The sequence below is a fragment of the Pseudovibrio denitrificans JCM 12308 genome, from assembly GCF_001310815.1.
Classification (GTDB): Bacteria; Pseudomonadota; Alphaproteobacteria; order Rhizobiales; family Stappiaceae; genus Pseudovibrio; species Pseudovibrio denitrificans.
This window is the reverse complement of the sequence record NZ_BAZK01000004.1, coordinates 57488-114800: the sequence shown is the minus strand read 5'-3', so window position 1 is coordinate 114800 and position 57313 is coordinate 57488. Positions and strand designations below refer to the sequence as shown.

Here is a 57313-nt window from a genome sequence, read left to right as displayed (position 1 = left end):
TGCAATTGTTACGATGAACGCAAGGTAGAACCAGTTTGCCACATAGATGTGGGACTCTTTACGACGCCAGATGGAGCCGAGGAAGGTGAGCAGATAGCCAACCCAAACGATGGTCAGCAGCCAGTCCGCATACCACTCTGGCTCAGCGTATTCTTTACCCTGAGTTACGCCGAGGAGGTAACCGGTACCCGCAACAACGATAAAGAGGTTGTAACCGAGGACTACAAACCATGGGGCGATTGTACCAGGCAAACGGGCCTGACAGGTGCGCTGCACAACGTAGAATGAAGACGCGATAAGAACGTTACCGCCGAATGCAAAAATAACAGCTGAAGTATGCAGCGGACGAAGACGCCCGAAATTGATCCATGGCAGGTCAAAGTTCAAAGCTGGGAATGCCAGCTGAGATGCAATGATCACACCTACCAGGAAGCCCGCGATACCCCAGAAAACAGATGCCCACGTTGCAAATTTAACAGGAGCCATATTGTAGTTTGGCTTACCGTTAATTTCCAGCGGTGCAGGCGTGTTGTTTCCGTCGAAGTATCGGCGAAAAATGAAGAAAATACCGGCCAATGATGCTAGTGCAATCAATGCGGTATGAAATGCCAAGACCTGATCCCAGGTTTTCCCTGCAATGACCAGACAGAAAATCGCTACCGCGAGAAGAAGGAGGGAAAATCCGCCTTCCTCGAGCGACAGATATCTGACTTTCCGCTCACCCATGATGTTCGCCCCATATAAAGTAAACAAGTTCGTCCAGATAGGACTACCTGACCGTAGTTCTATGGGTGGCAAATTGCCCCGCCCTTGATACATGTCAAAAAGAACTCGAACAAAAAAAATAAAATTACTCTAATTCGCAAGTACACCCCTTATTTTGGGGTTTTCGTCATATATTACATATAATTAGCCCGAGATGCGTTGTTTTGGCGCAGCTTGAAGCGTGTTTTGGCGGGCTCGGTATAAATTAGCGTATTTTGATAGGTAAATCAGCGTAGGCACGCATACATAGAATCATGGTGAGCTGGATAAGTTCCTCGCGATATTCTGCAGCGCACAAAAGCACCGCTGCGATATGCGTCTTAGGTCGCACTCTGCGCCCTCGCCTCATCTGCCGGATCAGCGGAAACAGGCCCCAGCACATATCTTATGACGATCGGCATGAAGGCCAGAAGCCCCATGAAGCGAGCCAATTGATGGGTGGCCACAAACACCGGATCGATATCCAGCAAGATCGAGATGAGAAGCATGGCCTCCATGCCACCGGGCGCAAATGACAGAAAGACCTTATCGAAGGAGATCTCGAGAGCCCATGAGGTGACCACAGCTCCACCTAAAGCGACCGAAAGGCTGATAGCAAACACGATAAGCGAGGTGCCCAGCATTGGCTTTAAGGCGTTGCGATCCATCTTACCGATGTAGAGACCAACATTGGTGCCCATTAGTATATAGCAGGGCGTCGCTAGCCATACCGGAAGCGCGAACTCCAGCATGCCCGTTGAGTTGAGCGCAGCACTGGCGAAGAAGGCACCGGTCAGCATTCCCGCAGGTGCTTTTAGCTTGAGAGCAGCATACCCGCAGACAGCGCAGATCAGCAATGCGAGGACAAGTTGAAGCCCATCCCCCAGGCTCATTGCATGATTTGCCTCCGTGAAGATGACCTCTTTGCCCTCAACAACACTGGAGATGATCAGAGGCAGGACTGCGATCAGGAGAAAGAGGCGCACGAGCTGGACGATCATAATGCGATCCATTGGCGCTCCCCTCTCCTGCGCGAGAGCAGCAGTCATTCCCAATGCACCCGGCAGGCCTGCAAAGAAGGCTTCATCCCGCCCCCACCTGCATTTCTTATGGGTGTAGAGGTAAACGCAGGACGTAATGCCACTCACGACAGCAACTAGCGCCAACATAGAGAGCGGCCATAAGGCAGCACCTGCCCAGAAGTCAGGTGAGACAGCGGATCCCATCGCTGCGCCAATGAAGATGAAGTTGGCAGAGATCAGGCCTTTGGGGAAGGTGAAGCTGTTATCTTTGAGCAAGGGAAGAGAAATAGATTTGGCGAGAACAACAGCTACCATCGGTCCGGCAAGAAAACCGGCAGGAAGTGACAGTGCTTCAAACGCAGCAGCTCCCGCTCCGCCGAGCGCCAAAACACCTAGTAATGTCAGAATGTCGTTTTTACTCACTAGCTTACCTCTCAGCGTGGGTCATTACAGAAGAGGTACAAAGCAAAATTCATATGATCAATCTTGATTCAATCAATCAATATATCATTTCAATCATAGAGTTTAGAACTGTTCGCAAACAGCTGCGAATTGCTTGAAGGGACTTGAGTTTTTTAAAAACTCAGTGATGTTGACAGGGATCAAAGTTCAATTAGTCCATTTGCGTATGGTAGCGTCATGACCGATCTAGAGCAAAAATATGCGTCTTTGAACGTACCTCGTTATACCTCCTACCCAACTGCCCCTCACTTCAGTGAAGCAGTGACGCCATCTCTTTATGGAGAATGGCTGGAGAGTATTCCTCGTGACACCCCACTGTCGCTGTATCTGCACGTGCCGTTTTGTCAGGAAATGTGCCATTACTGCGGATGTAACACCAAGGCGACGCGCAAGATGGCGCCGGTGCTTGCGTATGTGGAGTTGATGCTCAAAGAGATTGACCTTGTGCTGAAGCGTTTGGGCACAGGTCGTGAGGTTCACCATATCCATTGGGGTGGCGGCACACCAAGCCTTGTCCCTCGTGAAGCTTTTCTGAAGATCGTCGACAAGCTGAAAGCCAACTTTGTCTTCTCAGAGGATATTGAGCACGCAATCGAGCTCGACCCAAGAACAGTTGGCGACTATCTGGCTGAAACCCTCAAGATGGCTGGCATCACACGCACCAGTCTGGGTGTTCAGGACTTCGATGAAGACGTTCAGAAGCAGATCGGCCGTATCCAGCCTTACAACACAGTGAAGAAAGCAGTGACTGCCCTTCGCAATGTTGGGCTGCACGATATCAACTTCGACCTGATGTATGGTCTGCCGGGGCAGTCTGAAAAGACGATCCGCGAGACTGTTGAATACACCAAGGAACTTGCACCTGGCCGTGTTGCTCTGTTCGGTTATGCGCACGTTCCGTGGTTTAAGAAGCATCAGCAGCTGATTAAAGAAGAGAACCTGCCGGGTGCGAATGAACGTATCCGTCTTTCTGACGTTTCCCGCGATGCGCTCGTTGAAGCTGGCTATGAAGTGATCGGTCTGGACCACTTTGCTCTGCCAACTGACGAAATGGCGATTGCTCTAAAGGAAGGCCGTTTGCGCCGCAACTTCCAGGGCTACACAACAGATACTGCTGACACTCTGATCGGTTTTGGCTGCAGCTCCATCGGCTTCCTGCCACAGGGCTACATTCAGACAACTCCATCTGCTCGCGAATGGGAGCGTATGGTGGTTGATGATGTTCTGCCGATCAAGAAAGGCATTGCTGTCGACAAGGTAGATCTGTGCCGCGCAGAGATCATAATGCAGCTGATGACCTACTATGAGGTCGATTACGCAGCTACCGCTGAAAAGCACGGCCTGCCGGTTAGCGAGTTCGCCAGCATCCCAGCGGATATGCAGGAAATGATTGCAGACGGCGTAGCAACACTAGAAGGTACTGTTGTGACCGTGACAGATGCGGGCCGGCGGTATGTGCGCGTGGTTGCTGCTGCGTTTGACACTTACCTTGCCACTCAGCAGGCACGGCACTCCGTCGCGGTTTAAGAGCGACGACATACCAGAACGAAAGAAGCGGCCTTTGCGGGCCGCTTTTCTTTTTGCAGACATGCTGACAACAAAAAAGGCGCTGAGCGTGCAGCGCCTGTTTCCTTTTCTAATTACGAATGCTCTGCGGTGAGCACCCTGCCTAAGCTCAGCTTAGTGCATACCGGTCAGCTGACAGATGCCACAGATGTTGGTGATGTGGATGCTGTCCTGCTTTTCGACTTTGATCAGACCGCGACGCTTCAGCTGAGAAATCACGCGACTGACGGTTTCGATGGTCAGACCAAGGTAATCTGCAATTTCCTGACGTGTCATGGACAGAGCAACGGTTTTGGTATCTGGCTTACCTTCTTCATTTGGGCCTGTGCAGCCGTGTCCACCACGGTTTGGTACCAGGCTCATCAGGAAGGTAGAAACACGCTCCAGAGCAGACTTACGGCCCAGCAGAACGGTATGCTCGTGGAGGATTTCCATCTGGGAGAGCAGACAACGGTTTACGTAGTGCTGCATCATCGGAGAAGTAGAGATCTCACGGCTTTCAAAGACCTGAAGCTCAACTTCGGTCAGAGCTTCCGCGGTGCAGTCAAAGAAGTCGCGATTGGAGAAACCGAGCATATCCCCTTCGCGCAGAATGTAGACCACCTGGCGGCGACCATCTGGAAGCAGTTTGTAGAGCATCATCACTCCACGAACGACTTCATAGAGGCGCTCTGCCTTGTCACCTTCATAGAAAAGTACATCGTGCGCGGACAAGCGCTGCTTACGACCCAAGTGCTTTTCCATTACTTCTGGCTGCCTGAAGTTTTCCTGACAACCGTTGAATGGTGCCTGGCCATCAAGGTCGCTAAGCTTTGTCAATGTGGCCGATACCATAATCCCTCCTCGCGGAAACCTCCGCAAACATCGTGCCTGGGCAAGTAGCGAGAACTATTCGTTTATTCTCTAAATGCCTCTTGGCCATGACAAGCATCCGTCATTGCTTGCCTGACCTGTTGATGCAGATTTACTGATTAGAATGCAACGTCTAAATACGCATTAAAACTTATGGAGCAGGTTCATATTTCAGTAATTTGATCTGAAACAAATGAAATTTTGCGTTAGATCAAGTTTACACGTAATCCAATAAATCCTGTTCTTTCAATGGCTTACGAACAACTGGTGTTGAGCTAATTTTTGGCAGTTCCCGCGTGATCTTCCAAAGAGGCTGACCGCTGATTGCGACAATTTGTGGCGCCTCATCCAAAGCGGCAACCTTCTCAATCAAGTCAGATCCCGCGAGTCCAGGCAGGTGCAGGTCAACGAAAACGGTGTCATCTACACGCGGTGATGCATCTGAGAGAAACGATTCTCCGTCTGCAAACGCGGTGCATGTGAGATCAAGGCTCTCAAACATTTCCGCAATTGCATCGCGTACAGATACATCATCTTCAACGATATAGATCACAACAAACCCCAGCGTTGTTCTCGTAGCTCGAGAGACAAAGCACAATAGGTGCAGCACTTTGTCTCACCAGCCACCATAAACAAGCGCCGGGGTCTTGTAATGCGTAGTAACACGCGGGAATAACAAGATTGGCCGAAAGTATAGCCGGTCATTCCCTATTAGTTTGCGCTACATCAAGCAGCTGGAGGCTCACCTGTGAGGACGATGCGAACGAGGTCCGCAGCATTACGTGCACCAAGTTTTTCCATGATGCGCGCACGGTGAACTTCTACAGTACGTGGAGAAATCTTGAGGTTTCTGCCAGCTTCCTTGTTGGAAGATCCTGCTGTGATTTCGGTCAGAACCTGACGCTCACGAGGTGTCAGAGTTTCTGCACCCGGGAAGGTCATTGTGTTCGCACCACTCGCCTGTGCAGTTCTGGAAACTGCTTCACGAACGCGAGAGATGATGGATTCTACGTCGAATGGCTTTTCAATAAAGTCGTAGGCGCCAGACTTGATCGCCTCAACAGCCATTGGAATATCGCCCTGACCGGAAATAATAAAGATTGGTGCTGGGAAGTTCTCGCCGTTCAGGCTTTTCAGAATATCAATACCTGACCGTCCTGGCATATGAACATCAAGAAGTACGCAATTTGGCGTCTCTTCTTCTACCCCACCAAGAAACTCTTCAGCGTTCGCAAAGGATTTTACGCGAAACCCTTCTGTTTCAAACAGTAGAGAAAGCGCGTCGCGAACCGCTGGGTCATCGTCAACAATATGGATCACAGACGGCATTGTCATGATTGCTCAGGTCCTTATTCTTGTTGTTCTAAACAACAGCTTCAGCTCAGCTCGTTGCTTTTGAGTTTACCGGGAGCCGCAAAGTGAAGGTTGCACCTTTACCTTCCTCATATGGTTCTACAAGTAAATCGCCACCATGGTTTTGGGCTATACTACGAGAAATCGCAAGTCCAATACCCAAACCGCGCCGCTTTGTCCCAGTAAAGGCCTTGAAAAGGTGCGACACTGCTTCCTCATCCAGGCCTGGTCCAGTATCCGTAACCTTAACAAACACATTGTCCTCGTCGCGTTCGACAGAGACAACTACTTGCTTAACAGGTTGATCCTTTACGGCTTCCCCTGCATTTCGGATCAAGTTTACAAGAATCTGTTGTATTTGTACGGAGTCCAACTCAAGCTGGTAATCGTAGTCCACGAAAGTAGAGATGAACTCGACATCATCAGCTTCGTGGCCCACGCGAACCAACTCAAGACAATCATCAATCAGTGTTGCCAGCCCGGTTCCGATGCATTGCGGAGCCTGCCGTTCAACAAAGTTGCGCATGCGCTGGATGATCTGCCCTGCCCGCTCTGCTTCAACGACTGCCTTGTCCATCAAGCTGATCATGGCATCATCTGGTTGCTCTGCTGCGCGCGCTCTGCGAGCGGCGGTTTGCAGATAGAGCATCAGAGCGGTGAGAGGCTGGTTGACTTCGTGCGCAATTGCGGCGCCCATTTCGTCGAGGGCATTCACACGGGTCATCGTCACCAGGTTGGACTGAAGCACGCGAAGGCGTTCTTCATATTCCTTCGTGGCGCGAAGATCCTTCAGAACACCAATGAACTGGTGCCCGCTTTCCGTCTGCGCTTCGCCAACAGAGAGCTCTATTGGAATTTCGGTGCCGTCCTTATGGCGACCGACAACTTCACGACCAATACCAACAACCTTGGCATCACCGGATTTCAGGTAATTCTGGATGTACTGGTCATGCTGTTCAGCAACGGCGCTCGGCATCAGTGTGTTGACGTTCTTGCCAACCACTTCGGCGCTCTTGTAGCCAAACATGTTCTCGCAAGCACGGTTATAGATCAGGATCGTTCCGTTATCATCAATGACAATGATGCCATTAACGGCTGTATCCAGAACACTATGCAAGCATGAAGAGGAGACCATAGTAGTTTCCTAGTTGTTGTAAGCGTACCCGCACGCTTATCTAAACGGGTATCTAGATGGGTATTTTGACTAATCAGCTATCCCATGGCCTAAGCTAGGTCAATCACCTAGCCTGCGACTGATTTAACGATTAATTCCCTTAAATTTGTTGATATATTAAGTAGGAGACATGCGTTCTCTAAACCTAGGCGTGCAAACTTAGAGCTGTAAGAGGTCTCAAACACAGCATGCATGCCTACCGATTGGCCTTACAAGCGCTACAAAACCCTGAGAACCCTTAGGTTAGTTTACGGAAAATATTATTTTACAATTCTCAGGTGCTCGCGCAAAATCATTGCCAAATTTGGAATAAGACTAAATAGAGTAAACCAAAAGTAGTAAGCGTGTTCACCTATACGGCGCGTATATGTCGCAGGATATATCTTCCCCAAAGCCTAGGTTTTCCACCGATGCAGGCGGTTTTCATTCCAAAACACACGGTATCGAAGGCAGTTGTTTGAGTCGCCGGTGCTGTTTGAAATAATATTTCGCTGATCATAAATCAGGATCTGGAGAGCGCATCTGATGGTTTTTCGCCAGTTCTGAAAGCGCCTTGCAATTTGCGCGGATAGAGAACTCATGTTGCAGCTGCAGCAGGTTCAAACGCAGACCATTCAGCAGCAACAGCTCGTCGTGACCATGCAGCCGTTTATGGATTGGAAGACTGCAGAAAATCTTCGAGACATGCATTGCTGCAATGTCCGCAACGTTTCTGGAAGGCACTAGGGCGTCTGTTCGCATTTTGGTTTGCATGTTGAGTGCTGCCGCATTCCACTCCTGCGAAGAGCAAACTGAGGCTTCCTGATGCTCAACGATGATCTCTTTGAGCAACTGGCCGATCATTCCCGCCAGATCCTGTGGATCTATTCTGGTTTTCTGGCGCAGCACGATGAGTGCCATCTCACCAACCAGCTCGACAGTGATTGAAAACGAGTTCCAGCGGGAACTTTCCAACGCTTGTTGGAACTCTTCCTCGTCCAACAAAGCTTTCCAATGAACACCGGCGCGAGAACGTGAATATTCCTGAACATTCTTGTGTGTGAGATAGGCCGCACTACGCCCTAAATACCCCTTTAATTTATCGAGGGTATCAAGGTCGGATCTATAAAAGAAGAACGCATAAAGGCGCTTCAGCCAGCTTGGACTATCGAGAGAAACTTTCTCAATATTTTCAAAGGCCCCTTGCCTGTTCTCTTTTGTAGAATTGCGTTGTTGTCCCAACTCATAGCCTTTCGTCGAGGTCAGAAAATTCTACAGTTACAAAGACGCAATAACTCATATTGAACTCTTGCCTTTCGCAAAAGATCGGTCAACTGTGCAATATTGAGAGACAAAAAACATTTAATGGAAGTAACGGACGCACCAGTCCGGCGGGGGAAGCATGCTTCAAGGTTGGATCGTAGTCCTTGTCGCTTTGGCATACATACTGCTCTTATTTGTTATCGCGAGCTACGGTGACAAAGTCGCAAAAACCCGCGTTAAGAAGACCAGAGGGCGGCCACTGATCTATGCCCTCTCGCTGTCGGTCTACTGTACATCATGGACATTTTTTGGATCCGTCGGATCTGCTTCCCGAAATGGTTTCGAGTTTATTGCTATCTACCTCGGCCCCATTTTGATGTTTGCTTTTGGGTACCCGTTGATCCTGCGGGTCATCCAGCTGGCAAAGGCAGAAAAGATCACTTCCGTTGCTGACTTTATCGCCGCCCGTTATGGCAAGAACCCGATGGTTGGTGCGATCGTTACGCTTATCGCCTTCATCGGCATGATCCCTTACATCGCATTGCAACTGAAAGCGCTGGACCTTTCTGTGGGCACTATTGTGCTGCACCCGTTGCTGTCGCTGGATGATGCTGAGATCTCAATCTTTGGTGATGAAACACTGATGATCGCCATCTTCATGGCGGTATTCACCTGGTTGTTTGGTACACGCCATATTGATGCAACGGAGCACCAGGAAGGCCTGATGCTTTCCATTGCGACGGAAGCGGTCGTCAAGCTTGTGGCCTTCCTTGCAATCGGCATCTGGGTCACCTTCATGCTCTTTGATGGCCCGTGGGATCTGCTGCACGCCTCCTTTGCCAATACCAACAGCTCGCAGGATCTGTTCACAAACATCAATGCCAGCAAGTGGGCAGTGATCACGCTGCTCTCTCTATTCTCTATAGTTCTGCTGCCGCGCCAGTTCCATGTGACAGTCACTGAGTACAACAGCGAAGCGGAACTGAAGCGAGCAACGTGGCTGTTCCCAAGCTACCTGATCGCCATCAACCTGTTTGTTGTTCCTATCGCTCTTGCTGGCCTGACCATTCTGGGCAACACAGTTGATCCTGACATGTTCGTGCTGGCTCTGCCTCGTGCATATGATGCGGACTGGCTGACTTTGCTTGTGTTCATCGGTGGTCTATCAGCCGCAACCGCTATGGTGATCGTGACCACAGTTGCACTGTCGATTATGGTCTCTAACGATCTGGTGATGCCGATCATACTGCGCCGGCGCAGTGAAGATGAGATCATCTCCACCTCTGGTGAGGATATGAGCCAGTTGGTGCTGGGCATTCGGCGTATGTCCATCTTCCTCGTCATTCTTGGAAGCTATGTCTACTACCGCGTTGCCGGTGACAGTGCTGCTCTTTCCAGCATTGGCTTACTTTCGTTCGCAGCTATTGCGCAGTTTGCTCCTTCTTTCATTGGTGGTCTGATCTGGCGCAGAGCAAATGCACGTGGGGCAATTGCAAGCATGCTCGCTGGCTTCACAGTTTGGTTTTACACCTTGCTACTGCCGGTATTTGCGCGGGAGAACATCTTTGGCGCCACCATTTTGAACAACGGACCATTCGGTATTGAGATCCTCAAGCCAGAAGCGTTGCTTTATCTGGATGTAGATCCATTCGTTCACGGTGTGCTGTGGAGCCTTGTCGCCGGTCTTGTATTTTATGTGGCTTTCTCTCTGACCCGTCAGCCAACCGCCATTGAGCGCATTCAGGCGAACACTTTTGTGCCAACCGGTATTACGCAGGCGCCTGCCCTACGGAAGCTGCGGACTACTATTACTGTTGGTGACCTTCAGGCGACCATCTCCCGCTATGTGGGCGAAGAACGGACGCAGCGCTCTTTTGATACGTATGCTGCTGAACACCGCATCACGATCGACAGTAAAGAAGAAGCCGATGCTGTCATTCTAAGGTTCTCCGAGCAGCTGCTTGCCAGTGCGATCGGTTCAGCCTCTGCCCGCCTTGTCTTGTCCTTGCTGCTGAAGCGCCGTGACCCGGGTACACAGGAAGCGATCAAGCTGCTCGATGATGCGACTGAGGCCATTCAATACAACCGTGACCTTCTGCAAATTGCGTTGGACCAGGTTCGTCAGGGTATCTCCGTTTACGACAAGGATCTCCGCCTGATCTGCTGGAACCGGCAGTATCGTGAGATGCTGATGTTGCCAGCTAAGTTTGGTCAGGTGGGCACCTCGCTTGAAGAGATGATCCGACACATTGCCGAGGCGGGTGAGTTTGGAGATGGGGCGTCGATGAAATCGTCGGCCTTCGCATGCACAACTTCATCAATCGGCAGGAGACTTATCAGGAGCATCTGGTGAGTGCTGGTACGGTTCTGGAAGTTCGGACTAGTCCAATGCCTTACGGCGGCTTGGTGACCAGCTACACGGACATCACAGAGCGCGTGTTGGCAGAAGAAGCATTAGCACGGGCGAATGAGAATCTGGAGCAGCGCGTTCGGGACCGTACCGAAGAGCTGACCAAGGTGAATGAGCAGTTGGAAGCAGCCAAGAAGACGGCAGAGCTGGCCTATCAGGATAAAACCCGCTTCCTTGCTTCTGCCAGCCACGATATTCTTCAACCGCTCAATGCTGCACGGCTCTATTCTTCTACCCTCACTGACCGTTTCACAGATGGTGACCCAGAAGACCGGAAGCTGGTAAGCAATATTGAGGCCTCTCTTGAGTCCGTGGAAGAGATCATCGGTGCAGTGCTGGATATCTCGCGGCTTGATACGCGGGCCTTCAAACCTGAGATTTCGACTTTCCGTCTTGATGACATACTCAATCCGCTGCGGGTTGAGTTTACGCCGATTGCTAAAGAGAAAGGCCTGAAGCTCAAAATCCGGAGTACAGATGTTTGCGTCCGCTCTGATCGCCGCCTGTTGCGCCGGTTGCTGCAGAACCTGATCTCCAACGGCCTGAAGTACTCCACGAAAGGTGGCGTTGTTGTTGGTGTTCGTAAGACGAAGAACAACATGGCCAACATCGAGGTCTATGACAGCGGTATAGGCATTCCGGAAAAACAGCAGGAGCTGATCTTCAAGGAATTCCGCCGTCTTGATGATGGTGCTCGCATTGCATCCGGCCTCGGCCTTGGCCTCTCCATTGTTGAGCGGATCAGCAAGGTGCTGGGTTTGAACGTTGCGCTCAAGTCACAGGATGGCAAAGGCTCCCGCTTCTCTGTCGCGATTAAAGAAGCCATGAGTGTGCCAGTGGCTGAGAAGCAGGCACAGCCGCGGGCTATCGTAAGCCAGCTGGCAGGCCTCAATGTTCTGGCTATCGACAATGAACCGCAAATTCTGGAGGGCATGGAATCCCTCCTGCGCACATGGAAGTGTAATGTGGTCACGGCTCCAAATGCGCAGGAAGCGGCTAAGGTGATCTACTCCAGCAAAACGCAGCCAGATATTATTCTGGCGGATTATCATCTGGATCAGGGCACCGGCATTGAAGCAGTGGTGCATTTGCGCTGGAAGTTTGGTGTTCACTTCCCTGCTATGCTAATTACAGCTGACAGAACAGCTGAGGTCCGCGCGGAAGCAACTGACAAGGATATGGAGATGATCCACAAGCCACTCAAGCCTGCTGTTCTTCGAGCCCATCTGATGCGATGCAAAGCAGCGCTTGGGGAGAGCTGATCAGCAATCGTTTCCTTCATTGGCTCAACAAAAAAGGCGCTCCGGAGAGCGCCTTTTTTCGTAATTCATATCAAAGCCTGATCAGCCAGCAATACTTTGCCACTGACCCGCTTCAATCTTCGCCGCTGCGATCACTGCCTGTGTACGGCTTTCAACGCCCAGCTTCTGCAAGATCGCAGAAACGTGTGCTTTGACAGTCGCTTCAGATACGGACAGTTCGTAGGCGATCTGCTTGTTCAGCAAACCTTGCGAAAGCATCATCAACACCCGCACCTGCTGCGGTGTCAGCGATGCAAGACGCTGAGCCATTTTGGTTGCTTCATCAACGGTGTTCAGATCGATGTCCGGTGGAATCCAAACGCCTCCCTCCAGAACAACAGAAACACCATCCTGAATAACATCAATACCAAGTGACTTTGGAATATACCCGGACGCGCCAAACTCAATGGCACTGCGAATTGTGGTCGGATCTTCTGTTCCTGAAACGACGACAATTGGCACACCCACATATTGAGCACGCAAGTACATTAAACCAGAGAACCTCGCATGCCCGGCATGGACAGATCCAGAAGGATCATGTCTACGTCTTCCTCCCGATCGAGAGCTGCGGTAACTTCATCAAGCTCCCAGCCTCAATAATCTTTACCGACGCGAATTGCTTCTCGATTGTTTGACGCATTGCACCACGGAACAGCGGGTGGTCATCAGCGATAATAAAGCGGTGGACCGCGTTGTGCACGCTGTGCTCCTCCATTTCTTGTCGTGGACTGTTTCCAATGGTCTTCGATCCGTCTCATCGAAATACGATCATCAGACATACAGTTTTCGACGCCTCAGGAGCATGAGCGAGAATTTCGCAGCTCTCCCAAAACGCCACGATAGATTTTTCACAACCAGTGAACTCCGCAGAGTCTCATTGATCGCAACCCCCTATACAAAAGCATTATGCGAAACAAGGAGGTGCTGGCAAGCATGAAGTTGATTGTTTTCACCCATCTCATGCACTTTTACGACAAAACAACCAGTAATCATTAAGATATTGCAAGAAGGCATGCACAGATCTCAATAGTTGCGCCCAAAGTATGGGTCGCAAATTGTCGATGTTTTTCTGCTTTCAGTGCTTCGAGGATTGGGGATTAGTATTAGGTAGTAGAATTTTAGTCTAGCGGTTCGCTTTGGGCACTGTAGAGTATGTATACGTTGAGTAAGCATTACTGGAGGTGGGAGTGCGTACACCAAATAGAGTCGCCTATTGGACCAAAACCCGTGCGCTCATGGCCGCAACCCTCACACTCTGGCTCATCTTCTTCTGTCTGGCGATTTACTACGGCGCTCCGTCCAAGGGGCAAGGCGCATCCCAAGAGACGTTGAATGGACTTTTTGGTTCTCTTTCAAACAGCTATGTGTGGGGATGCATCCTGTTTTTTGCCGCCAGCATTTTAATCTCATGGTTCTGCGGTGCACAAGATCGGCTTGATGAAGGCAGTACTGGCGCTTCCAAACGTCAGGGAGGCAAGCCATGAGTCTTTCAAGCCTTGATCCCCATCCGTCGCAATACAAAGGCATTCCGCTTGCACTTTCCCTTTTTGCTCTGGCCCTGTTCCTACTGACGGGTCTATTGGCTGTTATGGAGAAAGCTGGTGTTGTGGTGGTGCTGATCGAAGCGCTGATGGCCCTGCTGCCTTTGCTGGTGTTTGCCATGGTTGGTATCCTTGCCAGAACCATGAAGCTCACCGAGTTTCACTGGGGTGGTAAAAATGTACCCGCAGGGCTAACCGGCATTACTTTGGCAGCTTGTTTTGTTGGTGGAAGTTTCTTTCCGCTCTTTCTCTCCCTAATCTTTCTACCAGAGTATGTGAGCTTTCCAATCATTCTCGGCTGGGTGAGCAGTCTGGTTCTGTGCGCAGTCTTGTTTGCATCACCGCTCAGAAAGTTTGGTTCTGCAACCATTCCTGAGTTTCTGGGTGTGCGCTTACAAAGCAATCTGGTTCGATTGGTTGCAAGTGGACTGCTTGTTCTGGTGGCTGTTCCTTTACTGTGTGCTGAAATGCTTATTGGAGGACAAGTGCTTGCCACCTCTCTTGGAGCAACAGCAACAACCGGCATTCTTCTTTTTGCAGCTGTGCTGCTGATATCCGTGGTCTTAGGTGGTGTCAGCGCGGCTGTGTGGACGCAGGCACTTCAGGGGGTGCTGATGGTGTTTGCGTGCCTGTCCCCTGTCATCCTGCTTGTTCTGGATCAGCTCACCGCTCCTCTCGTGGTAGAGGGTGCTGAGTTTACGAGTGTCGTTGGAACATCGTTGAACACTCAACTCGCTGCAATTATTGACATCGAAAACACCAGCATTGGTTGGTTCCTGACCCAAGGCCCCTATGCAGGTGGCCTATGGCCTTTAATCGGAACAGCGCTATTCTTTGCTGTTGGAATGGCGAGCTTACCGCATCTGCTCAGCAAGTTTCAGGGTACGGAGAGCTCATCAGACTCGAGGAGAGCTGCCGGATACTCTCTTTCTTTCCTCCTTCTGCTGATGGTGATCGGCTCGGCCTACTTCCTGCTTCTGGCTGATGAACGACTGCAAAGTCTGCTTGGTCCCAATGCGCTTGATCAAGGCAGTCAGAGCGGTCTGATCGCAGCTTTGATCCGCTCTGGCATTGTCGCGGCAGCATTGGCAGCCAGTTCTGCTTTGCTGATGGCTCTGTCCACCAGCATCTCCAGAGATCTGATTGAGACCTTTGCTTTGCCAAAAGCTTCATTGAGCCAGAAAATCGTGCTGGCCCGCCTTGTGGTGCTGGGGGTTTGTGCCTTTGTCACCTATCTCACCTACAGCCAAAGCCTACTCTTCCTGGATATGTTGGCTTTTGCGTTGTCACTTGCAGCCGCGACCTTCTTCCCGGCTCTAATCCTCTCATGTTGGTGGAGCCGCTTCCATGCAACTGCGGCTTATAGCGCAATGCTGGCAGGTATTCTGGCGACTGTGCTTTATGCGATTGCAGTTAAGAGCGGATCGACAGGGTTCTGGTTTGGCTTCCCAGCGGAGATGGGCGGTTTGCTTGCTGCCTTCTTAAGTTTTACGGTTGGCATTTCACTTAGTTACGTCACTTTTTCTGAAGATGAACGCCATTTTCACCTCGCAAGTTTGCTTGAGCAGCCAGATGAACGAGATCTTACGATAGATATCCCTGAGAATTCTGACAAGGATAAACCAGAAGAACTCATAGAGATTAAGACGTAATTTTCAGAAAGTTCTAATCAAACCATTACATCTACTAGAGGGCGTTTGCAGTCCATTTACGCCAATTCCAGTTTGCAACTTTCGATAAGTCGAATTCAATAGAGCTGCGTTTATAGTTTATCTCCAATAGAAGCCTAGGAGAAACCTATGGACGCTTTACAACGTGCTGCCCGTGCCAGCGTTGCCCGTATTTGCGGATTTTACTGCCTTGGCGTGCTTTTCATTATGGCTGCGCTCAGCTTTGATCCGGCCAGTTCATTTCGCGCAGGCGCCATGCTTGCAATCGCTTTGAGTGCTGCTCTTGTTTACAAAGCCTGGAACATGCCATTCAACAAGAATGATGGCGATGATGCGTGGGCCCTGATCAAAAGCCAGGACAGCAGCAGCCAAGACCCCAACAGACTGCACAGCGATGCATTGCGCACGGCCTACCATGAGTATTCCAAGCGCGCGATGGTGGTTGCTTTGGGGCTTTGGTTTGTCAGCGTTGTTGCCAGTTTCTCAGATTGATCTGAAACTGGGGTTATGAGCCAAGATAATGCAGGGTCATTGAGCGTCGGTGTGGCGCTCTTCTATGCTCGATCAGGTAAATACCCTGCCAGGTGCCCAGATCCAGATCCCCATCAACCACTGGAATTTGCAAGGAAACTCCAGTCAGCATGGTTTTGATGTGGGCGGGCATATCATCCGGACCTTCATAGGAATGAAGCCAACCACCGTTCTCCGGCGCTACGTTTGCAAGGGCCTTTTGCAGGTCCTGCAAGACGGTTGGGTCAGCGTTTTCCTGTATGGTGACAGATGCAGAGGTGTGGCGGACAAACAAGGTGAGCAGGCCATCTTTGAGCTGGACAGACTTCGCCCACTCGCGGATCTCGTTGGTGACTTCATAAAAGCCGAGACCTTGTGTCATGAAGACCAGTCGTCCCATAGACTGGGAGAGTTGTGTCTGGCCGCTATCAATGGTCCAGACTTCGCAGCTATTCTTTGTTTTCGACCAACCCGACATGCTGGAAACCCATCCCCTTATTATTAGTTAATTAAGATCGTGTCGTTGTCTTTGACGCGAGATTGCGCGACAACTTCTATAACAAACATATTGGCAACTGTTTATTGTCGCTTCCGGAGAAACTACATGGCTGAGAATTTCGCCCCTCTGTCGATAAGTCAAGAGGCTGCCGCAGAAGCAAAGGCATTTAACAAGGAAATGACGGAGCAGCTGCGAGCGCTCCCTGATCAATGGAGTTTTCCCCCTTCTGTTACCCGTGAGCGCCGACTGCAAGGGCTGGGTGCCTTTCCGATCCCTACCTACTCCGAGAATGCAGAGGAGCTGGAGATTGAAGGACCACACGGGCCAATCTCACTGCGCTTGTTCAGAGCTGACGAAAATTCATCAAAGGGCGTTATTGTTCATTTTCATGGTGGTGGGTTTGTTTTTGGTTCAGCCGCTTTTCAGGATCCCTATCTTGAAGAGATGGCAAAAAACACCGGATTAGACGTGGTTTCCGTTGAGTATCGGCTTGCACCGGAGTGTCCTTTTCCGCAGGGGCCGGATGATTGTGAGGCGGCCTGTCATTGGATTTTGAATGAAGGGGCAAGCAGATTTGGATGGAGTAGCTTTGGCCTGACAGGGGAAAGCGCGGGGGCAACTCTGGCTCTGATAACCGCACTACGACTGCGTGATAAACACGGTATGGTTCCCTTTAAAGCATTGGTTTTACTATCAGGATGGTATGATATCGGCCTGACGCCCTCTGCTCGTTTGTGGGGAAATGAGGTCTTGTTTCCAACCACGCGGGATATGCGGATGTTTGGAAAGCATTTTTTGATGGGAGAAGAAAGCCCCGATGATCCTCAGATCTCCCCGCTCTATGCCCGGCTGGAAGGAATGCCGCCGACACTGTTAAGTGTAGGTACAGAAGATCCCCTACTGGATGATACTTGTTTTCTCGCATCACGGTTGAAATCGGCTGGAGTGGACGCCTCACTTGAGGTTTATCCCCATGGATGTCATGTTTTTCAAAGTTTTGATCTTGCTCTTGCCAAGCTGAGCACCCAAAGGATAGATAGTTTTTTTCGGACGAAATTCGGTTCGACCTGAGCTAATTGTTAATAATTAGTGGGGTATCGCAGTAGCGCTTATGGACCGAGGCTGCACAAAGGGTTGGATATGGCAAGCTTAGAAACACTTCTCTCGTTTGTGAATACATGGGAATGCGACGAGAACGACCATCTGAACGTGCAGTTTTACTTCTCCAAGTTTGAAGAAGCTGACCGTCAATTTAGAATGCTGACCGGATTTAGCGAAGCACTGGTTGGTGCGCGCCGGGTTCGGCACGTGCGTTATCATGCAGAGTTGGTTGCTGCATCGCTGATTACAGTTAAGTCTTACGTGGCTTTCGATGGCCCTCACATGCTCTCCGTTGTGCATGAAATGATTGAAGGCTCAACCGGGGAAATCTGCGCGACCGCGATTGATGGCTACACGCCAAACCCTTCCTCTGCAAAGCAACTTCGTGCTCGCTTTAAAGACGTTGAAGAGAACATCTCCAAGCCAGCGGTTCCACGTGGCATCTCTCCTAGCCCGTTTTCCGGTAAGCCGACTGTTGATGATTTACTGAAGAGCGGTGCGATGATTACTGGTCGCTCTACTGTTCTGCCACGTCATCTGAACGCTGAGCAGAAGGCGGAAGATGCGTTTGCGCTTTCCTGCTTCTCTGATGCTGCTGCCCATGTTTGGGAACGGACGCCGATGAATACGGCGTGGCTGGATGAGAACGAGTATGGCCGTGTTGCGCTGGAGCAGAAGCTTTCCTGGATCAGCCCGTTGAAGCTGGGTGATATGGTGCAGGTGATTTCTACGCTGACCAGTGTGCAGGAAAACACGTTTACAATCCGCCATCATTTGTTTGAGGCGCGGACTAAGCGACTGGCTGCGGTGTGTGATCAGGTGTCCATCAGCATGGACCTGAACAGCCGTAAGACTGTTCCGCTGACTGAAGATTTCCGCACTGCATTGGTGGCATTGCAGAGCCAATAATCTTTGTGATCAAGGAATTAGAAACCGCCTTCCTGTGAAGGCGGTTTTTTTATGCCCGCTCAGTTGGTAGAGCCGGACTGCTCGTCCTTTTGGAGATCGTCCTTCATTTCTTCAACAACAGAGAAGAAACGGCGCATGGCGTTTTCGGTAAACTCCAGTGCTTCATTGAGCTTTTGCTCTTCCTCTTTGCCGAACCAGCCTTCTTCCTGGGGGTTGGCGAGGGAGAGGTCTAGGCCGGTTTCGGGTTTGATGGCGGCGATGCTAGCCTCTTCGGTCAGGATAGCAAGTGCTTCGGAGATACGTCTAAGTTCCTGACGCATCTTGTCATTTTCTGCTTCCAGACGGGTGATTTCATCCTCGTAGACCTTAATACCGTCGATGGAAGGCTGGCAGACAAGTGTGTCGCCTTTGTTGGAGCATAGGGAAACTATCCCCGTGCGGGTGTCGAGCCGCAGCAGTCCGTTATCCGTCTCCTGCATTTCGAAGCGAACGGGGACTTCCGGCTCACTTTCGGCAAATGCGCTTGGTGCACCCGTCGCGATTGCGAGGGCGAGAATTCCACTGGCCAGATAAGACTGTTTCACGACTTCTTCCCATCTCTGTTTCAAATCAATGAGTTAAGGTGTCAGATGCTTGCAGTGCCACACCTGCTGTCAGGTATGGCTTTCAGTTTAGCAGCAATCAGAGCGCCTTGACCATCCGATCAGACATAGGAGTGAAATGGGGACTACTCGAGGCTTTCGTAAGGGCCGCGGCCACTTTTCAACGCATCTTCCAGCAGTTCGAGGCGATCCTGTCCCCAAAATGGCTCGGAGTTGAGCAGATAGGTTGGGGAACCGACGGCGTTTGCCTTTTCTGCCATGCGGGAGTTGACGGTGTAGGCTTCCAGCATATCGGCGGATTTGGCAGCCTCAATCAAGTTATCCGCGTCAAGGCCAAGCTCTTTGAGGATGTCAGAGAGCACGTTCTCCCCGGCTGCATCAAGGTCTTTTTGCCAGACGGCTTCGAACACTTTCTGGGAATAAGCGCCAACCGGGCCGCCCTGCTCCTGCAGCAGAATTGCGATGGCATCTGCCAATGCGATGTCCGTTGGGAAATGGGCTGGTTTGTAATTCATTGTCACGCCACGCTTTTCTGCCCAGCGCTGAAGCTCGATGAAGCGGTACTTCTGGCGGGCCGGATGGCGTTTGCCCAGTGGCAGGCCACCGGTGAGCGGGAACAACACAGCAAGGTTGACCGGGCGAAAGGTCACGGTGACATCATACTTTTCCGCAATGCGCAGGAACTCCTGATGACCCAGAAATGCCCATGGTGACAGGTGCGTGTAAAAGTAATCGATCTGTGCTGTCATGATTGTTCCTCACTGTATACAGTCGAGCTTATCCTGTTGCAAAAAAAGCCGGATTTCAATGGGTAAGCCCTGCACAAGCGTTCACAAAAACGCGCATTACGTATGAGGCCTGCAAATATCCGTTTGCGCACTCCAAATCCCGTTTGCGTTCTTTTGTGCGTTGGTTTGCGTTCTTTATGGTTTTGGTGCGTTCAAATGCAAAAAAGCCCCCAAACCTGAAGGATGGGAGCTTCATTCTTCATTCCTGAGAGGAATTCAATCAGGCAGGCTCGTTCACGATGCTTGCGATCTTCCACTGGCCTTCGATGTTGATGAGCAGGTAGTGGCAGGTGAAATCGAAGATGGTTTCGCCTTCGTCATCTTCCTGCTGCCAGTCGAGGCTGACGCTCGCGGTGGAGCCGGAAATGTGGGAGGAGACAACTTCGTAGATAGAAGAGGTCACATAATGCTCGCGGTGCACCTCGAGGAGCGCTTCGATGTTCTCGCAGAGTTCGGCTTTGTCGTTGAAGACGTGGCCTTCTTCCAGCTGCCAGATCACGCATGGAAATGCGAAGCAATCTGCGATCTGCCCGGCGTCATAGTCCTCATAAGCATCTGCATAGCTATCAAACAACTCGGAGAGCATTAGTTCTGTTTCGTCCTGAACACTCATAGTGACTGCCCCTTTTCCCAGCTTATTGATGTGCCAGCATTTTTCACGTAGGTCGGGCTCTGGAGCCCGTTTTCCCTTATATGCCGTGGATAGGGCTTAGTTTGCCAGTCCTTTTTTCAGAAGGAAACAAAATTCATGGGTATTTTCCGCTTTTTATGCCCGTTCCCCAACCACATCACAGAATAAATCTCATGGTTTGACAGTCCTAAGTTGAGCAGGATCGATTTATCCCCCTCCCTGCGGGCTTGCGCTAAAGTAGCTCTCCTTAAACCCTAACCGTTTGAGCTGCTTTAGCTGTTGTTTCACGCGTATCTTTATCCGAAAACCAGTGCCCACTTTTCGGAGATACACTGAATATGTTCTCGGTTTGCCCCATTTCTGATTGGCACATGTGATCATTGGTGGCAAAGTGCGCTCAACTGTTTTCAGGATCGGACATTTCGTCGTTGGCAGATACCACTTTCCTACCTTCCGTCTTCACCAACTGGTTTGACAGCCGTGGCTGGGCACCACGTGCGCACCAGCTGGAATTGTTTGAGAAGGTGACCTCTGGCAACTCAGCGCTTTTGATCGCGCCTACTGGTGGCGGTAAGACCTTGCGGGCTTTCTGCCTATCTGGTGGATCTGCACCAACGCACGAAGGTTGAGACGCGAAAGCCGGGAGCAGCTGCGTCCTCAGTCTCAGGCGGATTGCACACGCTTTACATGTCTCCCCTTAAAGCTCTGGCGACGGACATTCACCGGAACCTTGAAGTGCCGATTGAGGAGATGGGGCTTTCCATCAAACTGGAGACCCGCTCTGGCGATACGCCAAGCCATAAGAAGCAGCGGCAGAAGCGTATTCCTCCGGACATCTTGCTGACCACACCGGAGCAAATCTCGCTTCTGCTTTCTGACAAGAACGCCGAGCGGCTGTTTGCTGATCTGCAGTATGTCATTCTGGATGAGCTGCATGAGCTGGTGACCTCCAAGCGCGGCGATCTGCTTGCGCTGGCTTTAACCCGCTTGCGCAAGCTGGCGCCGAACCTGCGTTGTATCGGGCTCTCTGCAACCATTGCGCATCCGGATGATCTGCGGGCGTATCTGGTGGAGCAACCGCTGTCACAACAGGTCCACCACGCTGAGATTGTGCAGGCCAAAGGTGGGGCCAAGCCACATATCAGCATTTTGGAAACGCAGGAGCGTTTGCCGTGGTCAGGTCACTCCTGCATTTATGCCCTGCCGGAAATCTATGAGGAGATCAAAGCCCACAACACCACGCTGGTGTTTGTGAACACGCGCTCTCAGGCTGAGCGGTTGTTTCAAGAGCTTTGGCGCATCAATGAAGAGACACTGCCAATTGCCCTGCACCACGGCTCGCTGGATGTGGGCCAGCGCCGCAAGGTGGAAGCGCATATGGCGGCAGGTCAGCTGAAAGCGGTTGTCTGCACCTCCTCACTGGATCTGGGCATCGATTGGGGTGATATCGATCTGGTGATCAATGTGGGCGCGCCCAAGGGTGCCAGCCGTCTGGCTCAGCGCATTGGCCGCGCCAATCACCGTATGAATGAGGCGTCCAAGGCGATCCTGGTGCCGTCCAACCGGTTTGAGGTGCTGGAGTGTCAGGCTGCACTGGAAGCTTCAGAGGCTGGAGAGCAGGATACCCCTCCCCTTCGTCAGGGCGGACTGGATGTTCTGGCGCAGCACATCATGTGCGTTGCCTGTGCAGCTCCCTTTGAGCCTGAAAAGCTCTATGAGGAAGTGATCAGCAGCCAGTCCTATCGCTATCTGGACTATGATCTGTTTGTGAAGGCTGTGGAGTTTGTGGCCACTGGTGGTTATGCACTGAAGGCTTATGACAGATACGCCAAGCTGCGCCCAACCAAAGAGGGGCTGTTTCGCGTTTCTCACCCTCAATTTGCCCAGCAGTACCGGCTCAACTCCGGCACAATTCTGGATGCGGCCACGCTTAAAGTGCGGCAGGTGAAGCCACGTGGACCCAACAGCAAACGCCCCTTGGGATTTGGCGGCAAGATGCTGGGTGAGATTGAAGAGTGGTTCATTGAGCAGCTTGCGGTAGGTGATACATTCGTGTTTGCCGGGCAAGTGCTGAAGTTTGAAGGCCTTAAGGAAAGTGAGGCCTATGTGTCTCGCAGTTCCTCACAGGATCCCAAGATCCCTAGCTATCAGGGAGGCAAATTCCCCCTCAGTACTTATCTTGCTGAAGGCGTTCGACATTTTGCCTCTGATCCTAACACTTGGTCATCTTTGCCCGGTCAGGTTCGCGAATGGTTGGAGCTACAAAAAGAAAAATCACAGTTACCAGATTATGAACGTCTACTGGTAGAGACCTTTCCGCGGAACGATAAACACTATCTGGTGTGCTATCCGTTTGAAGGCAGATTGGCTCACCAAACGCTTGGTATGCTGCTGACACGCCGCCTTGAGCGCGCTGGCCTGCACCCGCTGGGGTTTGTGGCCACGGAGTACTCTCTGGCCCTTTGGGGCCTGCGGGATATGGGGCTGGCGATTAAAAGCGGGCGCCTGCGGCTGGATGAGCTGTTTGAAGAAGATATGCTTGGAGACGACCTTGAAGCGTGGCTTGCTGAAAGTAGTTTGATGAAACGTACCTTTAGAAATTGTGCCATGATCTCTGGTCTTGTGGAAAGACGCCACCCCGGTAAAGAGAAAACCGGGCGGCAGATAACTATAAATACGGATCTTATTTATAACGTACTGCACGAACACGAGCCCGACCACTTGCTTTTACAAGCAACGTGGACGGATGCAGCAACAGGACTTCTGGATATCTCTCGTTTAGGTCACTTTCTTTCTCGTATCGACAAAAGAATCACGCATAGTGCTTTGGGTCGTGTTTCCCCATTGGCTGTTCCGGTTCTTCTTGAGATTGGTAAAGAGCCTATATTTGGAAGTGCGACAGAAGCGCTGCTGGCGGACGCAGCAGATGATTTGATACTGGAGGCCCAATTGTGAGACTTAACAGTCAGTTGCAGCCACGAGTAGAACCGAGTTATCGTCAACCTATTCCTGTATGCCATGACTTGTCTCTCGCAAGAGAACTTGTTGGCCTTCACGACAGTGGAGCCCTGTGGTGGCCAGAAGAACGGACCCTTGTGGTCTCTGATCTTCACCTGGAAAAAGCAGCCAGTATTGCCAAGAGTAAGGGGCTTATGTTGCCCCCTTATGACACGGCTGCCACGCTGGAAAAGCTGGCAGCTCTGATTGATCTGTTCAATCCTAGCCGTGTCATCTGTCTGGGTGACAGCTTCCATGACAGCGAAAGCTCCGAGCGCATGCCAGCGGCGTATCTTGCCATGCTGGCGACCATGCAGCTGGGGCGTGAGTGGATCTGGATCACCGGTAACCACGACCCTGAGATTGCCAGCCACATTTGTGGTGAGCGCTATGAGGAGCTGTCTATCAGTTCTCTCAGCTTCCGCCATGAGCCGAAGGAAGGCGCTGAGCGTGGTGAGATTTGCGGACACCTGCATCCAGCAGCCAAAGTGCGCCGCATGGGCCGCACCATTCGCAGAGCCTGCTTTGCGACCAACGGCAACCGCCTAGTACTGCCAGCCTTTGGTGCCCTGACGGGTGGCCTGAATGTGATGGACAGAGCCTTTACGGATGTGTTTGCGCAGAAGCGGTTTTCGGTGTTCATGCTGGGCAACGGGCGCTTGTTCCCGTTCACGGCTTCCAAGCTCTTAAGCGATTAACAAAAAAGGCCCTTCTGAGTTGAGGGCCTTTTCTCTTATCTGCTTTTCTTATCTGAAAACCGGTGGCTGCTTATCAGCGATACGCCTTAGTCTTTCTTGAAGATCACGCCTGCGATCCAGCCGGTGAACAGGGCCAGAATGATGGCCAGTGCACCGTAGACAGCTGGATACTGGCGAGACAGGTTGAATGTCACCTGCTCAAAGCCGATCTTGGCCACGGTCAGCACTTGCTCCTGGCTATCCAGCAGTACGCCCCCACTGAAGAGGAAGGTTGTTACCTTGTAGTCGCCAGTCGGATGGTGGCTGGCAGGTCAACCGTGGTGGAGAACAGGGTCGGGCTTAGGAAGTTGATGGACTTGGACATCTGCGAATAGAGGCCGTGCTGCACGCGGTCGCGCAGGAAAGCTTCCTTAAACGCTTTGCGCTCTGTGGCCGGAGCACGGGTGCCCAGGGCTGCGAGCGGCAGGTTCTCCAGCCCGATGCGGTATTGCTTGAGCCAATCTTCTGAAGCGATGTTGCGCAGATCATCGGTGGCGTGAACAGCATAGAAGCTGGGCACGGCGATGTAGGTCTGCGAGGTGGCGTTGATCCAGAGGCCGAGGATACGATCCTTGCGCCAGGTGGTGACGCGCTCCAGCGGGCCTTCTACGACCACAACCACATCTTGATTGCCGGTTCTGGAGACGGTTTCTGCGTCTCTGGCGATCTCTCCGTAAACGAGGATCTCCGTTCCGGTGAAGTTGGAGGTGATGGCCACGCGGGAGGACGAGACGGCTGAGACCAGCTTCTCAGCAAGGGCCGGTGCAGCAGCGGAGAATGCGATCAGCGTGACGGTCAGCAGTGTGGTCAGGGATTGGAGTGCGAGCCTCATTTGACTGGCTCCTCAATCACGCTGACGGAGTACAGATCTTCCGGTTCCACAACAAGGTTGAACGCAAAACGCAGGCCGACAAGTAGCACCAGCAGGCCGAGGCCAAGGCGCAGATGTTCGCCGCGCATGCCCTGCCCCACCTGTGCGCCGAACTGGGCGCCGATGACGCCGCCGATCATGAGCGTGAGGGCGAGCACGATGTCCACGGACTGGGTGTTGATGGCATGCAGGAAGGTTGCCACGGCCATGGTAGCGAGGATCTGCAGCAGAGAGGTGCCGATCACGATGTTGGCTGGTACACGCAGCAGATAGATGAGCGCAGGCACCATCATGAAGCCGCCGCCGATGCCCAGGACGGAGCCGAGGAACCCGATAGAGCTGCCGATGCCGAAGATCGGGATAACACTCACATAGAGTTTGGAGCGGCGGAAACGGACTTTGAATGGCAGACCGTGAACCCAGTTGTGCTGACCGGGTCTGCGCCCGGCGGGTTCTTTGCCGCTCTTGCGGCGCATGATGGCTTTCATGGATTCACCCAGCATCAACACACCGATAGTGCCGAGGAAGGTGACGTAGGCCAGTGAAATCACCAGATCCAGCTGCCCAAGTCTTTGCAGGATGCCGAAGATCCAGACACCGAGGGCCGAGCCGATCACACCGGAACACAGGAGCACGCCTGCCAGTTTGAAGTCGATGCCCGCTTTGCGCCAGTAGGACAGAACGCCAGATGCAGAGCTGGCGACGATCTGTGTGGTGACGGTCGCAACGGAGACTGCCGGCGGAATTCCGGAGAAGATGAGCAGCGGTGTAAGGAGGAAGCCGCCCCCAATGCCGAACAGCCCTGAGAGGAACCCGACGGTTCCGCCCATGGCGAAAATCATGAAGACATTAATCGGCAGTTCTGCAATGGGTAGATAGATCTGCAAAGTGGCACCGCGGGTAACACAGGTGACCTGACAGAGCGCCCCGAGTCACCTTTTATCCAACAACATTGTAGAGTGTTAAGCGCCATTCCAGACGCTCTGTCAATCTACGCGGAGCAGCAAGTGCAAATCTAACCAGAAATCCCCTAGTAACGTTAAATTATATGGTCTGAGAGGCCAGTGCCGTCATCAGGCGCTGGTCCGGTTCACCCGTTGCTTCCATTCCTAAACGAGCCTGCAAGCTTTTGATTGCACGGCGCGTGTTTGGTCCCATTACACCATCCGGATTGCCTGGATCGTACCCCATGTTCAGCAGCGCCTGCTGCATCTTCTTCACAGTGGGAGAACCCGCCTGTGAAACGGTGGTTTTCGGCTTGCCGGACCATTCGGTCGGGATCACAACTTTGTTCGCAGCAGGGTCGACCGGCTTCATCTGATAGGTCGCTACAGCTTCCAGTGCTTCTGCATGCTGGCGCTTGGTGAGGTTGGCGGCAACTTCATCACGCTTGCCAGCTGCATCCTCGTCACCCTGAAGGGCAGCGAGAGCGAACCACTTGTAGCTTTCGACCAGATCCTGCTCCATGCCGAGGCCACGGGCTGCAAGGATTGCCAGATTGAACTTGCTGTCTGCTACGCCATGGTCTGCAGCGATGCGGAACCATTTGACGGCGGATGTGTAGTCAGGCTCACCATCGATGCCCTCCACGAAGAGCACCGCCAGATTGTGCATGGCTTTGATGTTGCCCTGAGCAGCGGCCAGTGAATACCAGTCACGAGCCTGTGCCAGATCTTTCACAACACCGCGGCCCTTCTCGTAGAAGCTGCCAAGGCGATACTGTGCAGGGGCCAGACCTTGTGCGGCGGACTTGCGGTACCATTCAGCGGCGGAACCGAGATTTGCCGGAACCAGATTGCCTTCGGTGTAACGGCGCGCCACCTCAAACTGAGCGGCAGCATCACCGGAAACAGCTGCGGAACGCAGGTCCATCGGACCGATGGCGTATGGCAGATCGTAGGCGGACTGGTTTGGCGCAACCTGCTGGATTGGCGGCTGCGGGATGATTGGTGTCACGTGCTCACCAAAGCTCGTTGCCGATGCTTGCGGAGAAGTGGGAACGCTGGCGGTGGTGATTGGGTCAGCGGCAACTTCCGGCGCAACCTTCTGGGTTGGCTGGGCGTTTCCAGCTGCCGGACCAATATCCGTTGCCTGACCGAAGACCAGCTCCTTGGTTGGTTCGGACGGCGCTGTGGCGGAGCCGGACTGCCAGATGCTTGTGGAGCTAACAGGTGACGGTAACTCTGTTTCTGATGGCAAACCTGTTGCGCTGCTGAGAACGTCAGGCGCTGCCACTGCATCAACGCCACCGCTCAGCAGAGAGGTGTCGTCTTTGCCTGGCATTTCAGCGTTTGGCGCCATGATGCTTGGCTGTGCCTCAGAACCGGCAGTATCCACGCCATCAGCACTGGAGAAAACGCCAGACTTGAACACCTGGAAAGCACCGATGGTCAGAACAATTGCAGCAGCAGCCAGCATGATCGCACGGCGGCGGCTGGATTTGCTTTCCTTCTTCTTGCCCTTGGCTGGCTTTTCAGCTTTGCCCAGCTCAACTGGCTCTGCAGACAGATTGATTGGTTCTTTAACAGCGGTCTCTGTCTCAGGAACCATATCTTCTGCACTCAGAGAGATCGGCTCTTCAGCGACCTGAAGTTTGCTGAGAACCTGAGCGGTTGCGGCAGCTTTTTTGGCGCGCAGGCTTTCAGGCACCTCAACGTTTTTGGTGCGGTTTGGGCTGATGTAGTCCCGCAGGCGGCGTGCCCGCTCCGGTGCTTTGCTCTTGCCGGATGCTGGCTTGGCGTCTTCCTTCTTCGCCTCTTTTGCTTCCTTGGCAGCTGCTTTGGCAGCCCGGCGTGCAGCGGCGATGAAGTCTGCCTTGCGGTTGCGTGGTTCTTCCGGCTCAGCGGCGACAGCTGACTGTGCAGCCGTGTTGCCTTTGCGGCCCATGTTGAAGGCACCCAGAATGCTGCTGATCTGCTTATCGCCAACCAGCTTCTGGTGTTCCTCGGAAATCTCGGTGTCGCCAATGGCGGCGCGGATGCTTTCCAGATTTTCCAAGCGGTTGGAGATGGTGCCCAGAACATCGCGCACGTCTTGCAGCGCATGCTGGTCTACATCGCCCTTCTGACCGGAAGCTTCCAGCAGGGATTGCAGGTCGAGACGGAGGGCGGAGATTGCCGCTTCAACAGCTTCACCCTGATGTTCGCCGTTACCAAGAGCCAGATTGTCAGTGGCCGCTTTTACAGCATCCTGAGCGATCTGCTGGGCCTTGTCCACCATGTCGGTGTGCAGGCCTTTGAGTTCCTGTTCAATGGAGCCAAAGCTGTTTTCCAGATTGCCGATGGAACCGAACTGGCTCTGTGACATATCCAGCTTATGGGACAAGTCCGCGATCTGCTGTTCCAGACGGTCGATTTCGACGTCAGAAGACAGGCCAGATGGGCTGGAGATGGTTGCTGCCAGATCCTGCAGCTGAGCTTCGATATCGCCATTGGTTGCCAGCGCGCCAATGTGGCCGCGCAGTTCTGCGATCTCGGCGCGGATCATGGACAGAGCTTTGTCAGAAGAGCCGCCGTGTGCGCTGTCTTCCACCATCTGGGTCAGCGTCATCACACGTTGTTCAAGACGGGCAAGCGCTGCGCTTTCGTTCTCGTTCAAAGCAACTTCGAAGGAGGTGTCAGCGAGGCGAACCTCAATGTCATCCACCTTGTTGCAAAGGTGATCAAGGCGACCTTCGATGGATGTGAACGCCTGATCGAAGCCGGTTGAGGTTTCCGGGCTGCGCTCCATGCGGTCCAGCTGCTGACCAATGTTGGACAAACGCTCTTCCAGACGGTTCAGCTGATCACTGTTGCCCGCGTTTTCCGGGCCTTCAGCCAGAATGTTGGAGATGGAGTCCAGTCGGCCATGCAGGCGGTCGATCACTTCACCATCGGGCATGCGTGTTTCAACGCTGCTGAGGCGGGACTGGATATCGCGCTGGATAGCGGAGAAATGGTCCAGCTCATCCATGCGTGCAGTCAGGAAGCGGATGCGCTGATCCACATCATGGATCATGCGACCGGAGTCCAGACGGTCAATAACTTTTCTGAGCTGTGCTACTTCTTCGCGCACAACTTCAAGGCCAGCGGTGCCGGAACGATGCAGAACATCTTCCAGACGATCGCCCATAGAGGACAAACGGTTTTCAAGCGAGTTGAGCTGATCCACACGTGGCAACTGGCGGATTTGTGTTTCCACCTCTGCCATTCGCTGAGACAGGCTTTCATAAATCGCCGGGTCAACGTTCTTTTCTGCCAGTTCCTGCAGGCGGGACTGAATAGATGCATGGGCCATGCCCAGAGCGTTGAGGCTGTCTTCGATGTCGGAGCGAGACAGAGACGCCTTCATCTGCTCTAGCTCGTGGCGCAGTTCCTTAAGCAGCAGGCCATTGCCTTCCTCATCGCGCAGACGGCCAATGATTTCAGAAAGCTGTGCGCGATTGTCGGAGGTCCGATCCATCATCTCATCGCGCAGGCTGTTGAGCTGGGTTTGCATACCATCGTGAAGCATTTCAAAACGTGCTTCATCCGGCTCGCGCATATTGTCGAGCTGTTCGGCCAAATGCTTGAAGTGGCCGTCGATCATTGTGTTGAGCTCGGAATACTCCGCAGATTTTTCCGGCTGCTGCATGGCAGGCTGTGGCGCTTGCTGCGGCTGCACACCATGAGGGGCTGCAGCGGTGTTGAAGCGCGGCTCCATCTGGGTCACAGGCGGGCGGTTAAAGTCTTGTGCAGCTGGTGCCCAGGATGGCTCTTGCGGTGCTGGCTCAGGCTGACAAACAGATGCATTGCTTTCAGCCTTGGACGGCATGCCCTTCCCTTTTTCATTCTCGTTATGAGCAAGGGAGTTGAGGCGCTCGTCCAGAGCGTTCAGTGCATCCAGAACAGAGCTGATGCGCTTGACCTTGGAATTTTCTGCGGTTGGCGCCTCTTCCTGCTTTGCAGTTGGGGCAGCCCATTCCATCTTTTCCTGTGGTGAAGGAGATGGTGAGTAAGCAGATGGCTGCTCAGAGCGCATTGGCATAGGAGCAGGTTCGGTATACGGCTCCGCAGGATGGCGCGGCGCATAAGCAGCGCCCATCTCTGGCGCAGGACGCATGGCAAGCTGCTCATTGCGGCGCATGACTGGCGGGCGCGGATGCGATAACGGATCGCGGGAGATACCAGCGCGTGCGTACAAGTGCTGATCCACGGATGGATCATACTGGTCTTCATAGGCATGCGGGCTGGTGGACTGGTCCAGTCCGGATCTCAGATCAGAGCGGTGCCATGGATCGCGCGGACGCGGATTGTGTGCGTGTGGTTGCGGCTGAGGTTCGCCATAACCACGGGACGGACGGCCTTGTTCTGCGTGCATCAGGCGGCTTAATGCCTGAGCCACTTCATTCATCGCCTCTTCCTGAGAGGTTGGCTGAGGGTGTCCGTAGGGTTGCTGGCTCGCGCCACCATACTCGTCAGCATATGGAGAGTGGGTCGCATGCCTTGCTGCTGCAGGATTTCGTTGCGCCATTCCACTTTCCTCCAACCACTTAATGTGGTCTGCATCCAGCCCTTCTCCAAAGGACGTGTCTGAAGCGGATTTTCCAAATTCTGGTTTATTCCAAGACATGCCTGAAGGGCCCCATAAAACTGTCCGGTCCCGCGCGGTGTCCTGTTCACTTGCCCTAATCCAATTTTTTCAATCAACGTCAACTGCCTTACGCAGTGCATGAATAGGTCAAGGAACGAATCACTTTGCGGTTTTGCACCGGTCTCAAAACTCGTGGGACTATTTTTTTACTCGTTAGGTAAATAGTGGGTTAATAGGTCGAATTCTGCGTGAAGAGCCCTTAAGGAATGTGAATTATGGCTGTTATCGGGCAGATACCATGCATTTTTAGGGGTTACGGAACCAACTCATGAAAATAATTCGTGTTCTGATTTACTCGAATTAAGGGTTATCAAGCGGCTTCTGCTAGACCTACGTGTTCCTGCCAATGTATAAACTTGATAGAAATTGCGCGGTGCATCATTTAGCATGTACTCATGTACACATGTCGCGGGTTACCGGCAGTGTCGCGGAAGCAAAAAAGAACAGGTCAAGCAGATGAGCGAAGCCCTACATATCAATGAGATGATTGTTGATGTTGTTGCCAATGAGCTGGGTAAGGGAAAGAAGACCCAGTTTTCAATTGGTGATCTGGCAAAAGAATTTGATGTTACACTCCGCACTCTTCGGTTTTACGAGGATAAGGGACTCCTGAATCCTAAGCGGGACGGGCTTAATCGTATTTATAACCGTCGGGATCGCGCACGCCTGAAGCTGGTTCTGATGGGCAAGCGGGTCGGTTTTTCGCTCTCTGAAATTCGCGATATGCTGGACCTTTATGATCTGCGCGACGGTCAGGTCACGCAGCTGGAGGTCGCTCTTGGACGCTTCCAGGAACAGATCAAAGTTCTGGAAGGTCAGCGCGCCAATATCGATGAAGCGATTGAAGATCTGCAGCGCACCGTGACGATTGTCGAAGGTATGCTGCGAGAGAAAAAGAGCTGATTTTTCAAGCTCGAACAGGTGGGGCACACACCCCACCTTTTTTGTTTGGCAGCTCTGTTTCAGCGCCTCGATATATTCCCAGAGAATACATTCAATAAAATTCAGCTATTGAAACTCTCTCGTGCTTGTGCAGTTTCTTAATTTAATTGTTATCCAAGCCATAATCTCGCAAAATGCTCGCCACGCGGATGCGATACTTCTGGAAATATTCGTTTTTTCCCTTCCGCTGTGCTTCCTGATGCTTTTCCTGAGCACGCCAGCGCAGCACGGCCTCTTCATCCTCGAAAAATGACAGTGATAAAATTTTCTCAGGATTGGTGAGGCTCTGAAAGCGCTCCACGGAGATAAAGCCCGGGATTTTCTCCAGTTCCGGCTTAATGGAGGCGGCCATATCCAGATAACTGGCTTTGTGGTCTGCGAAGGGCTCAACTTCAAAGATAACGGCAATCATGCTGGGAACTTTCATTGATTAGAATGGCGATCAGGGCTTGGCATGTGGAGCAGATGCCAGAGTGAGAAAGATTCTGTCTTCTTTCAGGATGAACTTCTCTCTCATTGCGAACTCATAGTTTTCACGCCCCAGCGGGTCTTTGGCAAGAGTGGCTCTGTATTCTTCGTAGTGGGCAAGGCTTTGCACATTGTAGATGCCGTAGGCCAATGTGGTGGAGCCTTCATGAGGTGCGTAATAGCCGATCAGATCTGCACCACAGCGCGGGATCGCCTGCCCCCAATTGCGGGCATACTGTTGAAATTCCGCGCGTTTTGTCGGATCGATCTCATAGCGAATGATACATGTAAGCATCACAGGTCTCCGGTTCGGTTTGGTGATGCTGATGGTGTAGCAAGGCGAAATACGGTGTTGTTTCGATCGTGATCGAACTATCACTTCTTTGTGTGTGTTATAGTCCGAGGACGTTTTCACGAATGGAGCCGCACATGAAAGAAGGACCAAACATTGCCGGGATCGCCGCGCTGATTGGAGATCCGGCACGGGCAAACATGTTGCAGGCTCTGATGACTGGCGTTGCCCTCACTGCCAGTGAACTGGCGCAGGAAGCGGGCGTGACGCCGCAGACCTCCAGCTTTCACCTGAGCCGTCTGGCCGAGGCCGGGCTGGTGAGCCTGCGCAAACAGGGGCGGCACAAGTATTACAGTTTGGCGGACAGTGATGTGGCGGCTCTGCTGGAGGCCATGAGCGGGATTGCCATGCGCACTGGTATGACGCGCGTGCGCACCGGCCCCAAAGAACCGGCCCTGCGTAAAGCGCGGGTTTGCTACAATCATCTGGCGGGCGAATATGGTGTGCAGGCTTACGATAGTCTGTTGGCGCGGGATTTTCTCGTGGAGGATGGCGAGCAGTTGCATCTGACGGGTGACGGGCGCTCGTTCTTAACCGAGCTGGGTGTGGTGCTTCCTGAGAAGGAGACGAAACGGCGGCCTTTGTGCAAATCCTGTCTGGATTGGAGTGCGCGGCGCTCGCATCTGGCGGGGATTGCGGGCACCTCCCTGCTCTCGTTCTTTCTGGATCAAGGCTGGGCCAAGCGTGTTGAGGGTAGTCGCATCATTGAGTTTTCCCGAGACGGCGATTCTCGCTTTCACGCCATATTTTCCCTTTAAAATTGAGGGGCAGACAAAGGTTACCCGTCACTTTCATAGTGCTAGAGGCAAGGCACACTGAGATTTCACAGGGAAGTTATCAGGTGGGAACCCGCAGGATTCCGCGGATACGTACCTGCCCCTAAGAAATTACACTTGGGTATAACTTGCCGCAGGCGCGAGGGCGCTCTATATTCCGAAACAAGTTGACGTTTACGCAAACGTTAAAGCCATGCCTCTAGGGTTGGTCGGAAGGAAAAATTGAGATGCCGAGTTATAGTGCTCCCGTTGAAGATACCCTCTTTTTGCTCAAGGACGTTTTGGGCTACGAGAAACATTCCAACTTGCCAGGGTTCGCCGAGGCAACGCCGGATCTTGTTGAAGCTATTCTGAAAGAAGGCGCAAAGTTCTCTGAAGAGATCGTGCAGCCACTGAACCAGAGCGGCGACAAGATTGGCTGTACCCGCCATGACGATGGAACCGTGACAACACCTCCAGGCTTTAAAGAGGCTTACCAGTCTTACGTGGAAGCTGGCTGGGGCGGTCTGTCCATTCCTGAGCAGTATGGTGGACAGGGCATGCCTGCGACCCTTTCTGTTATTCTGAATGAGTATCTGTGTTCCGCAAACCAGGCGTTTGCGATGTACCCTGGCCTGACCGCCGGTGCATGGCAGCTCTGCTTGTTCATGCAAATGACGAAATTAAAGACACCTACCTGCCGAAAATGGTGACTGGTGAGTGGACAGGGACTATGAACCTGACCGAGCCACACTGTGTACCGACCTTGGCATGCTGCGCACAAAAGCAGCGCCACAGGGCGATGGCAGCTACAAGATTTCCGGCACAAAGATCTTCATCTCCGCTGGTGATCAGGACCTTTCCGAGAACATTGTCCACCTTGTTCTGGCACGTATCGAAGGTGCTCCAGAAGGCACCAAGGGTATTTCCCTATTCGTCGTACCGAAGAAGAAGCTGGATGCGGACGGAAATCCGGGTGAGATGAACGGTGTGTCCGTTGGTTCCATCGAAGAGAAGATGGGCATCCACGGCAACGCGACCTGTGTCATGAACTATGATGAGTCCGTGGGCTATCTCGTTGGGGAAGAGAACAAAGCCTGCGTGCGATGTTCGTCATGATGAACGAAGCACGCCTTGGCGTTGGTATTCAGGGTCTGGCTCAGTCTGAAGTGGCTTACCAGAACGCTGTGACCTACGCGAAGGACCGTATTCAGGGGCGCTCGCTGACCGGACCTAAAAATCCGGAAAAACAAGCTGATCCAATCATCGTTCACCCGGATGTCCGCCGTGTGCTGATGACCATTCGTTCCTTCAACGAAGCAGCGCGTGCGCTTTACATGTGGACCTCTCTGCATGGTGACGTGTCCCACCTGTCTCAGGATGATGCTGAAAAGCAGGCATCTGACGACATTATGGGTCTGCTGACACCTGTCGTTAAAGGCGTTCTGACTGATAAGGGCTTTGACAACACCGTTATGGCTCAGCAGCTTTACGGTGGTCACGGCTACATTCAGGAATGGGGTATGGAGCAGTTCGTTCGCGACGCTCGTATCGCCATGATCTATGAAGGGGCTAACGGCGTTCAGGCGCTTGACCTTGTTGGCCGTAAGCTGCCAGCAAACGGCGGTCGTGCGATCCAGGCATGGTTTAAGGAAGTCGGCGCGTTCATTAAAGAACACGAAGGCGACGAAGAGCTTGGCGTTTACATGAAGGGCCTGAAGCAGTCCCTGAAAGACCTGCAGGCCGCAACCATGTGGTTCATGCAGAACGCTATGAAGAACCCGGATGACGCGGGTGCTGGTTCTACCGATTACATGCACCTGTTCGGTCTGGTGGCTCTTGGGTACATGTGGACCAAGATCGCGATTGCTGCGAACCGCAAGATCAAGGACGGTGCAAACGGTCAGGAAGACTGGCTGAAAACCAAGCTGACCCTTGGCACTTTCTTCATGGAACGCGTGATGCCTGAATCTTCAGCGCATCTGGCACGCATCTCCACCGGCTCTGAAACCATGATGAGCCTGGACGCGGAAGCGTTCTAATCACTTTATCGCAATTCGAGAGCCCGGGATCTTTCTTGGGCTCTTGTCCTGCCCTATTCTCGATCTGATATATTAAACTGACAGATTTTAGGAGTGCGATATGGCGGAGTATGAACTTCAGTGTTTTGCGCAGAGCGGCAATGCCTACAAGGTTGCGCTGATGCTGGAGCTTTCCCAGGCATCATGGACCCCGGTGTGGGTCGATTTTTTTAATGGTGCCACCCGCGATCCTGAGTTCCGCAGTGAAGAGAATGAGATGGGAGAAATTCCTGTGCTCCGGCACGGGGAGACACGGCTGACCCAGTCTGCGTGATACTGGAGTACCTTTCCCAGCAGCTTGGCACATTTGGCTGGGAGAACGAGGAAGAACGCCGGGAAATCCTGCGCTGGCTGTTCTGGGACAACCACAAGCTGACCAGCTATGTGGCGACCCTGCGCTACATGCGAGCCATGGTGAAAACCGGTGAGACTGATGTGACCCGCTTTTTTGAAGGCCGGGCCATCGCCGCTTTGAAGGTGCTGGACCAGCGCCTTGCGGACACTGACTTCCTTGTTGGAAATCGCCCAACAATCGCAGACCTTTCGGTGTGCGGATACTTATTTTGGCCAGAAGAGATTGGTGTGGACTTCGGCCTTATTCAAATGTGAATGCATGGCTTGAGCGGATTAAGGCCCTGCCCCATTGGGTAGCCCCTTATGACCTGATGCCCGGCCACCCCTTGCCTACACCAGCCTGACCAATTTTTTCGCGGAGGACAATATGGCAGACGCCCTTATATTCGATCATGTTCGCACCCCACGCGGGCGCGGCAAGAAAGACGGCTCCTTGCATGAAGTTTCGACAGCACGCCTTGCAGCGAACGCTCTTGAAGCCATCAGAGACCGTAATGAGCTTGACACCAAGCTTGTAGACGACGTTGTGCTTGGCTGTGTTGACCCAGTGGGTGATGCAGGTTCTGACATCGCGCGTGCAGCTGTCTTCGCAGCAGATTATGACCGCTCTGTTCCTGGTATGCAGATCAACCGTTTCTGTGCATCCGGTCTTGATGCGGTGAACATGGGTGCTTCTCAGGTCATGTCCGGCCAGAACCAGCTTGTTGTTGCTGGTGGTGTTGAAGCGATGAGCCGCGTTGGACTTGGTGCTTCCGGCGGTCCATGGCCTGCAGACCCGCAGGTGGCTATTCCTGCCTACTTCATGCCTCAGGGCGTTTCCGCTGACCTGATCTCCACCAAATACGGTTTCAACCGTGATGACGTGGATGCCTATGCGGTTGAGAGCCAGAAGCGCGCGAAGAAGGCTTGGGACGAAGGTCGTTTCAAAAACTCGGTTGTACCTGTGCGCGACATCAACGGTCTGACCATTTTGGACCATGACGAACACATGCGTCCGCAAACAGACATGCAGTCTCTGGCTGGCCTGAACCCGTCTTTTGAAATGATGGGCAACATGGGCGGCTTTAACGCTGTTGGTATTCAGGCTCACCCTGAAATCGAGAAAATCAACCACATGCACCACGCTGGTAACTCCTCCGGTATCGTTGATGGTGCAGCTGCTGTGTTGATGGGTACGAAGGAAGCTGGCGATGCGATTGGCCTTAAAGCCCGTGCACGCATTAAAGCTTTTGCCAATATCGGTTCTGACCCTGCTCTGATGCTGACTGGTCCGGTTGATGTGACCGAGAAGCTTTTGAAAAACGCAGGCATGGAAATTGGCGATATCGACCTGTTTGAGCTGAACGAAGCGTTTGCTTCTGTTGTTCTGCGCTACATGCAGGCCTTTGAAATTGACCACTCCATTATGAACGTGAATGGCGGTGCGATTGCGATGGGTCACCCACTGGGTGCAACCGGCGCAATGATCCTTGGCACAGTTCTGGATGAGCTGGAGCGTCAGGACAAGAACACGGCTCTTGTTACTCTTTGTATTGGTGCAGGCATGGGTACTGCGACCATCATCGAGCGCGTTTAAGGGGGGAGAACGACAATGACATACACACACTTTACCCTTGAAACCGATGCAGACGGCTTTGCAGTTCTGAAATGGGACTCGCCTGAAAAGCCAATGAACGTGTTTGATGAGTCCGTCATTAACGAGCTGGACAAAGTCATCGACGACATCACTGCTGATGACGCCATCAAAGGTGTTGTTGTTGCTTCCGGCAAGAAAGCGTTTTCCGCAGGTGCTGACCTTTCCATGATCGGCAAGGCTCTTGGCGCCTATAAGAAACGTCAGAGCATCGATCCGGAAGGAGCTGCGAAAGAGCTGTTTGAGGGCACTCGCAAGCTTTCACTCGTGTTCCGCAAAATGGAAACTTCCGGCAAGCCATACGTGGCTGCAATCAACGGCGTTTCCATGGGTGGAGGCACCGAGCTGGCTCTGGCTTGTCACAAGCGTATTGGCGCTGAAGAAAGCCTGAAGATGGCTCTGCCTGAAGTTAAGGTGGGTCTGTTCCCAGGTGCTGGTGGTACGCAGCGTGTGATGCGCATGGTGCCGGATCTTCAGGGCGGCCTGCAGTTCCTGCTGATGGGTCAGAACTAGATGCCAAGAAGGCCCTGCGCCTGAAGCTGATTGACGACGTTGCGCCGGAAGCTGAGCTGGTTGACGCTGCCAAGAAGATGCTTGCTGAAGGTGTTGACCCTGTTGCGCCTTGGGACAAGAAGGGCTTCAAGATCCCTACCGGTAAGGTTTACTCCCCATCCGGCATGCAGTTCTGGCCAGCAGCGAACGCGATCTATCGTCAGAACACTTATGACAACTATCCGGGCGCACGCTACATGCTGCACTCCGTTGTTGAAGGTCTGATGGTTCCATTCGACACTGGTCTGACCATCGAGAGCCGCTACTTTGCGCATGTTCTGCAGAGCAAGGAAGCCGCTGCTATGGTTCGCTCCCTGTTTGGTTCCATGCAGGAGCTGAACAAAGGCGCACGCCGTCCAGCAGGCGTTCCAGAAAGCAACCTGAAGAAGGTTGGCGTTCTTGGCGCAGGCATGATGGGCGCAGGCATTGCCTACGTGACAGCAAAAGCTGGTTTGGAAGTTGTTCTGATCGACCAGTCTCAGGAAGCTGCTGACAAGGGTAAGTCCTACTCTTCAGACCTGATGGACAAGGCTATCAAGCGTAAGAAATCTACGCCTGAGAAGAAAGAGAAGCTGCTCAGCCTGATCACTGCGACCACCGACTACAGCGCGCTGTCTGACGTGGATCTGGTTATTGAAGCTGTGTTTGAAGACCGTGAAGTGAAGCGCGTTGTGACCGAGCAAGCAGAAGCGGCGATGCCAGCTTCCGCGATCTATGCGTCCAACACTTCTACGCTTCCGATCACCTCTCTGGCAGAAGCTTCTTCCCGTCCAGCAGACTTCATCGGCATTCACTTCTTCTCCCCAGTGGACAAGATGATGCTTGTTGAGATCATTCTGGGTGAGAAGACCGAGGACAAGGCAACTGCTGTTGCTCTGGACTACGTGAAAGCAATCAAGAAGACTCCGATTGTTGTGAATGACAGCCGTGGCTTCTACACCTCCCGTGTTGTTGGCACCTACGTTCGCGAAGGCATCATGATGCTTTCCGATGGTGTTCCAGCAGCGATGATCGAGAACGCTGGCAAGATGGCAGGTATGCCTGTTGGTCCGCTGTCGCTGGGTGATGAAGTTGCTCTGGACCTTGCCTGGAAGATTAAGGAAGCAACCAAGAAAGACCTTGGTGATGCGTACCCATCCAGCGGGTTCGATGAGATCCTTGATGCGATGGTTGTGAAGCATGAGCGTCATGGCCGTAAGAACACCAAGGGCTTCTACGACTACAAAGGCAAAGACAAGGCTCTGTGGCCTGGTATCACCGAGATCACCGGCCCAGCGAAGTCTGCTGATGAGTTTGACGTTGAAGAACTGAAGGACCGTCTGCTGGGCATTCAGGCTCTTGAAACCGCACGCGTGTTTGAAGAGAACTGCCTGACAGACGTTCGTGAAGCAGACGTTGGTTCCATCCTCGGCTTTGGCTTTGCACCGTTCTCTGGTGGTACGCTGTCCTACATCGACGGCATCGGCACCAAAGAGTTCGTAGAGCGCTGTGACAAGCTGGCTGCCAAGTGGGGCGACCGCTTCGCACCAAACAAGCAACTGCGCGCAATGGCAGAAGCTGGTGAGACCTACTACGGTAAGTTCTCTCCTGCAGAGGCTGTGGCAGAAGCTGCTGAGTAATACAGACCCGGCTGGGCTTTACGCCTCAGCCCTCTGGTCTAAGTTTGAAGCGCCGGTGGGAGACATCTCATCGGCGTTTTTGTTGGAATAGCTCTCGTCGTTAGCTTTTGGCTTTAAGAAGCGTTTACGGCATCGGGGCGGTGTTCATGAGTTCTTTCATGCCGCGTTTAACTTGCTCTTCTATTTTGCTGAAGAGGAAGGTTGTTTTCATAACGCAGGCATGATGCCCCATGGCCGAGATTGTTCTCATCGTATTTTGCCTTGTTATCGGGATTGTTCTGCGGCTCACCAAAGCGCTTCCTGACTCAGCAACGAAGGTGTTTGGCGGCTGGGTCATCTACGTTGCGCTGCCTGCCATGGCTATCAAGAATGTGCATGGCGTTACCGTTTCAGCCGACTGGTGGTTTGCAGCTGCAACTCCGTGGATCGGTGTGGGCTTCGCGATCCTGTTCTTTGTTCCTATTGGCAAGTATTTCAAGTGGTCCTGGCAGAGGATTGGCGCGCTTCTGCTGGTTGCCGGATGGGCAAACACCAGCTTTGTCGGCCTGCCGATGATCTCAGCCTTAGCGGGTAGCCAGTATCTTGGCGTCGGGCTGGTGATCGACCTCTTCGGTTCTTACCTTGCCCTCTCCATTCTCGGGATCAGCATTGCCACCGTTGCTAGTGCTGGCGCTTTTGAACTCCCAGTAATCGTCCGACGCATTCTCACGTTCCCCCCGTTTTGGGCGATCATTGTTGCGCTTGCGACCAACCATCTGGGCCGTCCGATCTGGATTGATGATGTGGTCGGCACGCTGGCCGACACGCTAACGCCGATGGCTCTTGCAGCTGTGGGCTTTGCCCTGAGATTAGAGCACTTAAAAGGGCGATGGGCTCCTATTGGCCTCGCTCTCACCTTCAGCCTGGTTCTGGCGCCGTTGTTTCTGTATCTGGTTTATGCGGGGCTTGGGCAGCTGGAAAACAACATCGCCCGCATCGCCCTTCTGGAAATGGCAATGCCCCCCATGCTGGGCGCAAGCCTGATCGCCCTGCAGTACAACCTGGAGAGCGAACTGGTCGCCGCCACCATCGGCGTCGGCGTCCCCCTCTCCCTAGCCACAGCAAGCCTCTGGTGGTTCTTTGTGTTTGCGGGTTAGGGCTTGTAAGGATAAGCGTTATAGTTCAGTCATCGGAACCAAGATATCAATGAGTGCGATATAGCGAACCTCATATGGGAGAAATCAAAGTAAGCAATTTCAAACAGTTTCTTGATCGCTTTGGAAGCTTTGACGGAGCAGTCCTAGAAAAAATTGAATATGTCACTAGCAACAGGCAAAACGACTATACTGTCTCGCTGTTCTTTAAGGCTGTCGATGTTTCAAGAACTACTCATGGTACTTTTGGACCAGAAATGTACGTTAAGATAACAGTCTCTGGAGAAGTCGAGTTTAGGTTCAGAGAGCTGTCAGGTGGCGTATATTCAGTATTGAATGACGAAATCATAATTACTTTTGACGGCCAGAAAACCTTCATAAATTTTGGTGCAATGCATTCAAAAGACTGGAATACTGTCAATTGGACAACAGAAGAGACTAGGCGTTCAGAGTTTTATGTGGCTGGTAACTGTGCTTGCTGGGAAGTTTTGCAGGAAGACCATTTTATAAACGCTGGTCCCCACTAGTAGACTCATACTTTCAGTTACCTAAGACCAGATCCCCTCCACTCATACACCTTCTCCTCCTCTCTCTCCTCAATCAGCTCGAAGCCGTGGCGGAGGTAGAAGGGGTTGGCGCGGCTTTTGGGGAGGACGTCGAGGCGGATGGGTTTGGTATGGGCGATGGCTTGTTGTTTCAGGAGGGTGAGTATCTCCGCTCCGATACCGCGACCTTGTGCATTGGGGTGGAAGTACAGACGTTCCAGATAGAGGTGGTCTTGTTTGTCCCAAAGAACGTAGAAGCCCAGAACCTCATCGTTCTCGATGATCTTCCATGTGGAGGCAGGGTCGAAGCTGTCTTTGAAATATTGCCGGTAGAGCTCATGATCGAACATACCGTTGGCTTCCATATTGTCTTTCATGGCCAGATGGCGAAGGTCTGCGAGCAAGTCAAAGTCAGCGGCGGCAGCAGGTACTATGTGCCATGAAGGCCGCTCTATGAGAGCCTGCTGGTCATCGTTACAGCTCTCCAATTCGTTTTGTTTCATCATTCCCCACTTCACGATGAGATTACTCATGCATCTTTGAATGCACGCTGATTTTGCAATGTGCTGAAGGACACTCGCTTGACTGCGCAAATCCTATACCAGAGGTTGAAGATAACAACCTAGCAAAGATCACGCGATGCCTATCAACACTCAGAGCGTTACCAATGTTCAGGCCACACATCCGCTGCAGTCAGCAGCCGGTGTGCAGAACGTACAAAGCACCAATAAAGCCGTTGAAGTTGGACAATCCTGGAAAGGAAGCCTCAGCTGGCAATCTGGGGCAACACCGCTGGAAGATAACTCGCACTTTCGCGAGAACCTGACCAACCAAGCTGCCTTACTTCAACCCACTGCGCACAGCTGCATGAACTGTAAGGAAGCCGTTTTGCTGATGGGCCTCAAGGCTTATGCTGATACGCCAGAAAGCAACAGGGTTATTCGCGAACTTGAGGATAGCGTCAGCGACGACATTGGCTACAATGAAATTCTGGATGAGGTTGTCGGATATGACGAGAGCGAGCCAGCGACTTCATTTGAGGCTGGCGACGTTGTTTTCTTTTTTGCTGACACCCATGTGGCCCTTGGCGCAGAAGACGGCAAGGTGCTAAGCTTGTGGTTTGGGCCGAGCTCCTCCGGCAATCTGCAAGAGGCGAGCCCGGAAGATCTCTTTCAGCTGACAAAGGAAAATCCTGAGGTCTACTATCAGGCTGCTAAAGGCTGGTTCAATGTAGAGTCAGGCGATCCTGAGATTGAGTTTCAGTTTCTGGATGTCAAATCTCAACTGCAGGACGCTCTGGAAGCAAATGGCGGTCTCTCTCCAACTCAGAAGTATGAGTTCACAGCAAAAATCGACGGTTTGCTTCGACAGGCGGGAGCTGATCCCAACAATGCCTGGGAGTTTATCACTGTCGCTAAGCAACCGCTGGAAGTGCTGGCCAAGTAAGGATGTGGCTTACGCTATTTCCGCCTTGGTTAGGCACTTCGGAGTGTACTCATTGTAGTTGTTGACGCCTTCGGAGTGGGTCAGGTGGAAGCCGTGGTGCTGGTAGAAGGCGTTGGCGGGGCTGATGCAGAGGGCGTCGAGGCGGATGGGTTTGTTTTGCTTGTCCGCTTGTGCCTTGATCTGGTTCAGGAGTTTAGACCCGATGCCGAGACCCTGAGTTTCGGGCAGCAGGTAGAACATATCCAGATAGAGGTGATCCGGGTGGTTCAGGACCACATAGAAGCCAATGGTTTTGCCGTTTCTGCGGATTTTCAGCGTCTTTTCAGGCGCGAACTCGTTCTGGAACATCTCGCGGGCTTTGTCATGATGAAACAAGCCATTGGCTTCTGCACTTTCCTTCATGGATGTGTAGCGAATGTGCTGGAGTTCTTCAAAGTCATCCTGAGAAGCTGTTTCGAGATAGAAGGCAGGTTCGGGCGTGAACTCATAAATGTTCTCGTAGCCTTCTGAATGGATCACAGAGAAGCCATGGGTCTGATAGAACTCATTTGACCGACTGATCCTGAGCGCATCAAGGCGTATTGGCTTACCTGCTTTCGTGGCAATCTCTTTCAGGTGATGAAGTATTTTTGAGCCAATCCCTTTCCCTTGCGCGGCTGGCCGCAGGAACAGCATGTCCAGATAGAAATGGTCTGGATAGGAGTGAAATGCATAGAAGCCCAGCAGCTCCCCTTCGAGTTCAATCTTCCATGTGGCATCGGGTTTGAAATCTTCGAAGAAATGGCTGCGGGCCAAGGGGTAGTTGGTGAGGCCATTGGCGGCCCACTCATCTTTCATGGCCTCGTGGCGCAGGTCAGCCAGTTGTTCCGCATCTTCGGGCTTTGCGCGCTTCAGGATGAACTTTGGTGTTCCTGGTTTTATATGTTCCAGAGGGAGTTCGTAGTAGTTGTCGAACTCTTCACTGTGGGTGTGCTGAAAGCCGTGGCGCTGGTAAAAGGTATTGGCTTTGCTCTGCTTGAGTGCACCAAGGCGAACAGGTTTTCCTTTTGCAAAAGCGTAGGCTTTGATTTGCGAGATTACCTTAGCGCCAATGCCTCCCCCCTGGGCTTTTGGGTGGATGTAGAGGTGATCCAGCCAGATGTGCTCAGGACGGTCTCGTAGCACATAAAACCCAACAGGCATTACACCGCTGACGAGCTTATTGGTTTGCTCAGGTTCGAACCCTTTGAGAAAGCGCTCTCGTGCTCTTTGCGGATCAAACCTGTCCAGCACTTCAAGGCTTTCGCGCATGGCTTCTACGCGCAGGGCCGCCAGGTCTTCTGCATCTTGGGGCTCTGCTGCGTAGATTACAAACTCACTCATCCCTGCCTCCGCCGGTGAGGCTGGACAGGCCAGCCTCATTTGATTCCGATGGAGAGAAGGTATTGGATAACTGCCTAGATCTTCAACACAATCTTGCCAACAGTGCGTTGGTTTCTCATCTCTTTCAGGGCAGGCCCTACATCTTCAAGACTGATCTGCCTGATCTTTGGTACAGAGATCTCGCCAATTTCCAGAAGCTTTGAAAAGACTGTGCCTGCTTTGACCAGATTGGCTTTGGCTTTTGGGCCGGCGCGCAGACTTGAACCCAGACTGAGCTGGTGGAAACTAAGGCCTTTCAGAAATGCATTGTCATAGGCAGCAGGGCGCACGGTGCTGACGAGTTCGACCATCTCCCCTTCAAAGCCCAGACAGCTTGCAGCGGTAATGTCGTTGTCGCCGCCAACCGTATCAAGCGCTACATCAACGCCTTGCCGTCCGGTTTCCTCAAAAGCGATGCCAATCACATCTTCCCAACCGTAGTCGATCGCGCGGGTCGCACCGAGAGAATGCACGTAGTCGAGATTGCGCTCAGAACACGTCGCCAGAATTTTCTCTGTACCGAAGTGTTTGGCGATCTGGATGGCAAAGCCACCCACACCACCTGAGCCGCCCATGACCAGCAGAGTATTGCGGTTTTCGATGTCCAGCTTATCCACGAGGGCGCGCCATGCAGTCCAGCCTGCGCATGGGGTTGCCGCAGCTATAACCGGGTCCACATCCGGGTGCCTGACGAGTGCCTCAGCATCGGTGACAGCAAACTCTGCAAGTCCACCGTGGGGCCTGAACATGTTGCCGTGATACAGAACTGCATCGCCCACAGCCCAGTTTGTGACACTCTCGCCGACCTGCTCGATGTTGCCGGACACGTCCAAACCGGGCACCCAGTTGTCACTCATGTCTCGCGCAGCAGCGCACCATTTGTTGATCTTTGCATCGACCGGATTGAGGCCGGTGGCAACCACCTTTACCAGCACTTCACCTTTTGCCGGGGTGGGCTTTTCCACGTCAGCCAGCACGAACTCGTCGGTCTCTTTGTGGTAGGTCACAGCTTTCATGGGCTATCCTATGGTCTTCTTTGCCAGCCTTTGGGCACGTGCAGTTAACGCTCCGGCGGCCATCCTCTTGTTTTGGAGGTACTGTAAGGAAGACGCACTTAAAGGAAAGACCGATTACTGCGTATATGGAATGGAATAGAAAATTTGGCGTCGCCCCATATGAAAGAGTAGGCTGGGTGCCTATATAGGGATCAAAGCATTGTAAAGCAGTTTGCTATTACCCTGTCCTTTGCCTGGGTTTTACGTCCACTGCCCTTTTTGAGCACGGCTATTGCGGAGATTTTGATGTCAAACGATAAGTTCAACCGTTTTCTTGGAGACACGCCGGGACGCGTGCTCATTCGGCTGATTTTTCTATCTTTGATTGTCGGGATTGTGCTGTCTGCGCTGGACTTTTCGCCGCTGACCCTGATCTACTCCGTGCAGGATTTCTTTATCCGGATCTGGAATATGGGCTTCTCAGCCATTGAGCGCTTTGGCTCCTACTTCTTCCTTGGAGCCATTGTGGTGGTGCCGCTGTGGTTTATCTCACGGCTGATGAACTGGCGCGGACGATAACCGCGCCTGCTCTTAACTTACTGCATGCAGATATTGTGAATGTTGACGGACAGGTTGTCGAAGATCTCCGGATCTTCGCTGGTGTTGCCGATCAGAACAGCCACTTCCAGTGCTGCCAGAACAAAGTCCGACTTTACCAGAGCTTCTTCTGAGGACCAGTTGCCGCTGTACTCCAACAGGTCTGCGAGCCATACACGGGCACGGCGAGCAAAGGTTGCAGCAAGCTCCTGCAGGTCTTCCGGCAGTTCTTCGTCCTTATCGCCCAGCACTGCGGACAGGAACAGCTCGCCGCCGTCTGCCATGCCAGCCTGAAAAGCTGCGATGTAAGTGTCCAGTGCTCTGCGGAAATGAAGCGTCTGTGTGGAAGGATCACCAAGGATCTGCAGGAAGCGGTCGATGTATCTTTGCAGAACAGCACGCTCTACCCCATTGACTGAGGAGAACATTTCAGAAATGTCCTGTTCGCTGGTTCCGGTGGAACTGGCAAGCTGATCAACATCCAAGCCCAACAGTCCGCTTTCCCGGATCATGTAATCCGCAGTATCCAGTACAACGCTTCTATTGGTGACCACAACACCCATATGTGTCTCCTAGCCTTCCGAGGCATTTTATTTGCACTTTACGGAGGGGATACTGCGCATTTTTCATAAAATGGCAAGACACATTTACCTATTCAGTTCTTAAAGGTGGAATTTTATATTTTACTAAAATTTTATATAAAAAGGACTTGTTTTTGAATTATAAGTACTTCGCTGCCACGCGGTACAGGTTTGAGTGCCGGTTAACCAATAGTCTAAGATTATACGAATAACCACCTCCCAGCACACCTGCAAGTGGAAGACCTTCATTCCTTACCAGTTTAAAGACAAGTTCCTCCCGTTTTCGCAGCCCTTCATCGGAGAGGGCAAGGCGGCCTAAACGGTCGTCATGGTGAGGGTCAACACCGGCATTGAAGAACACCAGATCTGCTTTGAACGTGGTGAGCACGCGTTTGAGAGTATCTTCCAGAATTGACAAGTACTCGTCGTCCTCCATGCCGTCTTCCAGCGGCACATCCAGCGTAGAGGCTTTCTTTCGGACGGGGTAGTTCTTCTCTGAATGGAGTGAGAGGGTGAAGACGCTGGTGTCGTGAGCGAAGATATCGGCAGTGCCATCCCCCTGATGCACATCCAGATCGATGATCAGTACGCGGCGGACCATACGCATGGCCTGCACTGCCCTCACCGCGACTGCAACATCATTGAAGACGCAAAAGCCAGCACCCTGCGCAATGCGGGCGTGGTGGGACCTCCGGCGGTGTTGCAGGCCACGCCGTGCTCCAGCGCCAGCATGGCCGTCAGCAAGGATCCACCTGTTGCGCACTGGGCACGGAAGGAGACGCTCTCAGTCATGGGAAAGCCGATTTCGCGGGCAACGGCGTGCGGTACCGTGCAGCTCAGCACCTGATCCACATACTCCCTTGCATGAACGCGCAGCAGATCATCGCGTGAGATGGGGGCTGGCTCATGGAAGTCATAGAGTGCGCCCTGCGGGTCTGTCTCTTTCAGCACCGTGCGACCTCGGCATACTTTCTCATGGGGAACCGATGGTCCTCCGGAATGTCCGCTGTGTAGGCGGGATGATGCACAATTGGTAGTCTCACGAGAGCAACACCTTCTCTGTTTCAAGCCAATCTAACTGATCTCTCAAGATTATAAATATGGACAAAAACAGAACAAACCAATATGAGCATAGAGACTTCAATTTCCCCAAGCCCATTTGAGCTGCAGGCCCGCATTGCTCTCGTGCGTTTAAAGGTTTTTCCGTGTCTACAAGTTTCAAAGTGACAAACCGCTCTTTCCTTGCGCTCGCTGTCCCGATGACCCTGGCGTATATCTCCACTCCATTGCTGGGGCTGGTTGATACTGCAGTGATCGGGCAGCTGCATGATGCTGCTTTGCTGGGTGGTTTGGCTGTGGGTACGATCCTGTTTGATGTGATCGGTGCGTTCTTTTACTTCCTGCGTGCAGGTACTACGGGTCTGGCCGCACAAGCTCTTGGCGCCAGCAATGGCAACGAGATGCGGGCTGTGTTGGCACGGGCGCTACTGTTGGGGCTGATTGGCGGTGTGATTGTTATCTTCCTGCAATGGCCGATCCTGAGTTTTGGCCTGCCGATCATTGGCGGTACGGAAGCAGTTCAGGAAGCTGCGGCGACCTATTTTGCAATCCGTGCGTTTTCTGCCCCGTTTGTGCTCGCCAACTATTCCATCCTTGGCTGGTATCTTGGACTGAGCAAGGCGGGCATCGGGCTGCTTATTCAGACCTTCCTGAATGTCACCAATATGGTGCTTTCGGTGGTGTTTGTGCTTGGGTTCAACTGGGGCATTCCGGGTGTTGCTGTGGCAACCTTCATTGCGGAAATGCTGACATTCTGTCTGGGGCTTTACCTGATTAAGCGCGAGCTGAATGGCGCACCGCTGCCGACCTTCTCTCAGATTATCATCTGGGAAAAGCTCAAGCCAATGCTGGCATTGAACCGGGATATCATGATCCGGTCCATGGTGATGCTGTTTGCCTTTGGCTTCTTCACATCGCGCAGTGCAGCTCAAGGTGAAGTGGTTCTGGCTGCAAATGCAGTTCTGGAGAAGTTCATTCTGGTTGCTGCGTTCTTTCTGGATGGAACGGCATCAGCTGCCGAACAGGTGGTTGGGCAAGCGATTGGTGCCAAGCAACGCACGGCCTTCCGTAAGGCTCTACGGCTTTCCATCGGCTGGGGCTTTGGGCTTTCCTTTGGCGCAGCAATGGTGCTGTGGCTGACCGGTGGTGTGGTGATTGATCTGCTGACCACCCATGCGGAAGTACGAGAGACAGCGCGGACCTTTATGTTCTGGGCTGTCCTAACGCCAATCATAGGCACTCTGGCTTTCCAGATGGATGGAATATTTATTGGCGCAACGTGGTCCCAGGACATGCGGAACTCTGTGGTGGTTTCAACCATACTGTTCCTTGCCAGCTACTATCTGCTGTTTCCGATCTATGGAAACGACGGGCTCTGGTTCTCGTTGCTGGTGTTCTTCGGTGCACGTGGGTTGACGCTGAGCTATCTGTGCGTCGTGCGTGAGCGGCAGTATTTTGGCGCTCTGCAGCCAGCTTCCAGTAGGGCTGGCTGATCACGAGATCAAAAGGCGAGGCTACTGATACGCACCTCGCCTAGTCTCTACTAGTCGAGCGTTTTGTCTGCCCAGATGTCGTTGTCGATGCCGACAAGCTCCTGCAGGTTGGAAATGCCTCGGGCTGCGACCAGACGAGAGAGATGCTGATTGATCTTCTTCACCAGCGTCTGCCCTTCATAGACCATGCCGGAATACAGCTGGATCTGGTTGGCCCCTGCAAAGATCTTGGCAGCCGCTTTTTCTGGCGTATCTACTCCACCAACACCAAAGAGCGGCAAGTCCGGTCCTACAGCGCGTCTGGTTTTCGCCAGAGCGATGGTTGCGCGTTCGAACAATGGAGCGCCTGACAGACCGCCGGCTTCCTTCGCTTGCTTTTGATCTTTGAGCGTGGATGGGCGGGCGATGGTGGTGTTGGAAACAATCATGCCATCGACCTTGTTGGTCATGACAACCTCAGCAATCTCCTTAAGCGCTTCTTCCATCACATCCGGTGCGATTTTCAGCATGACCGGGACTTTGCGGCCCAGATGGTCTTCCTGCTCATCACGTGCGTTGACGATGGCAGAGAGCAGATGAGCAAGCGCGTCTTTCTCCTGCAGGTCTCGCAGACCCGGTGTGTTTGGAGAGGAGATGTTGGCCGTCAGGTAGTCTGCCAGTTCAGCGAAACGTTTGACGCCTAGCACATAGTCAGCAACGCGATCCTCGGAGAGTTTGTTGGCTCCTACGTTGATGCCCAGAACTCCCGGCGTACGACCTGCTTTGCGGATGCGCTCGTAGACCACATCGTGACCGTCATTGTTGAAGCCGTAGCGATTGATCACGGCGCGGTCTGCGCTGAGGCGGAAATTCCTAGGTTTTGGATTACCTTCCTGCGGCAGCGGGGTCACAGTGCCCACTTCCACATGCCCGAAGCCGAGCTTCATGAGTGGTGTGATGGCTTCTGCGTTCTTATCAAACCCTGCTGCCATGCCGACCGGGTTCTTGAAGGTCAGATCACCAAGCTTGTACTCAAGTGCTTTATTCTCGATTTGGCCAAATGTTGGTGCCAGGCCAGAGGCAAGCATCTTGATGGTTGCGTTGTGAGAAGTCTCAGGATCCAGACAATGTAGTGCCCGAATGCCCACTTTGTTGATCAGGTTTTCAATCGACATTTAAAGCTCCGGAAACTCGTGATTGCCTTCAGCATCCAATGGTAATGGTTTGACCCACTTGGCCTTGGAGACAGGAAACTCGCCATAAAGATGCGGGAAGAGCGTGCCACCTCGGGAGGCTTCCCATTTCATTTCATTTTCCGGGAAGTCTTCGCTCTCAACGGCAATCAGCAGCAAGTCGGTTTGTCCCGCAAAGTACAAAGCAGCGGTTTCTTTCACGGTCTCAGCGCTGGAGAAGTGGATGTAACCATCGGCCAGATCGATCGGAGCACCCGCAAAGATACCGGCGGCTTCAGCTTCCTGCCAAAGCGCCTCGGGGGCGATCTTGAATATGAGGGACATGGGAATTGCCTTTCAGGAGAGACGTCTACTCAACTGAAGCCATGCTCATACATCCACAAATCGGTGGCTGGCAACCCCTCTCTTTCGACTAGTGCTTGCAATAGGATTTTATTCACCACATACAAGATTTCTAAGAGGTGCAGAACAAGGCTGTTTTTCCAGCAAATCTGTACGGTTTATGTCTGGTTATTCCCGCTGTTGGAGGATGAATGTTAGATCACGAGAACCTTTGGGCAGCGCTTGATAAAGTGGCTGAGCGGCACCAGCTGACACCCTCTGGCCTTGCACGACGTGCCGGACTCGATCCGACCTCCTTCAATCCTTCCAAGCGCTTTGCTGCTGATGGCCGCCCACGCTGGCCGTCAACGGAATCGCTTGCCAAGGTGCTCGAAGTCACTCAAATGACCTTCGTGGACTTTGCCGGAATACTGCAAGACAAAACAGAGATCACCGGTACATATTTCCGGTCATTTCCAGCGTATTTATGCACGAGTGATGAGTTACGAGAGGTGGATCTTGAGGATCTCTCGGGTTTTCAGCTAGATAAATTCTGCGATAGCTTCATTTTTCCCAGTTCTCAGAGTGAGAAATTCTTCGCACTGGAAGTTTCGAGTAATAGTTTTGAACCATACTACAGGGAAGGACAAATACTCATCGTCTCTCCCGAGAGCTCTTTGCGGCGAAATGATCATGTTTTGATAGCGACTAAAACCGGAGATTTACATTGCGGCCCGTTGCAACGACAAACGAACGAGCGCATTGAATTTCGACGGCACAACCCGGATGACACACCAAGGGTTGTTCAAGTTGCGGATCTGGTCTGGACAGCAAGGGTTTTGTGGGTGAGCCAATAAGCAGACAGGGTGCTTATGCGGATTACCAAGACCACGTGTTTTCTTTTTGGAGTGGCGCTTCTTGGCGTCGGGTTTTATGCGCTCATTGAGCACAATGCAGAAACCGCTCTGCGTGGAAACGCCCGCACCCTCTATCGCCCCTCCTCTTTTCCGGTTGAGCATAAGCCAAGCGCTGAAGAAAAGCAGAAGGAACTGGCGGCTTTAGAAGCTGCTCGCCTTGCTGCTGAAGCCAAAATCCCAAAAACACCTCCCAAACATCCTGATGGACTGCGTAATGTGGGTGGCACGCGCACGCCTCCTCCTGCGGTAACAGCTACTCTGCAACGTGTTGCTCACGTCAAAGTACCTCGCAAGTCCAAGCAGCCTCCTCCAAAGGAGTTAGTGCTCTATCGCCCTGTTGCGGTGGATGGAGCCACGCTGAGCGATAAAAAGAAACGGATTTCGCTTCATCACGTTCAAGCTGTTCCTCTCAGCACAACATGCCCCAGTGAAGATGGTGAAAGATGGCCTTGCGGGATCAGAGCACGGACGGCTTTGCGTGCTTTCATCCGCCAGAAGCGTGTCACCTGCTCTGACATGAAGCCGATGCAAGGGGATGATTACGCTGCAACCTGCAACGTGGGCAAACATGATCTTGCCACTTGGCTGATTGAGAATGGTTGGGCAAAGGCTGAGCGAGATGCCCCTGAGGCCCTGAAAGACGTTGCTGCGAAGGCGCGGCGGGCTGAACAGGGTATCTGGCGTTCCAAGCTGGTGCAGCTGAGTGATGATGAGTCAGCCACACTGGTGAACTCATGGGAGGAGCTCGCGGACGACAGCACCTCCGAGACACCACTGGTGATGGAAGGGGAACCTGCCATCATCTGGCGTCCACGCGAAGACGTTACTGCGGAGACCTCTGCAACAGAATAATTCATTATTTACAGGGCCTTGGAGAACAAAAGTATAATGTCAGGGTTTTGGAGTACACTTAAACGAGAAGCCTGTTTTCTGGCAGGTGCTGCAACCACAGCCTTTTTCTTTCTGGCTGGGGCGGATCTGTTGCAGCCCTCTGCAGGCCTTGCCGTGCAGATCTTCTGCTTCATCTGGCTTTTCAGCGTCATGCTGTGGTGCGCCTTTGGTGTGGTGCGCCATGCAGACTGTCTGGCCGTTATTTTGGGGGAACCTACGGGACACTGATCCTGACCCTGTCGGTGATCGGCATTGAGGTCTCGCTCATTGTTTCCATTATGCTGACAGGTGGTACCAATGAGCCTCTGGCGCGCGATACGATGCTCGCGGTGCTCAACATCGTGCTGAATGGCATGGTAGGCATCAGTCTTCTGCTGGGCGGCCTCAAATACGGAGAACAGCCCTTCAACACCACGGGTGCCCGCTCCTTCCTTTCAGTTCTCATTCCGCTTGCAACGTTTTCTCTGATCCTTCCCCGTTACACCACTTCCACCGCAGATCCTTCCCTATCCACCGGACAGCAGATTTCCTTCGCGGTGATGATCAGCCTGCTTTATGCAGTGTTCCTTGCAACGCAGAGTATCCGGCATAAGTCTTTCTTCATTCAGCCGAAACCACACTCAGGTGTGGCTCTATCGTTTCTGATGGCGAAGGATGAAGTGGAGGATGACAAGCACGCTCATGATGAGGATGACCATCATCATGACCTGGAGATTTACTCCACCGGCTATCATGCGATGTTCCTGATCCTAACCATGCTACCGATTGTGCTGCTTTCCAAAAAGTTCGCGGTTCTGGTGGACTTTGGCATTGCCAGCTTCCACATGCCTGCTGCCTTTGGCGGTGTTCTTGTGGCACTTCTGGTTCTGACGCCGGAAGGGCTTGGCAGCTTCCGTGCTGCGCTGGCCAACAGGCTGCAGCGCTCCGTCAACATCTGTCTGGGCTCGGCGCTGGCGACCATTGGACTGACTGTCCCGGCGGTTTTGATCGCAGCCGGGATCTTTGACATTCACATTGTGTTGGGCGTGAAGGATACGGATATGATCCTATTGCTCCTGACACTGATCCTGAGCATGATCACCTTCACAGGAACCCGAACGAACGCCCTACAGGGCGCTGTCCATCTGGTTCTGTTTGTCTTCTACTTCATCCTTATTTTCCAACCCTAGGAGACCGCGCTCAAGCAGATCAGCGACCATGTGGTCCACCCATATCTGGTTCCCCAGCGATGTCGCGTGCACGCCGTCCTCGCAAAAGGCAGCGCTGGTGATTTCTGGTATGGCCGCCATGGAGATAGCTCCACGCTCAAAGCAGAGCTGTGTGCCGACACGGTTGATCATCTGACGGCGAGGCTCCAGAACCCCTGCCAGCGCTTTTGAAAGGGCTGGCACGTAGGTTGGAGACATCAGGTTGGGCCAGAAAAGGCGCGCATTCGGATACTTGGTGCGCAGCGCGTAGATCAACTCGCCAAAGCCCTTCTTCCAAGCACGACCGGATTTGAAGTTCTTCAGATCATTGAAGCCGATACTGATGCAAACGTGGGTGTAATCAGCATCCGGCAAGTTAGGCACCACAACGTCCCGCAGCTGCGCTGATGTCGCGGAGTTATTGCCCGCAGCCCGCCATTTGATGGGCTGGCCGCTGATTTCTGAGAGTTTGGTGGCCAGCTTGTAGGTCAGGCCATTTGTAGTGTGATCAAGGCCGACACCTGCAACGGAGGAATCTCCGACAACGAGCAGGTTTATCTGTTTGCCCTGCCCGGCGATTTCGCCGGATTGCGGACCAGGAGCAGGTGCAAAACGCACGGAGTTGGCGCGTGCGCGCAAACCTTCGACAATATAAACGGGTAAAAGTGCCCAAGTAAGCCAGCTGGGAAAAGACATAAAAAAGCCCCCTCGTTTGAGGGGGCTAATTCATCACGCTGCAAGCTCTCCTGCAAGTGCTTTTGCAATCAAACTACGGGTTTCTGGAATACCGTAGAGAGCGATGAAGGATCCGAAACGAGGACCTTTCTCTTGTCCCAGAAGTACCTGATAAATCGCGGAGAAGAAGGTCTGCGCGACACCCGGTCGACCGTCAGGGCCCGGCTTGGCTGTGTTCTGGTAACGCTCAATATTACGACCAATGTCGTAAATTGCGTTCTGGATGTCACCGCCGTCCGTATCAGCAGGCAAACCAGCCAGCACTTCGTCCAGCTTGGTGAGCATTTCGATCTCAACTTCATCCGGCGCTTTGAACTTCTTCGTAGGCTTTACGAAGTCGTCGTAGTAGCGGATTGCGTAGCCAACCAGCTCGTCCAGCATCTTGTGCGTCTCAGCAGAAGAGCCCGGTGCGTAGCGGGAGATGAAAGCCCACAGTACATCCTTGTTTTCTGCGTTGGATGCAGAAACGAGGTTGAGCAACATTGCGAAGGAGATCGGCATTTCTTCCTTCGGTGGGTTGCCGTAGTGGATGTGCCACACTGGGTTCATCAGCTTCTGCGCTGCTTCCATACCGTCAAACTTGGACAGGAAGGTGCAGTACTCGTCGACCGCTTTCGGGATCACATCGAAGTACAGTTTCTTCGCAGTCTTTGGCTTCTGGAAGTTGAACAGAGACAGGCTTTCCTGAGAAGCGTAGGTCAGCCACTCTTCCATGGTCAGCCCGTTGCCCTTGGACTTGGAAATTTTCTGGCCTTTGTCATCCAGGAAGAGCTCATAGTTGAAGCCTTCCGGAGCTGGAGCGCCCAGAGCCTTACAGATCTTGCCAGACAGGTTCACACTGTCGATCAGGTCCTTACCAGCCATCTCATAATCGATGCCCAGCGCGTACCAACGCAGCGCCCAGTCGGCTTTCCACTGACACTTCACTGCGCCACCGGTTACCGGCACTTCCACACGCTCTTCCGTTTCCGGATCAATGTAGGTCACAGTGCCTTTTTCGACATTGCGATCCACCATTGGCACCTGAAGCACCACGCCTGTACGCGGACAAACTGGCAAGAACGGAGAGTATGTTGCCTGACGCTCCTCTCCCAGTGTTGGAAGGATGATCGCCATGATCTTGTCGTAGACTTCCAGCATGCGCAGGAGCGCTTTGTCGAACACACCGGATGTATAGTACTCGGTGGAAGACGCGAACTCATATTCGAAGCCAAACTTATCCAAAAACGCCATAAGCTTCGCGTTGTTTGACTGGGCAAAGCCATCAAACTCGCCAAATGGGTCCGGCACACGTGTGAGTGGCTTGCCAAGGTACTCTGCCAGCATTTCCTGGTTAGGCACGTTGGTTGGAACTTTGCGGAAGCCGTCCATATCATCTGAGAAGCAGATCAGCTTGGTCGGGATCTTGTCTTGTGTGAGCAAACGAAAGGCGGTGCGCACCATGGTGGTGCGGGCAACTTCGCCAAAGGTGCCCATATGAGGCAGACCAGATGGACCATAGCCGGTCTCGAACAAGACCGGCCCGGTCTTGGGTTTCTTCTCCAACCGTTTGACCAGTTTGCGTGCTTCTTCAAACGGCCAGGCTTTAGATACCTGTGCCGCCTCGATAAGTTCTGGGCTGAGATCGAGTTGAGGCAAACTGTTCGTAGACATGGATTTTGAGATCCGTATTTGGAGATTAAATTGTAACTGAGTTTTGCTTTCACCAGCTATATTTGATGCCGGAAAGCTGCGCGAACTTATGTAAAACTGGCGCCCACGTCAATGACAGTTCTCGGGTTTTCGGTTGTAACCCCTTGTATGAGGCAGGAAGCCCCCTTACCTTTGCAGTCATTAACCGCTGCCGGACGATTTGGCATAGCAAAAAACTAAAGCAAACCAAGAGGCAAAGCTTTTTGCTTTGGGGAGATATGGGTACAATAGATAGATTACTGAGCGTAGAAGAAGCTCTCATTCATGTGATGGTGATGGTTTCTGCCGCTGATAGCGCGATGAGCGATGCAGAGCTGCGTCAGCTTGGCGATATTGTGGGCATTCTCCCTGTCTTCAAAGACTTTGATGACAATGACCTGATCAAGATCACCCAGCAGTGCGCTGAGCGTCTTTCCGGCGAAAATGGCATGAACGCAACATTGGCGCTTGTGGCAGAGTCCTTGCCAACCAAACTGCATGACACGGCTTATGCGCTTGGTGTTGAGATTGCAGCGGCTGACCTTCGTGTAAGCCCTGAAGAAGTGCGCATGCTGCAGCTGCTGCGCGACCACCTGAAGCTGGACAAGCTGACCATCGCTGCCATTGAGCGCGGTGCACAGGCGCGTTTCCGTACTCAGTAAGTCAACATGTTATGGAAGGCGGGCGGTTTGGCTGCCCGCAAGTCCTCCCTCGCCCTGAGGGAGTAATGCAGACAGAACCCTAGTGCACTGTCTTGACCATATCTGGCAGGTCCAACGAGAATGCCGGAATTTTTACTGCAAAGAACTCGCCTTTGTCCGTTTGCATACGGTAGTTGCCTGTCATGATGCCTGAGGAGGTGTTGAGAGGGCAGCCGGATGTGTATTGGAATGAGCCACCGGGCTCAATGATTGGCTCTTCCCCAACAACTCCTGCTCCGTTGACTTCCTGCGTATGACCATTGGCATCAATGATATGCCAGTGACGTGAGCGCAGCTGCACTGTTTCGGAGCTGAAGTTTTCAATCGAGACCGTATAGGCCCAGAAGAACTGCTCATCTTCGGGAGTAGACTCCTCAGCAAGATAATACGGTTCCACAGTGATCTGTATATTTCGGGTAACGGCACGATACATAGCACAACCCATATTTCAGGAAAATTCCGCTGCAATTACAACAGCAGTACGCATCCTATTTTTAATAAGTCTAGCCTTTTCACCCCGATCTTCGCAAGAGCAACGATCTTACACCGAGGGATCTGGGTGGTTCAAAACCATATGCCTGACCATGAAAACGCGAGAAATGGCCGAAAGTGTGCAAATCGCAGCAAAAGTCCACGCAACCCATGAGAAGTAAGTGGGAAACAGGCAAAACGCGACGAAGACGCCAATGGTTTCAAAGCCTTCAGCCAGCCCTCCCAGATAATAGAAGGACTTCTTACCGCGCAATGTGGTCTGCATACCCAGCTTTTGTGCCAGAGTGGCAAATGCAAGGAATGTGGAACCGTTAATGTAAAAGCTGAAAAGTAGCGCGGCGGCGGCCAGGGCATTCTGTTCAGGAGCGACAAACGCGAAGGCGAGCGGGATGGCTCCGTAAAAGATGAAGTCGAATGTGATGTCGTAAAACCCGCCGAGATTGGTGGATCCGGCTGCACGAGCGATTGCCCCATCCAGCCCATCGGCGAAACGATTGAGCAGGATGAACAGCAGTGCTGTATAGAACTGACCAGCAGCCACTGCCGCAGCTGCGGCAAGACCAAAGCCGAGGCCAACCAAGGTTACAGCATTTGCCGTAATCCCAAGATCTGCCAGTGCTTTTCCCAT

At 52.7% G+C, this 57313-nt stretch carries 47 protein-coding genes and 8 pseudogenes (2 of these 55 cut by a window edge); 27 read left to right on the top strand and 28 right to left on the bottom strand.

The window, feature by feature from the left end; all coding sequences use genetic code 11:
* A pseudogene (ccoN, locus tag JCM12308_RS05900) lies at positions 1-726 on the bottom strand (cytochrome-c oxidase, cbb3-type subunit I); it reaches 929 nt to the left of the window's first position.
* A 359-nt stretch (positions 727-1085) separates the two neighbouring features.
* A complete protein-coding gene (locus JCM12308_RS05895) occupies positions 1086-2189 on the bottom strand; it encodes an AbrB family transcriptional regulator (protein ID WP_054783138.1) in 1104 nt (367 codons plus the stop codon).
* 216 nt (positions 2190-2405) lie between these two features.
* On the opposite strand from JCM12308_RS05895, the gene hemN reads away from it, so the two are divergent.
* On the top strand, positions 2406-3755 hold the full coding sequence (gene hemN / locus JCM12308_RS05890; protein ID WP_008549883.1) for an oxygen-independent coproporphyrinogen III oxidase: 1350 nt from the start codon (positions 2406-2408) through the stop codon (positions 3753-3755).
* A gap of 153 nt (positions 3756-3908) precedes the next feature.
* On the opposite strand, the gene JCM12308_RS05885 is transcribed toward hemN, so the two are convergent.
* From JCM12308_RS05885 to JCM12308_RS05865, 5 genes are all read right to left on the bottom strand, one after another.
* The gene (locus JCM12308_RS05885) at positions 3909-4628 is read right to left on the bottom strand and encodes a Crp/Fnr family transcriptional regulator (protein WP_008549988.1); all 720 of its coding nucleotides are present in this window, start codon (positions 4626-4628) and stop codon (positions 3909-3911) included.
* Positions 4629-4863: 235 nt separating this feature from the next.
* The gene (locus JCM12308_RS05880; RefSeq protein WP_008549773.1) at positions 4864-5199 is read right to left on the bottom strand and encodes a response regulator; all 336 of its coding nucleotides are present in this window, start codon (positions 5197-5199) and stop codon (positions 4864-4866) included.
* Between the two features lie 173 nt (positions 5200-5372).
* On the bottom strand, positions 5373-5975 hold the full coding sequence (locus tag JCM12308_RS05875; protein ID WP_014284474.1) for a response regulator transcription factor: 603 nt from the start codon (positions 5973-5975) through the stop codon (positions 5373-5375).
* A gap of 52 nt (positions 5976-6027) precedes the next feature.
* Positions 6028-7134, bottom strand: a complete 1107-nt coding sequence (locus tag JCM12308_RS05870) for a two-component system sensor histidine kinase NtrB (protein WP_014284473.1) — start codon at positions 7132-7134, stop codon at positions 6028-6030.
* 534 nt (positions 7135-7668) lie between these two features.
* Positions 7669-8154 (bottom strand): hypothetical protein, encoded by a 486-nt coding sequence (locus tag JCM12308_RS05865; RefSeq protein WP_208609078.1) that lies wholly within the window; start codon positions 8152-8154, stop codon positions 7669-7671.
* A gap of 400 nt (positions 8155-8554) precedes the next feature.
* Between JCM12308_RS05865 and JCM12308_RS32970 the strand changes: the two are divergent.
* Together JCM12308_RS32970 and JCM12308_RS32965 are read left to right on the top strand one after the other, a co-directional pair.
* A pseudogene (locus tag JCM12308_RS32970) lies at positions 8555-10806 on the top strand (PAS-domain containing protein); the annotation flags it as partial.
* Positions 10804-12087, top strand: coding sequence for an ATP-binding response regulator (locus tag JCM12308_RS32965; RefSeq protein WP_373282340.1), 1284 nt, complete (start codon positions 10804-10806; stop codon positions 12085-12087). The pseudogene JCM12308_RS32970 and the gene JCM12308_RS32965, both read left to right, overlap by 3 nt.
* 81 nt (positions 12088-12168) lie before the next feature.
* On the opposite strand, the pseudogene JCM12308_RS05855 reads toward JCM12308_RS32965, so the two are convergent.
* A pseudogene (locus JCM12308_RS05855) lies at positions 12169-12841 on the bottom strand (LuxR C-terminal-related transcriptional regulator).
* Positions 12842-13313: 472 nt separating this feature from the next.
* Between JCM12308_RS05855 and JCM12308_RS05850 the strand changes: the two are divergent.
* The 3 genes from JCM12308_RS05850 (at position 13314) to JCM12308_RS05840 (ending at position 15829) form a co-directional block, all read left to right on the top strand.
* The gene (locus tag JCM12308_RS05850; protein ID WP_208609077.1) at positions 13314-13610 is read left to right on the top strand and encodes a hypothetical protein; all 297 of its coding nucleotides are present in this window, start codon (positions 13314-13316) and stop codon (positions 13608-13610) included.
* Positions 13607-15319 (top strand): sodium:solute symporter family transporter, encoded by a 1713-nt coding sequence (locus JCM12308_RS05845; RefSeq protein WP_054783137.1) that lies wholly within the window; start codon positions 13607-13609, stop codon positions 15317-15319. The genes JCM12308_RS05850 and JCM12308_RS05845 overlap by 4 nt, the downstream gene beginning before the upstream one ends.
* 147 nt (positions 15320-15466) lie before the next feature.
* Positions 15467-15829: a hypothetical protein gene (locus JCM12308_RS05840; RefSeq protein ID WP_054783136.1), complete on the top strand. Its 363-nt coding sequence runs from the start codon at positions 15467-15469 to the stop codon at positions 15827-15829.
* Between the two features lie 13 nt (positions 15830-15842).
* On the opposite strand, the gene JCM12308_RS05835 is transcribed toward JCM12308_RS05840, so the two are convergent.
* The gene (locus JCM12308_RS05835; protein WP_014284466.1) at positions 15843-16247 is read right to left on the bottom strand and encodes a secondary thiamine-phosphate synthase enzyme YjbQ; all 405 of its coding nucleotides are present in this window, start codon (positions 16245-16247) and stop codon (positions 15843-15845) included.
* A gap of 204 nt (positions 16248-16451) precedes the next feature.
* On the opposite strand from JCM12308_RS05835, the gene JCM12308_RS05830 reads away from it, so the two are divergent.
* A complete protein-coding gene (locus tag JCM12308_RS05830; RefSeq protein WP_054783135.1) occupies positions 16452-17417 on the top strand; it encodes an alpha/beta hydrolase in 966 nt (321 codons plus the stop codon).
* Between the two features lie 69 nt (positions 17418-17486).
* A complete protein-coding gene (locus JCM12308_RS05825; RefSeq protein ID WP_014284464.1) occupies positions 17487-18356 on the top strand; it encodes an acyl-CoA thioesterase in 870 nt (289 codons plus the stop codon).
* 59 nt (positions 18357-18415) lie between these two features.
* On the opposite strand, the gene JCM12308_RS05820 is transcribed toward JCM12308_RS05825, so the two are convergent.
* The 3 genes from JCM12308_RS05820 to JCM12308_RS05805 form a co-directional block, all read right to left on the bottom strand.
* Positions 18416-18940, bottom strand: a complete 525-nt coding sequence (locus JCM12308_RS05820; protein ID WP_054783134.1) for a hypothetical protein — start codon at positions 18938-18940, stop codon at positions 18416-18418.
* Between the two features lie 143 nt (positions 18941-19083).
* Positions 19084-19707, bottom strand: a complete 624-nt coding sequence (locus JCM12308_RS05815; RefSeq protein ID WP_054783133.1) for a 2-hydroxychromene-2-carboxylate isomerase — start codon at positions 19705-19707, stop codon at positions 19084-19086.
* A gap of 259 nt (positions 19708-19966) precedes the next feature.
* Positions 19967-20359: a DUF6841 family protein gene (locus JCM12308_RS05805; RefSeq protein WP_008549914.1), complete on the bottom strand. Its 393-nt coding sequence runs from the start codon at positions 20357-20359 to the stop codon at positions 19967-19969.
* A gap of 446 nt (positions 20360-20805) precedes the next feature.
* Here JCM12308_RS05805 and JCM12308_RS05800 point away from each other — a divergent pair.
* Positions 20806-23332, top strand: a pseudogene (locus JCM12308_RS05800) (ligase-associated DNA damage response DEXH box helicase).
* 68 nt (positions 23333-23400) lie between these two features.
* Positions 23401-24072 (top strand): ligase-associated DNA damage response endonuclease PdeM, encoded by a 672-nt coding sequence (gene pdeM, locus JCM12308_RS05795; protein ID WP_174519182.1) that lies wholly within the window; start codon positions 23401-23403, stop codon positions 24070-24072.
* 86 nt (positions 24073-24158) lie between these two features.
* Here the strand turns inward: pdeM and JCM12308_RS05790 are convergent.
* The 3 genes and pseudogenes from JCM12308_RS05790 to JCM12308_RS05780 form a co-directional block, all read right to left on the bottom strand.
* Positions 24159-24943: pseudogene (locus JCM12308_RS05790) on the bottom strand (TIGR02186 family protein).
* A complete protein-coding gene (locus JCM12308_RS05785; protein ID WP_008549954.1) occupies positions 24940-25869 on the bottom strand; it encodes a sulfite exporter TauE/SafE family protein in 930 nt (309 codons plus the stop codon). Before JCM12308_RS05785 ends, JCM12308_RS05790 begins: the two are co-directional and overlap by 4 nt.
* A gap of 157 nt (positions 25870-26026) precedes the next feature.
* Positions 26027-30571, bottom strand: a complete 4545-nt coding sequence (locus JCM12308_RS05780) for a peptidoglycan-binding protein (protein WP_054783131.1) — start codon at positions 30569-30571, stop codon at positions 26027-26029.
* 477 nt (positions 30572-31048) lie between these two features.
* On the opposite strand from JCM12308_RS05780, the gene JCM12308_RS05775 reads away from it, so the two are divergent.
* Positions 31049-31495 carry a MerR family transcriptional regulator gene (locus tag JCM12308_RS05775; protein WP_008549503.1) on the top strand — a complete coding sequence of 149 codons (447 nt, stop codon included), beginning with the start codon at positions 31049-31051 and terminating at the stop codon, positions 31493-31495.
* A gap of 142 nt (positions 31496-31637) precedes the next feature.
* Here JCM12308_RS05775 and JCM12308_RS05770 read toward each other — a convergent pair whose 3' ends face one another.
* Together JCM12308_RS05770 and JCM12308_RS05765 are read right to left on the bottom strand one after the other, a co-directional pair.
* Positions 31638-31946 (bottom strand): antibiotic biosynthesis monooxygenase family protein, encoded by a 309-nt coding sequence (locus JCM12308_RS05770; RefSeq protein WP_054783130.1) that lies wholly within the window; start codon positions 31944-31946, stop codon positions 31638-31640.
* Positions 31947-31976: 30 nt separating this feature from the next.
* Entirely contained in the window at positions 31977-32297 is a 321-nt protein-coding gene (locus JCM12308_RS05765; protein ID WP_054783129.1) for an NIPSNAP family protein, read from the bottom strand.
* A gap of 134 nt (positions 32298-32431) precedes the next feature.
* Here JCM12308_RS05765 and JCM12308_RS05760 point away from each other — a divergent pair, with 134 nt between their 5' ends.
* The 8 genes and pseudogenes from JCM12308_RS05760 to JCM12308_RS05730 all read left to right on the top strand — a co-directional run bounded on the left by JCM12308_RS05760 (position 32432) and on the right by JCM12308_RS05730 (position 41008).
* On the top strand, positions 32432-33112 hold the full coding sequence (locus JCM12308_RS05760) for an ArsR/SmtB family transcription factor (protein ID WP_041768922.1): 681 nt from the start codon (positions 32432-32434) through the stop codon (positions 33110-33112).
* 245 nt (positions 33113-33357) lie between these two features.
* A pseudogene (locus JCM12308_RS05755) lies at positions 33358-35151 on the top strand (acyl-CoA dehydrogenase C-terminal domain-containing protein).
* Positions 35152-35251: 100 nt separating this feature from the next.
* On the top strand, positions 35252-35464 hold the full coding sequence (locus tag JCM12308_RS32725; RefSeq protein ID WP_306303314.1) for a thioredoxin domain-containing protein: 213 nt from the start codon (positions 35252-35254) through the stop codon (positions 35462-35464).
* Positions 35461-35799 (top strand): glutathione S-transferase family protein, encoded by a 339-nt coding sequence (locus JCM12308_RS32720; RefSeq protein ID WP_306303313.1) that lies wholly within the window; start codon positions 35461-35463, stop codon positions 35797-35799. The genes JCM12308_RS32725 and JCM12308_RS32720 overlap by 4 nt, the downstream gene beginning before the upstream one ends.
* Positions 35800-35911: 112 nt before the next feature.
* On the top strand, positions 35912-37120 hold the full coding sequence (locus tag JCM12308_RS05745; protein WP_008550053.1) for an acetyl-CoA C-acetyltransferase: 1209 nt from the start codon (positions 35912-35914) through the stop codon (positions 37118-37120).
* Positions 37121-37135: 15 nt separating this feature from the next.
* Positions 37136-39348, top strand: a pseudogene (locus JCM12308_RS05740) (3-hydroxyacyl-CoA dehydrogenase NAD-binding domain-containing protein).
* 230 nt (positions 39349-39578) lie between these two features.
* Positions 39579-40484 carry an AEC family transporter gene (locus JCM12308_RS05735; protein ID WP_054783128.1) on the top strand — a complete coding sequence of 302 codons (906 nt, stop codon included), beginning with the start codon at positions 39579-39581 and terminating at the stop codon, positions 40482-40484.
* Positions 40485-40558: 74 nt separating this feature from the next.
* Positions 40559-41008 (top strand): hypothetical protein, encoded by a 450-nt coding sequence (locus tag JCM12308_RS05730; RefSeq protein WP_054783127.1) that lies wholly within the window; start codon positions 40559-40561, stop codon positions 41006-41008.
* A gap of 17 nt (positions 41009-41025) precedes the next feature.
* Here JCM12308_RS05730 and JCM12308_RS05725 read toward each other — a convergent pair whose 3' ends face one another.
* On the bottom strand, positions 41026-41559 hold the full coding sequence (locus tag JCM12308_RS05725; protein WP_054783126.1) for a GNAT family N-acetyltransferase: 534 nt from the start codon (positions 41557-41559) through the stop codon (positions 41026-41028).
* Between the two features lie 106 nt (positions 41560-41665).
* Between JCM12308_RS05725 and JCM12308_RS05720 the strand changes: the two genes are divergently transcribed.
* Positions 41666-42472 (top strand): hypothetical protein, encoded by an 807-nt coding sequence (locus tag JCM12308_RS05720; protein ID WP_054783125.1) that lies wholly within the window; start codon positions 41666-41668, stop codon positions 42470-42472.
* Between the two features lie 9 nt (positions 42473-42481).
* Here the strand turns inward: JCM12308_RS05720 and JCM12308_RS05715 are convergent, their stop codons facing one another.
* Entirely contained in the window at positions 42482-43834 is a 1353-nt protein-coding gene (locus tag JCM12308_RS05715; RefSeq protein ID WP_054783124.1) for a GNAT family N-acetyltransferase, read from the bottom strand.
* A 74-nt stretch (positions 43835-43908) separates the two neighbouring features.
* Entirely contained in the window at positions 43909-44889 is a 981-nt protein-coding gene (locus JCM12308_RS05710) for a zinc-binding dehydrogenase (RefSeq protein ID WP_054783123.1), read from the bottom strand.
* 285 nt (positions 44890-45174) lie between these two features.
* Between JCM12308_RS05710 and JCM12308_RS05705 the strand changes: the two genes are divergently transcribed.
* On the top strand, positions 45175-45447 hold the full coding sequence (locus JCM12308_RS05705; protein ID WP_008549654.1) for a DUF6460 domain-containing protein: 273 nt from the start codon (positions 45175-45177) through the stop codon (positions 45445-45447).
* Positions 45448-45464: 17 nt separating this feature from the next.
* On the opposite strand, the gene JCM12308_RS05700 is transcribed toward JCM12308_RS05705, so the two are convergent.
* Positions 45465-46028 carry a TetR/AcrR family transcriptional regulator gene (locus tag JCM12308_RS05700; RefSeq protein ID WP_008549477.1) on the bottom strand — a complete coding sequence of 188 codons (564 nt, stop codon included), beginning with the start codon at positions 46026-46028 and terminating at the stop codon, positions 45465-45467.
* A gap of 157 nt (positions 46029-46185) precedes the next feature.
* A pseudogene (locus JCM12308_RS05695) lies at positions 46186-47023 on the bottom strand (histone deacetylase family protein).
* A gap of 282 nt (positions 47024-47305) precedes the next feature.
* Between JCM12308_RS05695 and JCM12308_RS05690 the strand changes: the two are divergent.
* A complete protein-coding gene (locus tag JCM12308_RS05690) occupies positions 47306-48598 on the top strand; it encodes an MATE family efflux transporter (RefSeq protein ID WP_208609099.1) in 1293 nt (430 codons plus the stop codon).
* Between the two features lie 50 nt (positions 48599-48648).
* Here the strand turns inward: JCM12308_RS05690 and JCM12308_RS05685 are convergent, their stop codons facing one another.
* Both JCM12308_RS05685 and JCM12308_RS05680 read right to left on the bottom strand, forming a co-directional pair.
* The gene (locus JCM12308_RS05685) at positions 48649-49752 is read right to left on the bottom strand and encodes a quinone-dependent dihydroorotate dehydrogenase (protein ID WP_054783121.1); all 1104 of its coding nucleotides are present in this window, start codon (positions 49750-49752) and stop codon (positions 48649-48651) included.
* On the bottom strand, positions 49753-50094 hold the full coding sequence (locus JCM12308_RS05680; RefSeq protein ID WP_054783120.1) for a DUF952 domain-containing protein: 342 nt from the start codon (positions 50092-50094) through the stop codon (positions 49753-49755).
* Positions 50095-50303: 209 nt separating this feature from the next.
* On the opposite strand from JCM12308_RS05680, the gene JCM12308_RS05675 reads away from it, so the two are divergent.
* From JCM12308_RS05675 to JCM12308_RS05665, 4 genes are read left to right on the top strand one after another with little or no spacing between them, the layout of a single operon-like run.
* Positions 50304-50948 (top strand): S24 family peptidase, encoded by a 645-nt coding sequence (locus tag JCM12308_RS05675; RefSeq protein WP_054783119.1) that lies wholly within the window; start codon positions 50304-50306, stop codon positions 50946-50948.
* 15 nt (positions 50949-50963) lie between these two features.
* Complete coding sequence (locus JCM12308_RS05670; protein ID WP_054783118.1) at positions 50964-51860, top strand: thermonuclease family protein; 897 nt, start codon at positions 50964-50966, stop codon at positions 51858-51860.
* 36 nt (positions 51861-51896) lie between these two features.
* Entirely contained in the window at positions 51897-52127 is a 231-nt protein-coding gene (locus tag JCM12308_RS29110) for a hypothetical protein (RefSeq protein WP_208978289.1), read from the top strand.
* A 14-nt stretch (positions 52128-52141) separates the two neighbouring features.
* Entirely contained in the window at positions 52142-53068 is a 927-nt protein-coding gene (locus JCM12308_RS05665; RefSeq protein ID WP_208978288.1) for a calcium:cation antiporter, read from the top strand.
* Here JCM12308_RS05665 and JCM12308_RS05660 read toward each other — a convergent pair.
* Positions 53006-53782 carry an SGNH/GDSL hydrolase family protein gene (locus tag JCM12308_RS05660; RefSeq protein WP_054783117.1) on the bottom strand — a complete coding sequence of 259 codons (777 nt, stop codon included), beginning with the start codon at positions 53780-53782 and terminating at the stop codon, positions 53006-53008. The genes JCM12308_RS05665 and JCM12308_RS05660 overlap by 63 nt on opposite strands.
* 33 nt (positions 53783-53815) lie before the next feature.
* Complete coding sequence (locus JCM12308_RS05655) at positions 53816-55474, bottom strand: lysine--tRNA ligase (protein ID WP_054783116.1); 1659 nt, start codon at positions 55472-55474, stop codon at positions 53816-53818.
* 266 nt (positions 55475-55740) lie between these two features.
* On the opposite strand from JCM12308_RS05655, the gene JCM12308_RS05650 reads away from it, so the two are divergent.
* A complete protein-coding gene (locus tag JCM12308_RS05650; RefSeq protein WP_037037084.1) occupies positions 55741-56154 on the top strand; it encodes a tellurite resistance TerB family protein in 414 nt (137 codons plus the stop codon).
* Between the two features lie 79 nt (positions 56155-56233).
* Here JCM12308_RS05650 and apaG read toward each other — a convergent pair whose 3' ends face one another.
* A complete protein-coding gene (gene apaG, locus JCM12308_RS05645; protein ID WP_050773922.1) occupies positions 56234-56626 on the bottom strand; it encodes a Co2+/Mg2+ efflux facilitator ApaG/CorD in 393 nt (130 codons plus the stop codon).
* A 108-nt stretch (positions 56627-56734) separates the two neighbouring features.
* Positions 56735-57313, bottom strand: the 3' portion of a protein-coding gene (locus tag JCM12308_RS05640; protein WP_008549886.1) for a CDP-alcohol phosphatidyltransferase family protein. Its footprint extends 48 nt past the window's final position; the window shows 579 of its 627 coding nt (coding positions 49-627); the start codon falls outside the window, past its right edge; it ends in the stop codon at positions 56735-56737.

What these genes read in the sequence shown, in the direction of transcription:
- hemN (WP_008549883.1), top strand. Translation starts at nt 2,406, where the DNA reads ATGACCGATCTAGAGCAAAAATATGCGTCTTTGAACGTACCTCGTTAT.
- JCM12308_RS05885 (WP_008549988.1), bottom strand. Translation starts at nt 4,628, where the DNA reads ATGGTATCGGCCACATTGACAAAGCTTAGCGACCTTGATGGCCAGGCA.
- JCM12308_RS05875 (WP_014284474.1), bottom strand. Translation starts at nt 5,975, where the DNA reads ATGCCGTCTGTGATCCATATTGTTGACGATGACCCAGCGGTTCGCGAC.
- JCM12308_RS05870 (WP_014284473.1), bottom strand. Translation starts at nt 7,134, where the DNA reads ATGGTCTCCTCTTCATGCTTGCATAGTGTTCTGGATACAGCCGTTAAT.
- JCM12308_RS32965 (WP_373282340.1), top strand. Translation starts at nt 10,804, where the DNA reads ATGCCTTACGGCGGCTTGGTGACCAGCTACACGGACATCACAGAGCGC.
- JCM12308_RS05845 (WP_054783137.1), top strand. Translation starts at nt 13,607, where the DNA reads ATGAGTCTTTCAAGCCTTGATCCCCATCCGTCGCAATACAAAGGCATT.
- JCM12308_RS05840 (WP_054783136.1), top strand. Translation starts at nt 15,467, where the DNA reads ATGGACGCTTTACAACGTGCTGCCCGTGCCAGCGTTGCCCGTATTTGC.
- JCM12308_RS05835 (WP_014284466.1), bottom strand. Translation starts at nt 16,247, where the DNA reads ATGGGACGACTGGTCTTCATGACACAAGGTCTCGGCTTTTATGAAGTC.
- JCM12308_RS05830 (WP_054783135.1), top strand. Translation starts at nt 16,452, where the DNA reads ATGGCTGAGAATTTCGCCCCTCTGTCGATAAGTCAAGAGGCTGCCGCA.
- JCM12308_RS05825 (WP_014284464.1), top strand. Translation starts at nt 17,487, where the DNA reads ATGGCAAGCTTAGAAACACTTCTCTCGTTTGTGAATACATGGGAATGC.
- JCM12308_RS05815 (WP_054783133.1), bottom strand. Translation starts at nt 19,707, where the DNA reads ATGACAGCACAGATCGATTACTTTTACACGCACCTGTCACCATGGGCA.
- JCM12308_RS05805 (WP_008549914.1), bottom strand. Translation starts at nt 20,359, where the DNA reads ATGAGTGTTCAGGACGAAACAGAACTAATGCTCTCCGAGTTGTTTGAT.
- JCM12308_RS05780 (WP_054783131.1), bottom strand. Translation starts at nt 30,571, where the DNA reads ATGTCTTGGAATAAACCAGAATTTGGAAAATCCGCTTCAGACACGTCC.
- JCM12308_RS05775 (WP_008549503.1), top strand. Translation starts at nt 31,049, where the DNA reads ATGAGCGAAGCCCTACATATCAATGAGATGATTGTTGATGTTGTTGCC.
- JCM12308_RS05770 (WP_054783130.1), bottom strand. Translation starts at nt 31,946, where the DNA reads ATGATTGCCGTTATCTTTGAAGTTGAGCCCTTCGCAGACCACAAAGCC.
- JCM12308_RS05765 (WP_054783129.1), bottom strand. Translation starts at nt 32,297, where the DNA reads ATGCTTACATGTATCATTCGCTATGAGATCGATCCGACAAAACGCGCG.
- JCM12308_RS05760 (WP_041768922.1), top strand. Translation starts at nt 32,432, where the DNA reads ATGAAAGAAGGACCAAACATTGCCGGGATCGCCGCGCTGATTGGAGAT.
- JCM12308_RS32725 (WP_306303314.1), top strand. Translation starts at nt 35,252, where the DNA reads ATGGCGGAGTATGAACTTCAGTGTTTTGCGCAGAGCGGCAATGCCTAC.
- JCM12308_RS05745 (WP_008550053.1), top strand. Translation starts at nt 35,912, where the DNA reads ATGGCAGACGCCCTTATATTCGATCATGTTCGCACCCCACGCGGGCGC.
- JCM12308_RS05735 (WP_054783128.1), top strand. Translation starts at nt 39,579, where the DNA reads ATGGCCGAGATTGTTCTCATCGTATTTTGCCTTGTTATCGGGATTGTT.
- JCM12308_RS05730 (WP_054783127.1), top strand. Translation starts at nt 40,559, where the DNA reads ATGGGAGAAATCAAAGTAAGCAATTTCAAACAGTTTCTTGATCGCTTT.
- JCM12308_RS05725 (WP_054783126.1), bottom strand. Translation starts at nt 41,559, where the DNA reads ATGAGTAATCTCATCGTGAAGTGGGGAATGATGAAACAAAACGAATTG.
- JCM12308_RS05720 (WP_054783125.1), top strand. Translation starts at nt 41,666, where the DNA reads ATGCCTATCAACACTCAGAGCGTTACCAATGTTCAGGCCACACATCCG.
- JCM12308_RS05715 (WP_054783124.1), bottom strand. Translation starts at nt 43,834, where the DNA reads ATGAGTGAGTTTGTAATCTACGCAGCAGAGCCCCAAGATGCAGAAGAC.
- JCM12308_RS05710 (WP_054783123.1), bottom strand. Translation starts at nt 44,889, where the DNA reads ATGAAAGCTGTGACCTACCACAAAGAGACCGACGAGTTCGTGCTGGCT.
- JCM12308_RS05705 (WP_008549654.1), top strand. Translation starts at nt 45,175, where the DNA reads ATGTCAAACGATAAGTTCAACCGTTTTCTTGGAGACACGCCGGGACGC.
- JCM12308_RS05700 (WP_008549477.1), bottom strand. Translation starts at nt 46,028, where the DNA reads ATGGGTGTTGTGGTCACCAATAGAAGCGTTGTACTGGATACTGCGGAT.
- JCM12308_RS05690 (WP_208609099.1), top strand. Translation starts at nt 47,306, where the DNA reads ATGACCCTGGCGTATATCTCCACTCCATTGCTGGGGCTGGTTGATACT.
- JCM12308_RS05685 (WP_054783121.1), bottom strand. Translation starts at nt 49,752, where the DNA reads ATGTCGATTGAAAACCTGATCAACAAAGTGGGCATTCGGGCACTACAT.
- JCM12308_RS05680 (WP_054783120.1), bottom strand. Translation starts at nt 50,094, where the DNA reads ATGTCCCTCATATTCAAGATCGCCCCCGAGGCGCTTTGGCAGGAAGCT.
- JCM12308_RS05675 (WP_054783119.1), top strand. Translation starts at nt 50,304, where the DNA reads ATGTTAGATCACGAGAACCTTTGGGCAGCGCTTGATAAAGTGGCTGAG.
- JCM12308_RS05670 (WP_054783118.1), top strand. Translation starts at nt 50,964, where the DNA reads ATGCGGATTACCAAGACCACGTGTTTTCTTTTTGGAGTGGCGCTTCTT.
- JCM12308_RS29110 (WP_208978289.1), top strand. Translation starts at nt 51,897, where the DNA reads ATGTCAGGGTTTTGGAGTACACTTAAACGAGAAGCCTGTTTTCTGGCA.
- JCM12308_RS05660 (WP_054783117.1), bottom strand. Translation starts at nt 53,782, where the DNA reads ATGTCTTTTCCCAGCTGGCTTACTTGGGCACTTTTACCCGTTTATATT.
- JCM12308_RS05655 (WP_054783116.1), bottom strand. Translation starts at nt 55,474, where the DNA reads ATGTCTACGAACAGTTTGCCTCAACTCGATCTCAGCCCAGAACTTATC.
- apaG (WP_050773922.1), bottom strand. Translation starts at nt 56,626, where the DNA reads ATGTATCGTGCCGTTACCCGAAATATACAGATCACTGTGGAACCGTAT.